Below are 44,440 nucleotides of genomic sequence, written 5' to 3'. Positions count from 1 at the left end.
ATCCGTGAATTTAGTTTTCACCACGCCCTTTAGACGTGGATTTAACCTCGTCTTTTTTTGGCATAGTGGTTAATCCTTTTTTAAAATACTTGACTTGTGTGTATATGTGTGTATAATACTTGATTAAGGCAAAGGGGGGTATCACGTGAACTCTTTTAATTCTGTGCATTTTCTGTTTGCCACTCTCTTATCTTATCTACACGATTAAGACATACGTCACGCTCACGCTTTAAAATAACTGCATATCTCGACACATCGCCGTAAGTGCTACCTGTGAATCCTGTTTTATCTAAGTGTGCGAGAAGTGCGGCTGGAATACTTGGGCACACTTGCGCTACGGGTTTACTGGCGCAAGAAGTCAACAATAGAACGAGGAGCGCGAGCATTAAAAGCGTCAGTGCTCTTTTCATCATGTGAAATAGAATTGATTGCATCATCTGATTTACTCCTAGACTCACTCTCAAGTCTGCTTATTTCGAGTGTGAGTTGTCTGTTTATTTCTTCTTGCTGTTTGAGCTTTTTGATACTTTCGCCCTGTAGTGAAATGGTTTGGGCTTGAATGGTGTTTTTGGCTTTTAAGTTAGAAATAGATTGGAACTGGAACCACAACGCGACACACAAGCCCAAAATTACGATGATCAAGATTTGTGTAAGTCGGCTAAACATAGCTCACGTTCCTTTTGTCTGCGAATTTCAAGTCCATGTAATACTTTACCGTTGGCGTATTTCCAGCGTGGAAATTGATCGCACATTGCTTGAATATCGCCATTTTTTGCGTGTTTAAATAACGTAGAATATTTCAGCTTAGAACATCCAACATTAAATGTGATTGATACCGCTGCCTCAAATGTACTTTGCGGTAAGTTCTTTCCACTTGCCCAGTTATTAACGCATTTTTCAGCCACTTTGATGTCATTTACCCAGCGTTTCGCTATCTCTTCGTCTGAATATCTTTTACGCTCGATCGGTAGTCCGCTTAATTCCGTGGAGCCAACACCAACGGTTAGAACATCAGCAGGACATTTATATGGTTCACGTGCGCAACCTTCAGCATTACCAATAATTTCTAGTCCACGCTCACCGGTGCGAATCTCAGTTGAGTGATTGGACATGACAACAGTGATAATCATTGCTACAGAACAAGCCGTTATCTTCTTAGCGTGTTTCATTCTATATCAAGCCCTTTTCTCAATCGTTGCACATGTAGCCGGTGAAGTTCTTCTTTTCGCTCTTCGTCACGAATTCTAATTTTTCTTTCTTCTTCTCTCGTTTTGAGTTTTCTTGCTTCTTCTCTAATTCGCACTCTTCGCTCATGAAATTTTGAGGATAAGTTAACGAGAGCGGTAACAATACCGATCGCAAGACTAACCATCATCAAGTTTTGTTGATCGCCTAGCCAAGCAAGTAAGCCACTAAATCCCGACCAGATATATGATTGCGTCCCAGCATCTTTCATTTTCATAATCTCCACCCCCTTGCCTTTGGGGTAATAAAAAAGCCCAGTCCGTTAAGACTAGGCTTGGTTAGAATTTCTGCTAGAATACTGTTCCCCAACAAATAAACTAGCAGAGGTTTAACATGGAATTATCAGTTAAAAGTAGTTATTACAATTATCCATTTCGTAGCGATAAAGGTGATAATAACGCCATAAATTACACGCCGAACGCAGGAGGTATGGATTTAGTGAACAATCCTGAGTTAATAGAAAATATTCTCGAAACAGAAAATCTCCCAGAATTAAAGCAAATCATTATAGATATGAACGGCAAGGATAGCCCATATATGACCCTCGGATGCGCAAATTGGCAAGCTAATGATAATTCTGGCATATTTACATATCTGGAATTTTCATTTAGAGATGTTATAACCGCAAACAATATTGAATTTATATCACAGATAGATAAACTCTTTCTTGATTGGTTATATAAACAGTCAGACAAACTAAATGTTAATCCAGATATTCTTGTGCGGGAAACGTCACGGAGAATTCACTGGGAATATCGCCCATTCTCTTATTACGACGATAAAGAACGCAATTTGATATACATGGAGATTGCATCTCGGGAGTTTCATGAGTGCGACCTGCTTTACAACTATGTTCGTATTTTTCTAATGAAGCATCTTGTAATTCCATAATCATCACCAATAAAAAACCCCGTCCATTTCTGAACAGGGCTATTAAAATTCATTTGGTGAATCATACTTACACTACGACCACCTTACAATAAAATAATAGGACAAGGTGACAAGCTTGTCAATACTTAATTTTTACATTATCGACACATTCGCTACAATTTCGCAGAATTAGAAAGCCTTTTACAAGAAGTTCGTGAATTATGGCTTTTGCTAGTTTTAGCTCCTTCTCTACGTTTCGTTTAAATGTTTTTAGACTTGGTACTCTAATTTTAGACTTGCCAGCACAAGGTTGCATCGGCACTTCATCGCTGTTATTTCTCAAAGTTACCGCGATTTTATTTATAGTGCATTTGTTTACATAATACGAGAACACAATAAAGCGAAGTGCCTTATCGTTTTTCGTGAAGAACTGATCTACTACTTCACTTATCATCATACCTGTTTCATCATCACATATGGCCTCGCTTGGTTCTGCTGGCGTTACACTCTGCATTAATCTACCAATGATATTAAATTGTGTTTTATCAAACCGTTCAGTTCTAATCCAGTTGCCCCACATATCCATCCACTTGTCAACAAAATATTCTTGTTCTTGTGTTAATTTTAATTCACTAAATTTCATTCCCCGCCCTCTAATTCTTTAATTTTGTTTTTGTACAGCGCAATCTTTGCTTTGATTTCGTCGTTTGTGAGTTTTAGTGGTGGATGGTCTTTTCTCTCTAACCTTTCTACTTCTTCAACACCAATCTTTCTAATGAGGTTGATTCTGTATTCTGTAACATTTCCACTTTTATGGTTATTACAGGCAGAGCATTGTTTATGGACGTTTTTTTCATCAAATCTTAGCTCTGGTGATGAACCGACTGTTTTATAATGCCCAGCATGCCATTGCCCTTGATGATAACGACAGCAACTAATACAAGGCTCATCTCTATCTCGTAATCTAATGAATTTATTAAAAATCTTTTGTAAATCGTTTAACCAATCCCTTCTTGTTTTTAACGCTTCTTTTCTTGCTCTCATTCGCTTTGCTGTTTCTACACGTTCAGCTTTCTGGATTTTTTCACGTTTCTTTCTTGCCTCTTCTTTACTTAGTTTGATAGCACAATCAACTGAACAGACTTTCTGTGTTGACTTGCTTTTCACAAAGTAGTTATCACAGACCTTGCATCTGTGTTCTTTGGGCTTATTTAAATTAACCATTGACAAATATTTCCTGCTTAATTAATATTCCTAACAGGTCTGAAAACCTAAATCCAGAGCGGTAATCCGCAACCGAAATCCTATGCGGTTTTTTTGTATCTAAATTTCGTGCTTCTTTTTCTCTATCAACAAATTTAGGCAAAAACGGTATATAAGAATCAATGTCGAGAGGGCGAGGAATACAATACCTTCGGGAAATAACTCCAGCCGAACTTTGGACGGTTTTTCAGCCTCTCGACACCACTCTGAAAAGTGGAAAATTTGAAAAATATCCAAAGGAAAAATTATGTCTAACTTAACCATTCTTAATAATTCAATCCGTACTTTAAATGACCTTTATTCATTAACTGATTTACACCGTCTTAGTGGTGGTGAAGAAAAACATCGCCCTTCTCATTTCTTACGCTTAGATCAGACTAAAGAACTAATCACAGTTATTAATAACGAAAATTCAAATGTACAGATCTGTACATTTAAAATAATTCGCGGCTCTCAAGGCGGAACATACGCTTGCGAAGAATTAGTTTTATCTTATGCAATGTGGATTAGTCCTAAATTCCACTTAATTGTCTTAAGAGCCTTTTTAGCAATGCACAGAGGTGAAGTAAAACCCCAACAGCTCGCTTTGCCTGAACCTGAAAAGAAATATACATTCTCATTTACTGAATACGAACTACAACAACTTGCTTGGGCTTGGTTTGCATTTAGTCGTTGTACTGAAACACTACGCAAACTTTATTCTCCATTGCAAAAATTAGGCTCGCATTTCGCAGTAGAAGCATATGGTTGCGGTGTGGATTACTATCACTTAGTACAAAATTCAAATGACACTATTAATCGCATAACAAAAGAATTTAAATGCGTAAGTCATAACAATTGGCGAGTGCTAGAACACGTTCGTAATTTCGATAAGAACGCAGTAATCTACAACCAAATTCACGATTAAAACTCCTCAAAAACCAACCGCACTTTGAGAAATCAAGTGCGGTTACTACCCCAAAATCCGTGTCTATCGTTAAATCTAACACCATGACTTACACCGTAAGCCGTCACATACTCAATTAAGCTTGCCATGCGCTTAACACTCATTCTTGCTGAGCTTTCGCGGATATTGACAAACTCACCCTCTAGACCTGGTACAACGTCTGCTTTTTCATTGGTAGCCATCGCATGACCTGAAATAAACAGCACTTTCCATTGTTCCATCGTTAGCTTACGTCCCATAAACTCAAGCTGGCTTGCAACGTCTTGACACATCGCATGGAATTTGGCGTTTTGCTCGAGGTTGCGTGTTCTTGGCTTAATATCAATCACTAATGGATTTGTTTCTATCTCATTACCTTTCTCGTCTTTTACGATTTTTGGTAAAGGTAACGTTTTAATGAATTCAATCGCATTTAACCGTACTTGTTCTGAACGTAAGAAGAATTGGTTTTTAATTTCCATGACTAGACCTCATTTCCCCAGACATCCCAACCATCAGTAGTATTGCGCGCGAACAATTCAATGCGTGGCAAGTCGCCCATCAATTCCACAATCTTTTCACGCACAACGTCAGGCTTTTTGCTATGATGTTGAACTGGTTCAACAACAACTTGTGAAACGCTCGCATTTACTCGTTTTGGCTTTCCTCTCGTTGCAATCAAGCACACTTCACTATTCGCGCGAGTCCAGTTACCACAGCCAAAGAAGTAGGTATTAGTCTGTTTCTTGTTAGTCTTAACCCAGTTAAACCCTATCGTTTTATACTCAAACCCCCACGCCTTGATTGCTTCTAACGCTTTGTCGAGAAGTGGAAACGTAGCCCACAGAAATAAAATGCAATCTTTATCTGCTATCTCGCTCACTGGTATTGACTTAATCTCACTAAACGTCATCGTGCTGTAATGATTTGTTGCCGCACCATTGCTAGCTTTATTTGAATAATTCCACGGCGGGTCGGCGTAGATGATTTGATATTTTTTGTCTGTGTTAAATTGAATACTCATGCAGCACCTCTACGAGCATAATTCTTGAATTCCATCTGCTGCACTGGCTTTTCATTAGTAAATTGATATGCCAACGCTTGATCGCAATCTACAAAATGCCCTTTATCAAACTTCATATAAGCCGTTCCAAGTTCACCAAAACGATTTTTAGTGATAATTGCCTCTGAATAATCGTTATCACTGTCTTTTTTGTATGCCTTTTCTCTGTAAAGCATAATGATTTGGCTGGCATCCTGTTCGATTGAACCGCTATCTCTTAAATCAGAGTTCTGAGGACGTCTATCACCACGAGAATCAACCTCACGGTTTAGTTGACTTAGTAAAATGATTGGTACATTAAAGTTTTTAGCGAACGTTTTAAGCGTACTTAATGAATCCTCAATTAATTGGCTCTTATTCGCACTTTTAAGCGAGCCGTGATTCATTAATCCAAGATAGTCAATACAGATTGCGGAAAGTGGTCCTGTATTGCTTAAATGACTTTCTGTGATAGATACAATCTCATTTGCTGATAAACCACCACGATCGACAAAGTAAATGTGATGATCTTTAATTTTCCCTAGCCCATCACCGACTCGACCAAATTCAGTTTGATCCATGCAATTTGGATTGCGGAGTTTTCTAACTGGAACATTTGCATTGGCACTTAAAATGCGGTCCATCAATTGTTGATTAGCCATTTCTAAGCTAAAAAATAAGACTGCGCCTTTTTGCTCTGCAATATTGCGAGTGAGTGTTAAAGCAAACTCTGTTTTACCCATGCCAGGGCGACCAGCGATAATAACGATATCAGTCGGATTAATACCGCCTAAAATGTTATCTACAGCCTCAATACCTGTATGAAGAAGTCTTGAATTGAAATCTTGTTTACTGCGTTTTTCTAAGACGTCAATATATTCATCAACCAATTCCCCCATGACGACAGGCTTAACTTCAACTTTACTGCTTAAAAGCTTTTGCATTTCAGAAAGTGCTTTTTCTGTGATTTTTTCTGCCTGTTCGTCTCTTGCTTGAGATAGTTTTGCAGCCATTTCAAGCATGGTTTTTTGTGCAGTGCGATTAACCCAAAATGACCGCACTTTATGCGCATAACCAGTAAGATTCGCGGGTGTAATTGTGTTTTTCACAATTTCTGCCAAGTTGGCGAAGTCTTCGCCAAAATCTTGGTGTAGTAAAATAATATCGATCACGTTATCTTTGCGTGCTTGTTTACGAATGTTGTTATACATTGAACCAAGTTGATAAGTAGCGAACATTTCAGGCTCCAACCATGTCATCACTTCACGAGCTTGAGCAGTTAATCCACCAGCAAGAAACGAACCAATTAAACTGTATTCAAGGTCATACGTTGTGTTTTTCATAGCGCACCCTCGATTGTTTTATCCATAACTTTTTCCCTCACGATATATTCAAAATCAGCACGCCAGCCACGATCATTCTCGCCAAAGTAAAACGGTCTTGCTGAGTACATAAAATCCAAGAAATAATTTTTAAATGTTTCTGCATCACAAGAACCAAAGCGTTTTTTCATGACGCTAGCAAGTCTTCTAATCTTTCGTTTTCTTGAGTCGCTAAGATTTTTTGGATCTGCAATCATTGGTAGATTTCTGTCAGTATCACGAACACAGTCGTTGTATGCTTGTGCTATTCCTGAGTAATCAATATTTGGTGATTTTTTATTTTCAAGAACTTTCCCACCGTCACCATCAGCGTTAGCTGATTCACCCGTAGGGGTAAGGGGTATATCTTGTGTATAGATCTCTTTATTCTTATGGTTATTGGTATGGTCATTTTGACCACATGACATCTGGTCATTTTGACTATATCGATCATCCCATTTTGACCTCATGGATGAACCGTTTTGGTCACATCGCATCTGGTCATTTTGACTAGTCAATTCTTCAATTTTTTCATAAGCAATTGAGTACCATTTTGTTTTATCCATTTTCATTTTATTCAATTTGTTTGTAGATAAAATCAAACCCATTTCTTCAAGTCTTTTAATCGTTCTTTGTATTGTTTTTTTCGACCAAAAAGGAAATACTTCGCACCATTCATCAATAGTGTTATATATCCAAGTACGGTCTTCGTATTTGTGATTGCTGATATTGAGAAAATAATGCAATTGCTGAACAAAGATCGCCTCATTCAAGCCAATAGCAACGGCAAGACTAGGGATAACTTGTAATGGTTGTTCATTAATTAATAGCTTGCTCATCCTCTACCTCTCCACTCTGTTTATCTTCTGCCTGATAGTCCCAACGCTCTAATAATCCATCTACACAATATTCTAGTAATTCATCCACCCGAACAGGTCTGTTGAATCTCTCCATATCACACCACCATCGAATACTGGGCTACTCGTTTACCGCTTGGAACTGTAATCATTTGAGATTTGATTTCATAACCACGCTTTTTAAGCTCATGAATACGTGCGCCAAGACGTAGGCAGTTGAAACGTCTCTCTGCATCTAAGTGCGTTAATTTCTCGCCATTTTTTAACGCTTTTAAAATTTGCGCACTTTGTGCTTTACTTTCGTTTTCGTTTAAATTAATATTTTCCATAGTATTTTTTTCCATAATTAGCCACTGTTGCCGCAGTGGTTTTTTATTTGCCTTTCTTCTTTTTTCTCGCCAATCTCTTAGCCTTATCCAGCAAGTACGTCATTACATCTGGTTTAAATGAGCTGCGCTGACGGTACTCTTGAATGCAGGTAGAAATAATTTCATTAGCTGTTATCACATCTACCCCCCCCCTGCGATAGGAAGAGACGCAATTGTTTGGTGATAAATTCTTCTGAGTTCATTGCGCTAACTCCATTTTTAAGCAAATAGCTTGCTCAATTAATTGTTCCACTTCTGCTAAGATTCTTTGTTTTTCACGTTGAGATAAATCACGCCCAAGTTCCGAATCAGTCTTGACAGAATTTTTAATCTCTTTTCCGACTTTTCCGCTTGATTCCGCGATGTCTAGAAATCGAGAAAGCACATCTTGACCACACTCACTACATCTAGGCATCGGCACAACAATGTGATCGATTTGTGCCGCTATTGCTGAGATCGTTTTCTTGCTTTGAACGGTGGCGATTAATTCAATCGCTTCGATAAAGCTCAATTGATTCTGTTCGCAATCCACGTTGAGTTTGTTGCCAAGAAGGTTTGGCGACTTCTCTAACGTATAAGCAAGAGAAGTAATACCGCCTGAACTATTCTTACAATCTCGGTGTAACAATCTCTGTATCTCTTTGCTATTCATGAAAATTTTTCCTTTTTTCTTGAAGATTGTTTTTTAGTTAGTTGGTAAGTTAGTTTTGAACAGAAGGGAAAATGTCATCTAATGAGCAATTAACGCCTAGCTCGTTTAGTTTTCTAACAATCGCTTTCGCATTAAAAAGTGTTGGCGTTCTTACCCGAGCTTCATAATTGCCAATTCTTGACTGTTTCCAGCCCATCTCTTTTGCGAATTTAGCTTGAGATAAGCCTGTCTCCTTTCTGTATTTTTGTAAGTTATTCATACAATATCCTTAACACATTAAACACAAATTTCGTGTTTATTATAAACACGACCAAACACAAATAGCAACTTGTTTTAACACTTATATAAACACGCTATGTGTTATATAATTCAAAAGAGGTGTTTTTATGAGCAAAATTATCGACAGAATTAAGTCAAAGAGACTCGAATTAAGACTTAGCCAAGCAAAACTAGGTGAGCGTATAGGGTGGAACCAATCCAGAATTGGTAATTACGAGGCAGGCACTCGTGAGATGGATGATTACATTCTAGGAAAAATAGCTGAGGGACTTGGCGTGACTCTTGATTGGCTGAAATATGGCGATCAAGGAAAAGTAGAATCCAATGTGAAAGATATTGGCTCATTTGATTTATGGGATCGCAATACCCCACTGCATGACGAAGATATCGAAGTACCATTTTTACAAGATATTAGGCTTGCTGCTGGTAATGGATTTGCAGATGACATCATGGACTACAACAATTTTAAATTGCGCTTTTCTAAAGCAACATTACGTAGACAAGGTGTGCAATATGAAAATGCAGTCTGTGTTGTGGCAGAAGGTGACTCAATGGAACCTGCAATCCCAGATGGAGCAACTGTTGGTGTAGATATGGGGAATAAAGTTATTCGTGATAACAATATCTATGCAATCAATCACGGCGGATTATTACGCATTAAAATTTTAAACAAAATGCCAAATGAGCAAGTATTGATCAGAAGTTTTAACTCAACATCATACCCAGATGAAATAGTAAACCTAGATGAAATTGTAGTGATTGGGAAAGTATTTTGGTATTCGGTTTTGTTGTAGGTCTTCTGGTGGTCTGTGCTTTGTGATTAGGGATTTTAATTTAAGGAAAAATATGACATTAAAAAGACATAACTTCAATGTTAGATTCTATTCTGTTTGTTCAAATAATAGTTTTAAATTTAGAGATTTAGTGAGCCATTTTAAAGATGATTCAATGCCAGTAGTAACAATAGGAAATTATGTGCGAAGAATACATATTTTTTCTGATAATTCAGATTTTGATAATTCAATATCTGGTTATTTTTCAACATTTAGAGAAGATCTCTTCCATAAAGGAAATAAAAAGACAGGCAAAGAAGAACTTATAAATCTTGAAGATGATGAATCTATTATAGAAAGAAATTACTTCAAACTATTTTATGGGAGAGAAAAAGAAGTATTAATATACCATAACTCTTCTCTATATGGGAATATAAGAAATTTTGAAAGTTACATTACAAACTTGACCCAGCAAATATCAAGTGATAAAAAAGTCCATCAAATAACAATAACTGAAATTGGAGCAGAAGATTTTTATCCAAATAACAGAAATACACCACTAACTCAAATAGAATATAAAATTTCCAGACCTAGAAGCAAAAAACCAAGAGATGGTGAAGATCCTTGGGTTCAAGAGCAATTTGATGAAATGAAAGAGCTTGGCGTAGTAACTCAAAGGGTTATTCTTTATTCAAGAAACGGTTTGTTACCAGATGCCTGGAATCATGTAAAGACACTTCTTAATCTCGACAGAACGAGCATGTTGAAAGTAAAACTCAAAGATATGGAGCAACCTATAGACTTAATTCATAATGTATTAAAAGATAGATTTTCAATTCAAGCATTATCAAGAGAAGAAGTTGAACCCCAAAAAATTTTTTCAGAAATTCATAACATGAAAGAAAAACACAATGATATACTAAAAGAGTACCTTGATGATGAGGAGTAGCTAAGGAGATAAAAATGCACATTAAACATTGGAAGAAAATAGCGTTTGTTGTTAGTTTTGGTGTGCATTTTTATTTATGGCAAAGTGGCTCCTTTGCTGGTTTTACTCTTGATGAAACTCATGAGTTAAGCAATAACCTGTTCTCTATATCAGCAACGCTAATAGGATTCATTTTTGCAATAGTCGCTATTTTAGTTACAATCACGGAAAATCCACTTATAAAAAAAATGAGAAAAAATGGCATGTACTCTGAAATAATAGATCATCTTGGCTATCTAATAGCAGGATTCAGCATAACAATGCTACTTAGTTATACCTGTTTGTTATTTTCTGGTGAATTATTAAATTATTTATTAATTTGCACTTCTTTTATCTTTATGTATAGCATGCTTATGCTGATTACTGATATGTTCAAGAGATTAAAATTAACATTTAGAAATTTAGACTAATTCTATAAACCGCCTTATCTAAGGCGGTTTTTCTTTACCTGAAATTCCCCCCCTCATCTCTTTTCTGTGACATAGCTCACAAATTCAGCAATTAATCAAAAAATCTCAAAAATATTTTTCTTTTATAATCACACAATTAACACAAGAAAACACAATTTATTTAAAATAAATGTGTTTAACATGTTTACAAATAAACACAAATAGTGTTTAATAAACACATTAAAACGAGATACACATCTCACGCTCTTTAAAAATCTACATATCACAAGTTAATCAAATATAGTCTTATTGATTAAGTAGTCTGTGATTGCGACACAATTTGGTTAAGTGGATTAAGGTTACTTGATTAAGACCTCCACGTGCTAGCGACATAAATCAAGATTCACTTAAAAGCGCATTTAAATAATAAGAATACGCTTTCAAATGAGAGAGAAAGGAGCAAGATATGAAAGTATCGAAAATGCTAAAACAGGCTAAACGCATTGCTGAAAAACAATCGAAATTAACTGCTAAAAAAATGCCTAATAGAGTTAATAAGGCGTTGATTGATGTTCCAGTTAAGGCTAAGAAATTAAGCAATATTGCGAATTATAACTGCAATAAAGGGAAACTTGGCGTTAATACAGTAAGAGCTGTACAGAAACGTAGATTGGGTTGTAGAGAATTAATCAGATAAAAGGATATAAATATGAAAGTAGTAATTATTGTTATTGAAGCTGAAGAAAACAAAAACAAACTGCCTGAAGAAGTTAAAGAGCAAATTTTCCAAACGGTTTTAGAGAGTGCAAGCCGAAGCACAAGCTTCTTGCCAGAAGAACTTGCTGCTTCGCTCATTGAAGCATATAAGAAAATCAATCTGTCTTAAGTCCACGTTTTTTTGCTTCCTCATAAATCTCTTCTGCAATATCAAATAACTCTTTGAGGCGTTTTTTTCTAAGGGTTCTATTTTGTATTGTTAAATAATGATCGGAGGAGGCTGACTGAAAAGCTAAAGATAATGCATCTTTAAAAGAAAAATGTTCCATAATTTAATCCTTATTTTGTGTTGTGGTATTAAAAATATACAGTTAGCACAAAATAAAATCAATTCCTTATGTGTTGTGGTGACAAGTAAGGGCGAGTTTTGTGGTTCTCGTTAAAAAAACCGCATTGACACCCACCGCTCTTTCGGATTAAGATAACCGCACTACAAGCCGTTTAAAACGGCTTTTTTTGTATCAATTTTAGGAGAAATAACTAAATGGCTAATGATGTAATTTTTGTACAAGACACAGAAATTAGAGTGATTCAGCAAAATGATGAAGATTACATTAATATCACGGATATGCTCAAGGCAAAAGATGGTGAGTTTTTTATTAGCGATTGGTTAAGAAACCGAAATACGCTTGAATATATTGGCATTTGGGAAGAATTAAACAATCCAAATTTTAATTATGGCGAATTCGCCATAATTAGAAACCAATCTGGCCTAAACCGATTCAAAATTAGCGTAAAAGAATTTGTGGCGAAAACAAATGCGATTGGGTTACAAGCAAAAGCTGGACGTTATGGTGGAACTTATGCTCATAAAGATCTCGCCCTTGAATTTGCAATGTGGATTAGCCCTGAATTCAAGCTCTACCTAATCAAAGAATTCCAACGCCTCAAACAAAAGGAAACTGAAGAAAGCAAATTAGAGTGGAGTGTTAAACGGATTCTTAGCAAAGCAAATTATCGCATTCATACCGATGCAATTAAAGAACACCTAATTCCTAGCTTACTTAACACTAAACAACATCAATTTGTTTATTCAAGTGAAGCTGATATACTAAATCAAGCTTTATTTGGGCAAACAGCTAAACAATGGCGAGATAACAATCCTGATTTAAAAGGTAATATGCGAGATTATGCTACTATTGAGCAATTAACAGTACTTGCAGGATTAGAAAGCCAAAATGCCTTATTAATTCAACAATGTATACCACAAGAAGAACGCTTGGCTATTCTAAATCGCCTTGCAATTCAACAAATGAATTCATTGTTACAAACAAAAGCAATTGAGCAACTCAAAGAAAAACCATTGCTATTAGAAGAATAGCTTTAAAGCCCATTGACATAATACACCCTTTTATTTTACTATCTGCCTCAAGGTGTCGAAACCTTTAATGTACAAGGCGGATAGTGTAACTGGTCGCCAAGAGCGACTTTTTTTATATCCGTAATCCTGACTATGTCGGGAGGGCGACTAATACAATACCTTCGGGGAATAAGTCCAGCCCTTACCTTGTACGGGGTTTTCGAACCTCCCGACGCCATTGTCGAAAATGGCTTGTTCTAAACAAATAGTACGAGGATTATATTATGTCAACTCAACTCTCAACATTCCTTTTTGAAACACACATCATCCGCACTTTATCTATTAACAATGAACCTTGGTTTATTGCCAAAGATATTTGTAAATCACTTAATATCGCCAATGTCAGCGATGCACTTTTAAAGCTAGATGGCGATGAAAAAATGATTTTAGATAATACCCTCGGTTTAACCGAGAGTATCGCAAGACAGGTTCAAGAAGTAAATTTAGTTTCAGAAAGTGGAATGTACACCCTAATTTTACGTTGTCGTAACGCAGTGAAAAAAGGATCTGTTCCACACCGCTTTAGAAAATGGGTGACTGCAGAAGTCCTCCCCCAAATCAGAAAAACAGGGAAATATGAAGTCCAGTCACAACAGCTCGCTTTGCCTGAACCTGAAAAGAAATATACATTCTCATTTACTGAATACGAACTACAACAACTTGCTTGGGCTTGGTTTGCATTTAGTCGTTGTACTGAAACACTACGCAAACTTTATTCTCCATTGCAAAAATTAGGCTCGCATTTCGCAGTAGAAGCATATGGTTGCGGTGTGGATTACTATCACTTAGTACAAAATTCAAATGACACTATTAATCGCATAACAAAAGAATTTAAATGCGTAAGTCATAACAATTGGCGAGTGCTAGAACACGTTCGTAATTTCGATAAGAACGCAATAGTCTACAACCAAATTCACGATTAAAACTCCCCAGAAACCGACCGCACTTTTTATCGTGTGGCGGTTTTCTGCACCCAAAATTCAGCAAATTGAACAAAAAGGAAACGATTATGAAACACACCAATCTATGGAACCTGCTCGCAGCAATTATTATCGCATTTGTTCTTGGCATTAGCTGTCATCCAGTCTATTCAGCAGAAATCGACTGGGAAGCGCAAGCAAAAGCAGAATGGATTATCCAACACGGCGACAATCAAGTCACACTAACAGAAGAAGCCGAGCGTTATTTAATGAAACAAACACTAATCATTCAGGAGTTCTATGAAAGTTCAAAAAGAAATAGCTTACACAGCTCGGATAAATAGAAATCCAAGCGGATCGTTTTATGGTGCAATTTATTGTAACGGGGTCTTATCCGAGAAAACATGCAACATGATGAACGAACATGTTGCTGCAATAGCACTAAATAGAAGAATTGATTTTTTAAATCTTGATTTAAAAGAAAAGATTCCAAAAATTAAGGTGTGAATATGAATATGACAGATTCGCAATTAGCAAGAGCTGTTGATATGCGAGATATCGCAATGCTTGATGAAATATGCGATCACGAAATATCAGAAGAGCAGCAAATAGCGCACTTTGAAGAACAAGTGAAACTTGGCAACACTTGTGAGTTTTATTATTTAACCGAGCAGTTATCTAGTGATGACAACTTCTGGTTAGCAATTGGTAGTGGTGCTGATTATCTCAAGATTAGAGATGAGCACATTTTTAACATTGTAGTGAACAAGAAATACTACGAAAAAGAGGATTTTTTAAGATGAAACAAGTCGCAACGCAACAAAATAAACTTCCAAGTGTTAAAGAGTTTTTTGAAAAACCAGTGGTTAAACAAAAAATTCAGGAATTAGTTAATAAAAACGCAGCAACATTTTCTACTAGCGTTCTTCAAATTGTGAACAGTGATTCACGTCTTAAAGGTGCAGAACCAATGACGATCTTTAACGCTGCATGTATGGCTGCAACGCTTAACTTACCACTCCAAAATGGTTTGGGATTTGCGTATATCGTCCCATATAAAAACAATAAAACGAAGAAATACGAAGCACAATTTCAGATTGGCTATAAAGGTTTGATTCAACTTGCACAGCGTTCAGGACAATTTAAACGACTTGTTGCTGTTCCAGTTTATAAAGAACAGCTCATTGAGGAAGATCCAATTAATGGCTATGAATTTGACTGGGGAAAAAAGCCAGCAAATGGTGAGGTTCCCATTGGTTATTACGCTTATTTCAAACTGTTGAATGAGTTCACGGCAGAACTCTATATGACAACCAGCGAGATCAACGAGCACGCAAAACGATATAGCCAGACTTATCGCTCTTACTTGCAGAAAAAAGAGCAAGGGCAATGGGCGACAAGTGTTTGGGCTGATAACTTCGATGCAATGGCACTTAAAACTGTTATGAAGTTATTACTATCAAAACAAGCACCTCTATCTGTTGAAATGCAGAAAGCTGTACTTGCAGATCAGGCTGTTGTTCAAGATGTAGAAAAAGGCGAATTTAATTACACCGACAACAATAACATTCAAGATGCCGAGTTTACGGATTTACAAGTAAGCAGTGAGCAATTTGAACAATGTAAACAAAACATTATCAATGGTGAAACAACATTGCAAGAGCTTTGCGATGGTGGTTTTGACTTTTCAGCCGCACAGTATGACGAATTGGAGCAAATAGAAAATGAACGAAACGGAAATGTACAATCTTAAAGTTAGATGTTCAATGCTCCACCGCTTGATTGGCGAGCCTAAAACAAAGGCTGATAAAGAAGCTGGTAAAATCACAGAAACAGCAAAAAGTGCGGTGCGTGAGATTGTAAAGTTCGATCTGTTTGGTTATGAATCCTTTGAGGGTAATAAATACACTCAAAAAGGCAACGATCTTGAAGAGCAGGCAATTAAATTAAGTGGCTTAAAACGAGGTTTACCACTCAAAAAGAACACCGAACGCAGAGAAAATGACTTAATTACGGGGGAATGTGATATTTACATTCCCTCACGTCGTTTAATCGTTGATACAAAATGTTCTTGGGATATTGGTACACACCCTTTTTTCATTGATGAAGCCGAAGACAAGGCAAAGAAAGCTGGCTATGACATTCAAATGCAAGGTTATATGTGGCTTTGGGATTGTAAAGAGGCACAAATCGACTTCATTCTACTCCCTACTCCACTAGATTTAATCAAAAGCTATGAGAATGCAGAAAAGTTTGTTGATTTGGTTGAACAAATACCGCAGCAGAAACGCATTACAACAGTTGTAGTAAAGCGTGATGAAAAGGTTATTGAAAAGATAAAAGAGCGAATTCCCAAAGCACAGGGTTATTACCAACAGTTAATTAAGGAAATGAGTTAATTATGAGAAAAGGCAGTAGGAAAATATATCAACTTGATGAAGTTAAGCAGCGATTTATGGATAAAGTTGTTAAAAATCCAGATAGTAATTGTTGGGAATGGGTCGGGTCAATCCATAATAATGGGTATGGTCGTTTTAACCCTTTTAGAAGAACAATGTACGCACACAGATTTTCTGCGCTTTTAAAATACGGTTTCATTAGAAATGACCTTGATGTTTGTCATCGGTGTGACAACAGAAGATGTGTTAATCCTGATCACCTTTTTATTGGAACAAGAAAAGAAAATATGATTGATGCTTCAAAAAAAGGTAGAACAACAAAAGGAAGGAGATTTAGAGCAAAATTGACTATTGATGAAGTAATAGAAATAAAGAAAAGAGTTTTGAAAGGCGATAAATCAATAGATATTGCAAATGATTTTAGTGTTTCGCCAAAAGCTATAAATCAAATAATAAACCGAAAAACCTGGAGAGATGTATATGTCAGTTAATAAATGTATTTTTATCGGAAGACTAACTCAAAATCCTGAAATTAGATCTATGCCTAATGGAGATACTGTTGCAAATATATCCCTAGCTTTAAATGAAAGATATAAAACAAAAGATGGCGAAATAAAAGAAACTGTAGAATACATTCGCATTGTGTTCTATCGTCGTCAAGCTGAAATTTGTGAGCAGTATCTTAAAAAAGGCTCTAAAGTTTATGTGGAAGGTAAAATTCAGACACGTAAATGGCAAGATCAGAACGGACAAGAGCGTTATTTAACAGAAATCATTGGTAATAGTCTACAAATGCTAGACAGTCGCCAAGATTCACAAGCTCAAGCTAATGCACAAGCACCACAAAATAATGCTTATGCGAATGCGAAAGCTGGAAAGCCTGTACCGCAACAAGTAGATAACTTTGAAGAAGACAGCATACCATTTTAGAGGTGGGAAATAAGAAAGACACAGAACAACAGCCACTTTAACGAGTGGCTTTTTATTCACTCAACAAACAGTGAGAAAAAATGAAAGAATTTAACTCATCTCTTTTAACAGAAAGAGAAAATAAAATTTTCTCTTTATATTCCGAACAACAAGAAACATATAAATCCATTGCCGGGAAAATGAATATTTCCTCCAATAGAGTTAGACAAATTCTCGTTAGAACCTCTAGACGTATTTGGTCTTTCGTGCGTGATATAAAAGAAGTAGATGAAAGTGAGTTTCCATTTCTTTTTGAGTTGACATTTCATTCCTTGCGAACAATTAAGACAAGCCCAAAAGAGGTTATATTTGAGCTAGATAATCTAGATATTATTGTAAGTGCAATAGGAAAAATAAAAAATATGAAAAATAGAAAACCAGTACAAATTATCAGGGAAAAGGACTTTATCACTGCATTATGTAACGATGGAACAATTTTTAATTATGATTTTTCACTCAATGAATGGATAGAGTTAAAAGAAATTCCACAACCATTACATGATTTAACGCAAGAAATATTACCCAAGAATGCAAAAGCCGAAGAGCTAAAAGCTATTCTAATTCATGATCTTGAATTTACAGTTCGAACAGAAAACTGCTTAAAAGCAGAAGGGATTGTAACAGTTTATGACCTTGTTCAATATGATGAGATTTTTTTGCTTAAAACGCCAAACTTAGGACGAAAATCTCTCAATGAGATTAAAGATGTCTTATCTAATAGAGGATTATCACTAGGAATGCAATTTTAACAATCAGGCCACCACTGCGGTGGCTTTTTTATTGCACAAAGGAAATTAGTATGTTTAAAAAATTACTCAAGCATCTAAAGTCTAAAAGCGATTTAATCGACGAAATTAACGAATTAAAAGGTGTCTTAGATGAAAAATGCAGAGCTTTATTAAAATTACGTGCAGATTCGCAGCATAGAGAAAGCGAACTACTAAAGATGATTGAATTTAAAGATTCTCAAATTGCTGACTTTGAACGCGTTCGTCAGGAAAAAGACGAATACATCAAGCGTTTAAAGATAAAGTGCGGTCAAATGGCACATGAAAATAGAATGAGAAACAAGAAGAAGTCTAAATTTAACAAGAAAGGAATTTAACTATGACAGAAACAGTAACAATCACAAAAGCAGAATATGAAATGTTATTAGCTAATACAAAGAGAATGAATTTTCTTGAGCGTTATCGACCGTCGATGACAAAAGACAGAGAAGAAGAAGGAGTTGAATTTTCAGTTGATACACACGGAATAATTGATACTTTGCGCTACGGTAGCGTAACAGAATGCATTGATGGTGCAATCAATGATATGCGAGAGCTTCAAACAGTATTTTGGGTCGGCAAAGAAACAGAAATATATGCTGCACGTTCACTTGAAGAGTTAGTTTTAGAAAAATGGTTCACTGAAGTAGAAATGGATGAGTACAAACGTGAGGGTACTTGGGGTGTGGTTACTGATTTAGATGAAGAGCTTAATGTCTTCAATGAAGAAACTGGGCTTAAAGAGAAAACAACAATTAAAAAGTTATTGGAAGATTGTGTAAATTTTCCAGACCAATTGCTTGCTAGCTACAATTGAGGTGGGTTATGACAGAAACAGAAAATAAATATTTTTCAATAGACATCTGCAACAATAATAGTATTTCTTTTCACAGCAGCAAAGAAGAAGCTAGAAAAGAGTGCTTGAACTGTGCAGAAGAGCTGCATCAACAATGTGTTGATGATCAAGATATGCAATTTTATGAAAATTGTGTAGATAGTGCGGTTTATGGTCTAGTTCTCGGAAAAGTTGAATCTAAAACAAGAGAACTAAACGAAGAAGAAAAACAGTCTGGTTTGTATGGTGGGATTGATTACATCGTTGAGAAACCAGAAATTGTTGAATATCAGAAAGATGATGGCTGGATTAGTGTAAAAGATAGATTGCCTCAACCAATCGATACATCCACAGAATACAGAAATCAAGAAAACAAAAGTGTAATTTATTACACAGAAGACGATGAGTATTGGTTCATAGGATTTGGTTGGTATGTTTACGGAGATAAAGAAGATTGTGACGGATATCTAATTCCTTACTGGGAATTAGAAGACACTGGACTTACTGAGGTTGACGTAACCCATTGGCAACCACTTCCACCACCACCGACAGAGTGAGAATATTTATGGAAAAAGATTGGATTAAAAATCTTAAAGTTGGCGACACCGTGTATTTTGTAGAAACAGGAGGACGATCAACATTTGATTGTGAAACCGAAGTTCTAAAAATCGGAAGAAAATATGTAACAATTAGAGTGTTTAATCAAGATAGAAAGATCAATTTATCTGATGGGTGTGAAGAAAGTAAATATGGAGCGTTATACGGTAGGATTTATAGAGATAAAAAAGACTACTTGCATGAACTAAAGTTAATAGAATTAAGGTTCGCAGTTAAAAAGAAAATAACATCAAACTACTTTAAATTAACATTAGAAGATGCTGAGGCTATAGATAATATTTTAGATAAATACACAGAATAACCGCAGCAATGTTTATTTGACAACCGCCGCTCTTTGATTTAGGATATAACCACTTTCAACAGAAAGTCGGCAAGCCACAATTAAGTGGCTTTTTTTGTATCTGAAATTCAAGAGTAAACTAAAATGAAATCAGTCAAATCCGAATTAACTAAATTAAAAAATACGATTAATCAGAAAATCAACAAAGAATATGATTGGTTAGATAGCGGAATAACATCTGTTGAAATAATGCAGGAAATAGAGAAAACCTATGCCCTGCTTGATAAATTTGACAATGTTAATAACTCGCTTGAAATAGCCTATGCTAAATATCATTGTCTTAAATTGATTAAACATATTAATTACATTCTTAATAAAAGAAGAGAAACAAAAAAATGGGATAAACGAGATGTGCTATCTTTTATAGCTCATTTAGTAAAACTTCGATTAACAATTCGAGAACTCTATTTCATCGAAATAAAAGGTGAATTAAGAACCGAAGAAGAACGCCAAGCTATTGCAGCAGATATTGCAAAAGTAAAAGCTAATTTAGAAGAGCATATTGCGCTAGAAGAACAATTAGTAGAAGACAAAGAGGAGTTTGAGAATCTAAAAAGTTCATTGGTAATACTCAAAAAATCCTACGATGAAGCACAAGAACAAGCAACTGAAATTGCCGAATGGCACGACCAATCAGATACATTGAGCAGCGATATTTCTAGTTATGCAACAACCGCACAAAATAACCTGACAAAAATCACCACATTGGCTACAACAGCTGAGACCAACAAACCCAAAATAGAAAAATACCACACGGAGATTGAAGAAATGATTAAATTATTCAATAAACAGAAAGAAGAAATTCAAGAAATCATTGAAGATGCCAACCGAGCAAGTATGGCTGGTTCATTTAAAGCGCAGGCTGAAAATATCAACGAAAAAATGAAAAATATTGATAAAATTTTACTTGGTTCACTTATTGCCACTTCTATCATCTCATTTATTAACTATTCAACAAGTCTAAGTACACAAGATAACCTTAATATTTTGCAATTTCTCTCTAAATCTATTGTAACAATTCCATTACTCGTGATTGCGTGGCTAAAGGCTAAAGAACGAGCTTATCTCTTCAGATTAAGAGAGGATTATAACTACAAGTATTCCTCAGCAATGGCATTTGAAGGCTATAAAAAACAAGTGCAAGAACAAGACCCAGCATTACACCAACAACTTTTACAAATTGCGGTAGATAATTTAGGGGTAAATCCAACCAAAGTATTTGAACGCGACCTAAAATCAACCCCACTCGAAACCATTATTGATGGTGTTGGCAAGCGGTTGGATAAAGCCGTGGAAGGTATTAAAGGGCAAGTAAAAGATATCCCACAAAAAACGAAAGAATTGATTGACGAAGAATAAAACCTAATTGACAAACCGCTCTCTTTCGGATTAAGATAACCGCACTATCAAAACACAAGCGGTTATCCGCCCCGACAGAATGCGGTTTTTTTTGTACCCAAAATTTAGGAAATGCCCTAAAACTATGGCGGGTCGAGAGAGCCTAATACAATACCCGAAAGGGAAATAAGCTCCGCCGATCTTGTGTTTGGTAGTTGAAGCCCGCCACCTACTAAGTGGCATTTACTAAAAAACACAAGGTACAAAAATATGTCAAATATCAATTCCTTTAGAAGTCTATCCATCGACACGATAGACGAAATCAACAAACTTACCGAACAAGCCAAATCACTTATCCAAATTGTTTTGAATGATGGAAACGACCTCTCGTGTGGATTTGCATCATCTCAACAAGTTATTACTGGTACGCTCTGGGCAGCTTTAGATCTCGTCTCTCAAATTGACCACCACATTTCTAATGCAAAATAATAGGAATTTTTATATGAACAAACTAATCGTATTAAATAATGAAACTTTAACAATAAGTAGTCGTGAGATTGCTGAATTGCTAGATTTTAAACTTGAAAAAATTTTATTAAAAACTGAACTATTTGAACACCTTCAAACAGGGAAATTATCTTTAAGCAGTGCTTCTCATTTGGCGTTTTGTTTGAATAAAGAGATACAAAACAACATAACTCATATTTATGACACAGCTCTCACATTATGTGCAAATGGGTACCTCTCAAAAAGTAGAGAGATGTCTACCTCAATCTGTTTATTAAAACAAATTACATCCTCTGCTGAAATATGGTTTTCTCATTACCCCACATTATCTCGAGCATTTAATGTTTTAGGAAAGATATTGTTTGAGGTTGATTGTGGATTAATAATGATGACCTCTCCCATACCAAGAAGAAAACAAAACAATATTAGCTATCAGCATAGTGTAGTTTTAAATTAAGGGAGAAGAAAAATGAAAATTCAAAAATTCTTTTATAACAATATTAGTGTCTCATTCAATGAACAACATTATTTGAATGCAACTGAAATAGCCAAACACTTTAACAAACAAGTTAGGGATTATCTAAAAACAACACAAACACAGGATTATCTAAGAGCACTTGCTCAAAATTTAAGCGTTAAGAATATTCTCTTAACGGAAAATGATCTTGTAATCGTCAAACAAGGCGGTATTGAACAAGGTACTTGGTTACATCCAAAATTAGCTGTCAATTTTGCCCGTTGGTTAAGTGCGGATTTTGCTGTTTGGTGTGATTTAAAAATAGATGCCTTAATGAAAGGAGAGGATACTCCTCAATCAGTAGATCCAATGCAAATGCTCAATGACCCACGAACCTTACGTGGATTACTAGACAATTATACTGAAAAAGTTCTGGTATTAGAGCATAAAGTCGAAGAAATGAAACCGACTGTGGCAGCTTTCGATCGCATAGCTACTAAAGCAGAAGGATCAATGTGTATTACTGATTCTGCTAAACACTTAGGTGTAAAACCAAAATTTCTGTTTGATTTCCTATCATCACAAAAGTGGATCTATAAACGACCAGGTAACTCTAATTGGATTGCTTATCAAGATAAACTACAACAACTATTACTTGAACATAAAATCCATGTAGCAATGCGTGATGACGGCACAGAAAAAGTTTGTGAGCGTGTATTAATAACAGCAAAAGGGCTGACAAAACTCGCAAAAATATTTGAATTACAGCAAGCAGCATAAGAAAACCAACCGCACTTTTGTGCGGTTTTTTATTATCTAAAAGAAAGGATTAAAAATGAAAGAATTTAACTTAGAAAAAGCGTTGGCTGGAGAGCCATTTCAATGCAAACGGACAAAGCATAAATTCTATTACTTGGGTGACGCTTCAAAGCTTGGTAGTGAGTTAATCTTTCCAATAGTGCTATATAACGCAACAACTGACGAAACCATAAATATAGCAATAGAACATTTTATTAATGAGAATTATGGAATGTACGAAGAACCACGACCGACAGTAACGCTTACTTTGCCTTGTCCGCTTAAAGAGTTAGAAGAAGGTCAGAAGTTTTGGCGTATCACAATGAATTCAGATCCATTAGGTATAGCTTGGGCGAAGGTAGATGTTGGTATGAGTGTTTTTGATAAGGAAAATGTTTATCATTTAGCACTATTAGATGCTGGTCTAGCATTTAAAAGCGAAGAAGACGCTCAAGCTTGGTTTGATGCTATGAAAAATGCACGGAGATAAGTCAAGAAGTATGATTTTAACAAATCGTTGTATTAAGCCGTCTAGTACGGCTTTTTTATTTTAGAGATCTTAATAATGGAAAAAGCACTGACTATAAAAGAGGTTGTAGAAAAATTAAATATAAGCGAGCCAACAGTTAGAGCGCATTTAAAAGAGTGGGGATTCTTCAAAATGAAAGGCTCGCGAATTTGGCGAGTTTATAAATCTGATCTTGATCGTAATAGGGAAAAAGAAAATAATATCAGCCGACTAGAAGTTAGGATCGGCGATAAGGAGAATAAATGTCGATCTATAAAAAACAAAATGGTATCTGGTGGGTTGATTTCAGAACGCCAAGCGGTCAAAGAGTTAGACACTCTACTCGAACGACTGATAAAAAATCAGCGCAAGAGTACCACGACAAACTTAAGCACGAATCATGGAAGGTCGAAAAGCTAGGTAAAAATCCCGAGAGGACAATAGAGGAAGCTTTTGTTAGGTATCTTGAAGTTTCTCAAGGACAAAAGGATCTCGATACAAAAATACGTCATGTTCAGTATTGGCGTACTGTTTTTGCTGGAAGAAAAATTAGCTCTTTAACAACTGACGATATCCTTAACAATTTACCTACGCATGTTACGCGATCAGGTAAAAAGTTAACACCTGCAACGCAGAATAGGTATCGAACATCAATCATGCGCGTCCTGTCTTTGGCAAGAGAAGCTGGCTGGATTGATTCACTACCCTTTGTCCCTAAAAACAAAGAGCCTAAGGTGAGGGTTCGTTGGATAACAAAAGAAGAAGCTGCACGATTAATTGAAAATTTAAGTGTTGAATGGATGAAGGAAGTCTGCCTGTTTGCGCTTGCAACGGGCGCAAGAATGACGGAAATTCTTTCTTTAACATGGGACAAGATTGATTTTAATCAAAGTATCGCAGTTATTACAAGCGACATAGCTAAATCTGGTAGAGCAAGATCATTACCGTTAAGCACCGAAGCTCTTCATTTATTAAGAAAAAAACGAATCAATAAAACATCTAATATTGTTTTCCATCGCGGAAATGGGAAAAGAATTAGTGAAATTGATCGTGATATTTTTAAACGTGCATTAGAGCGTGCTGAGATAAAAGATTTTCGCTTTCACGATCTAAGGCACACGTGGGCTAGCTGGCATGTTCAGAACGGCACGCCGCTGATGGTTCTTAAAGAACTTGGTGGATGGGAGTCTATCGAGATGGTAAAACGCTATGCTCATTTGAATGCAACCCATCTTTTACAGTACGCTAACGTGGGAACGTTTTGGGAACACTCACAAATCAACATCTCTGGCTTAGTTGCCGAGAATGAGATTCTGGATAATAACCCAGAAAAGAAAAAAGCCGTAAGTTACTGATTTGAAAGGCATAACTTACGACTAATACAACATTCTAGTGGCGGAGGAAGTGAGATTCGAACTCACGGAGGGCGTAAACCCTCGCCGGTTTTCAAGACCGGTGCCTTCAACCACTCGACCATTCCTCCGTAATTAATTTGTAGCAATATAATACAGTTAGTTTATTGAGTAAATCGAAAAATACATGAACCTTGTTTAAAAGCTGATATTTTACTCACTTTGATTTTTATTCAAACAAGACTTTACAAAATTGTTAATTTTTAACATTGACTTTTCATAGACTAACCAGTACTTTATCGCCATCCTGTTATTTTTTATTCCATTTGCAAAGGAGCTTTTACTATGGAATCTCGTATTGTACTTGATAGCAAAGAAACATCCTTACTTAATACACATAAAGTCCTGCGTAATACCTATTTTTTATTAGGTTTAACGCTCACTTTCTCTGCTATTGTTGCTTATATTTCAATGAGCTTAAATTTACCTCGTCCAGGTATTATTTTAATGCTTGCTGGTTTTTACGGTTTACTATTTTTAACCTACAAACTATCCAATAGTGGTTTAGGTATTCTTGCCACTTTTGCCTTTACTGGTTTTTTAGGCTATACACTGGGTCCAATTTTAAATGCCTATGTCAGCCATGGCGCCAGTGATATCGTTGTATTTGCTCTAGCAGGTACTGCAGCAGTATTCTTTGTTTGTTCAGCTTACGTGTTAACCACTAAAAAAGATATGTCATTCCTTTCTGGCACTATCTTTGCACTATTTATCGTGTTAATCTTGGGCATGATCGCGAGTTTCTTCTTCCAATCACCAATGCTCTATATTGCGATCAGTGGTTTGTTTGTTGTTTTCTCCACAATGGGGATTTTGTATGAAACGAGCAATATTATTCATGGTGGAGAGACAAACTATATTCGTGCAACCGTAAGTATCTTTGTTTCACTTTACAACTTATTTGTGAGCTTATTAAATATTTTCTCGATTTTATCGAACGATGATTAACGATTAATTTAATAGGTAAATTTAGCGCCCCATTCTTGGGGCGTTTTGCTATAATAAGCTCAATTAAAGTGCGGTCAATTTTTTACAAGAAATGATAGAAGTTAATAATATACAAATTGAAACTGATCCATATGGTTATTTATTAGATCTGAATCAATGGACAGAAGATGTTGCAATTGCTATTGCAAAATTAGAAAACATTCAATTAACAGAAGCTCACTGGGAAGTCATCTACTTTGTACGCCATTTTTATCAAGAATATAAAACTTCACCAGCAATCCGTATGTTAGTAAAAGCAATGGCACAAAAGCTAGGGGAAGAAAAAGGAAACAGTCGTTATTTACAACGACTTTTTCCTGAAGGACCTGCGAAGCAAGCTACTAAGCTTGCAGGATTACCTAAACCAGCAAAATGTTTATAAATCAAAATGTTAAAAATAAACAATTGATAATCATTTTTATTTACACTTATTTTATTTAAGCATACAATAGCTAGGCGACTTTATTAACCAACAATATAAGGAGAAAATATGCGTAAATTAGTCGTTATCCTCAGTGCTATTATGTGTGGAATATTCACATCACCAGCCTATGCAAAATTCAAAGTCATCACGACTTTTACAGTTATTCAAGATATTGCTCAGAATGTTGCTGGTGACGCTGCGATTGTCGAATCTATCACAAAACCTGGCGCGGAAATTCATGATTATGAACCCACACCAAAAGATATTGTAAAAGCACAATCCGCAGATTTAATTTTATGGAATGGATTAAATTTAGAGCGTTGGTTTGAACGTTTTTTCCAAAACATTGAACAAAAACCTGCTGTTATCGTCACTGAAGGCATTACCCCAATTTCAATCTATGAAGGTCCATACAAAGATGCGCCAAATCCACATGCTTGGATGTCGACTTCAAATGCACTGATTTATATCGAAAATATCAAAAATGCATTAGTAAAATATGATCCACAACATGCGGAAGTATATATAAAAAATGCAGAAAATTATGCGAATAAAATCAAGTTGTTAGATCAACCGTTACGCGAAAAACTAGCACAAATTCCTCAGCAGCAACGTTGGTTAGTCACCAGTGAAGGCGCTTTCAGTTACTTAGCACAAGATTATGGTTTCCGCGAAGCATACTTATGGCCAATCAATGCTGAAGAGCAAGGCACACCACAGCAAGTCCGCCATGTTATTGAAACTGTAAGAAAAAATAATATTCCTGTTGTATTTAGTGAAAGTACAATTTCTGATAAGCCCGCGAAACAAGTAGCAAAAGAAACTGGCGCAAAATATGGCGGCGTATTATATGTCGACTCACTATCTACAGCCAAAGGGCCTGTGCCAACTTATATTGATTTATTAAATACTACAGTTTCAACTATTGTTAAAGGATTTGAAAAATAATGCCCTCTCCTACCCTTGCATCAATTTCAGTAAATGATGTCACTGTTCGCTATAATAACGGACATACTGCAATTTACGACATGACATTTCATTTAGTCGGCGGAACAACTTGCGCTTTGGTAGGAGTTAATGGTAGTGGCAAATCCACACTGTTCAAAAGCTTGATGGGATTGGTAAAGCCACAACAAGGCGAAATTAAGCTATGTGGTTTACCAATTTCATCTGCTCTCAAACAAAATCTAGTTTCTTATGTACCACAATCAGAAGATGTTGATTGGCAATTTCCTGTTTCTGTTTACGACGTGATCATGATGGGACGCTATGGCTATATGAACTTTCTACGAATTCCAACAGAAATAGATAAACAAAAAGTCAAACAAGCCATGCAAAGAGTCAATATTGAACATCTTGCACATCGCCAAATTGGTGAACTGTCTGGTGGGCAAAAAAAACGTGTTTTTTTAGCACGAGCACTCGCACAACAAAGTAAAATTATTCTATTAGATGAACCATTTACTGGTGTTGATGTTAAAACTGAAAATGCCATTATGGATCTATTGGATCAATTACGCAATGAAGGACATCTTATCCTGATTTCAACGCATAACTTAGGAACAATTCCTGATTTTTGCGACCAAGTTGTCATGATCAACCGTACCGTACTAGCAACAGGAAAAACAGAAACTACTTTTACACAGAAAAACCTTGAACTGGTTTTTGGTGGTGTATTAAGACATATTAAATTGCTCGGCAAAGATATTCATGATGATGAAGATAGCCGCTCTGTTACTGTATTGAGTGATGATGAGTTGCCAGCAGTATTCTATGGTGAGACTAAAAACGACCCACCAGCGCCTATTACTAAAAATCCAGAACAAAAAGGCGATAAATAATGTGGGACTTGTTGCTCGAACCTTTTCAATATAACTACATGACGAAAGCCATTATCCTGTCTGCTGCTGTAGGTGGTGTTTGTGCATTTTTATCTTCTTACTTAATGTTAAAAGGTTGGTCTTTGATTGGCGATGCACTTTCTCATTCTGTTGTCCCTGGAGTGGCAATTGCTTATGCACTTTCTTTACCCTACGCGTTAGGGGCATTTTTTTCTGGAATACTGGCTGCCCTGTCCATTCTCTGGATCAAGTCTATTACTAAATTACGTGAAGATGCTGTTATTGGTTTTATTTTTACAACATTCTTTGCATTAGGGCTATTGATTATCTCTTTGAATCCAACTTCGATTAATGTGCAAGATATCATTTTAGGTAATATTCTAGGTATTGCAGACGAAGATGTCACTCAAGTCACTATTATTATTGGTATTACATTAAGTTTACTCCTCATTTTTTGGAAAGATCTTTTATTGGTTTTCTTTGATGAAACCCATGCGACTTCGGTTGGCTTATCACCACTACGCTACAAAGTGCTTTTCTTTACCTTGCTAAGTGCTTGTGTCGTTGCTGCGCTCCAAACTGTTGGCGCAGTTTTAGTCATTGCAATGGTCATTACACCAGGGGCAACAGCTTATTTATTAACAGATCGATTCCGTACACTTGCTATCACTGCAACAAGTTTAGGTGTTAGTACTAGTGCTTTAGGCGTTTACATTAGCTATTTCTTAGATGGCGCAACAGGCGGACTTATTGTTTGTTTACAAACAGTCATTTTTTTACTCGCTTTCTTCTTTTCTCCTAAATATGGCGTGTTTCGACGTAAAAGTACGGTCAAAAATATTGTAGAAATGGAGACGAAAAATGGCTGATCTGATTCAATGGTTCATAGAACCATTCACTTACCCCTTTATGCAAAATGCATTGCTAACTGCACTCATTGTCGCCATTATTTGTGCAGCGCTTTCTTGTTATCTCGTTCTAAAAGGTTGGTCTTTGATGGGCGATGCCATTTCACATGCTGTATTACCCGGTATTGTTATTGCTTTTATGCTAGGACTACCACTTTCTATTGGTGCATTTGGAGCAGGTATTTTTTGTGCACTCAGTGTAGGATATTTAAAAGAAAATAGCCGAATCAAAGAAGATACTGTAATGGGTATTGTGTTCTCAGGCATGTTTGCTTTTGGTATTGTATTATTTACTAAAGTGGAAACAGAACAGCATTTATCCCATATTCTATTTGGCAATTTACTCGGTGTAAGTAATACAGAATTGCTACATACATTTCTCATCTCTGTCATCATTTTCATGACATTAATGTTAAAACGTCGTGATTTCTTACTTTATTGCTTTGATCCAAGCCACACTCGCGTGGCTGGATTATCGCCCAAACTTTTACATTATAGTTTGCTCATTTTATTAGCGCTTACTATCATTACTGCAATGCAAGTCGTGGGGGTTATTCTTGTTGTTGCGATGTTAATTTCGCCCGGTATCACTGCTTTTATTTTGAGTAAGCGTTTTGATTACATGCTAGCTATTGCAATTTGCATGTCAGTAGTAACAAGTATATTAGGTACAATCATGAGTTATCATATTGATGCAGCAACTGGACCTTGTATTATTTTATTACAGGCAGTTTGCTTTATGCTTGCCTTGATTTATCAAAAATTTAAACTACATCCCCTGACCTAAATTAATATCGTAATGAAAAATCTTGAAACTCATCGTCTGCCATATAATCTTGCTCAGACACATATTCTACTCGTGCAGTTCGAGGACCTTGCTTTAGCCAATGATATAGCTGTTGAAGTTGTGGTTGTGACCCGAATGCTACGACCTCAACACTTCCATCTTTACGATTGCGAACATAGCCTTTAATACCAATTTTAGTTGCTTCCTGCCAAGTAAAATAACGAAAACCAACGCCTTGTACGACGCCATGCACAAAAAATTGCTTTTTCAACATTTTTACCTCCTGATAGGACCTGTTGTTAAAAGTTTTAACAACATCACATTTTTTTCAACAAAAATAGACTTTGCTATTTTAATTTGTGCAAATATCGAATAGCATACACTCTAACACTTTAGTTAATAAAGTGTTTCAATTTTAAAAATTCTTTTCCTTACCAAGATAGGAGCAAATATGAAATTTCGTTTCGCTGCATTAGCAACCGCAGCTCTATTAACTAGCACAGCGAGCTTTGCAGGTGTCGTGACAAGTTCATCAAATATTGATTTCCTTGCTGTTGATGGACAAAAACCAGGTAAATCACTGCTAAAAGAAACACGCTCTTTTAATATCAGTGATACGCAGACTCACCAAGTCGTTGTTCGTGTTTCTGAAATTATTCGTTCTGGTTCTGACCGCACATTATTTGAATCTGATCCTATCGTTGTTACGTTCCAAGGTACAGCTGATGATATCATTATTTCAGCCCCTCGTTTAGAAACAGAAAGAGAGGCGAATACTTTTAAAAAATCGCCTAAAATTACTGTAAAAACAGTTTCTGGTTTAGAAGTTGCCACTAAACAAGAATATCTCAAGCAAGAAGGTTTCTTGCCAGGTGTTAACTTAGTTGAAAACTTATCTGAATATAACTCATCAGGTGCTCCAGCAGCAGTTGCTTCTTTAGCTAGTACAACTATGCCTGCAGCAATTCCTGGATTTGGAAAAGCACAAAAAGGTAAGATAACAGTACAAGGTGAAAATGTTGCAGAACAAATGTTGCAATATTGGTATCAACAAGCTGATAAAGAAACACAAAAACGTTTCTTAAATTGGGCAAAAAACCAAAAATAATCAATAACTGTTTTAAAAAGTGAGCTTGTCAGCTCACTTTTTCTTTATTTAATCTAGGAGGCGTCATGCAAAGCACTTATCGTACCCTATCCGCGCATAAACACATCGCCCTTGTCGCACATGATCACTGCAAACAGGATCTGATAAATTGGTGTAAAACTCACCGCACTTTACTATCGCAACACACCTTATATGCTACGGGTACCACTGGAAATTTGATCCATAATGAAACAAACTTACAGATTGAAAGCTTACTCAGTGGCCCTATGGGAGGAGACCAACAATTAGGTGGGTTAATTGCAGAAAAGAAAATTGATTTACTGATTTTCTTTTGGGATCCAATGAATGCGGTACCCCATGATCCTGATGTTAAAGCACTGATGCGCATTGCAACTGTTTGGAATATTCCTGTTGCAATGAATATGGCGACTGCCGATTTCCTAGTCACCTCACCATGTTTTAATCAAGTTACTGAAGTGCGAATTCCAGACTACGATGGCTATTTAAAAGCACGCTTAAAATAAACGCCCCTCTACTCACCACAAGAGGGTAGAAAATTAGTTTAACTTAACTTGTAGAAAAGTAGCTGTAGTCAACTTCTACAATTGCTATCTTTACTGCCCTCAAAAATACAATCATTCCAACAAATACATGCTTTTGGACCTATGTCTTTTCGACTAAATATCCTCAAATAACTCAAAAAACCGTTGCTTATACACGATAGGAGTTTATTATTACATCGATTGAGCCTCGCCAGTTCTATTTCTTAGGCTTGTGTTATCTTGTATTGCATCAAGTTAATACTTCAGTTTTATCTATAATATGCTTTACTCTTAACCATCCAATAATTACAATGTGAAACGAGTAGGATTACCTGCTACATCATTATTGTTATTATCTTTTTACATGGAACATTATTATGAAATCTAAGCTATTCATTTTGAAAACCTTATCACTTGTCTCTGTTTTAGCCACCGCCCAAACTGGTGAGTTTAATTTTTATGGCAAAGCAGGAATTGATTTAACTTCTCGTTTTGAAACAATGAGAGTGCGGCTAGAAAATATAGACTTTCCGACTTCTGCAAGTACTAAGAAAAATACATTTTCGCCAAGTATTTTTTTAGAAACAACTTATAATGTTTTGCCACAACTTGAAGTTGGTTTGGGTACAGGTTATATAAAACGTAAAGGTTTTGACCATTCTGCTTCTATTAATGAGCCTGGTGGCATAATTGAGAGAGAAACATATAAAATAAATCGTTACTCTTCTATTCCGCTGTATTTGACCCTTAAGCACAGCTTTGCTATTAATGATAATGCAAAAATTTACTATAAAAGCGATTTTGGGTATTCATTTAACAAAATACGTAATACGTCATATGCTATCCGTTCTTATAAAGGAAAAGATATAGTACAACCAGAATTTAAAGCACCTATTCATATGAAGGCTAAAAATGGTCTTTATTTAGGCTTAGCTATTGGAATTGAATATCAATCTTTCTTAGCTGAACTCGGATATTACCATACAAACTCAGCAATTACTTACCAATCTGATTATCGTCCACAGCATACTAAACATGTCCATAATTCATACAAAAATGACGCATTACGTCTATCTTTTGGTATTAAATTTTAAACGACATTTATATAAGCCAAAGCCGTCTATAGACGGCTTTTTTATGTTTTAAACTGAATAACAGAAAATCATTAATGACATTATCAGAGCAAATAACAAAACAAACAGAGCAAATTTTATTCCTCTGATAAGCATAATCATGCTGCTCACTATCCACTTTTTTAAACGCCGTTTCCCTCTCAATTTAGAGTAACATAGAGATGTCACTCTCAAAGTGCGGTCTGTTTTTGTAAAATTTAACTAAATCATTATAATGTAGCTTGATAGTAGCCTATCCGTATAATGCTATCTTTTAGTGTTTATTTCAATTTACGTTTGGAGGGTAAATCACAATGGCATTAATTTTAAATATTCTTAACTTTGTACTCGGTGGCTTTGTCACAACATTAGGTTGGTTACTCGCTACCGCGGTCAGCGCAATTCTTATTATTACATTGCCTTATACAAGAAGCTGTTGGGAAATCAGTAAAATGTCATTAATGCCTTTTGGCAATGATATTATTCATGTGAAATATCTTGAGCCAACCAGCGCAATTGGTAACTCTTTAGGCACTGTGCTAAACATCTTCTGGTTTATCTTTTTTGGTTGGTGGCTTTGTTTGTGTCATATTTTTTCTGGCATTGCACAATGCTTAACTATTATCGGTATCCCTGTCGGACTTGCTAACTTTAAATTAGCCAGTATTGCTTTGTTGCCTGTTGGACAACGCGTGGTCTCCAAAGAAGTTGCTGAAATTGCAAGACAACAAGCAGCACAGCAACATTACAATAACCATTACAAATAAGCGAAAGGACTTGAATGAACAACTGGCTGAATGCAAAAGTAATTGCCACAATCCCTATTTTTATTGCGGTTAATATCGCAGCCTTTGCTATTTGGTTATTTAATATTTCACAACAAAGCATGCCATTGATCTTAGGGATTATCGCAGGTGGTTTAGTTGATCTTGATAACCGCTTAACTGGTCGGCTTAAAAATGTATTTTATACACTTATTGCTTTCTCTATTTCTTCACTCGTTGTTCAAATCAGTATTGGTAATGGCTTTCAATTTACGTTGCTAATGACAGCCATTACTTTTCTTTTCACTATGGTTGGAGCAATTGGTCAACGCTATAGTACAATTGCATTTGGCACACTTGTTATCGCCTTGTACACCACCTTATCTTACACGCCTGATACGATTTGGTTCATCAATCCAATCATGATTTTATGTGGTACTCTGCTCTATAGCATAACCACATTAATTGTTCATCTGTTTTTTCCTAATCGTCCAGTACAAGAAAGTATGGCAAAATCCTTTCTTGCTTTAGGCGAATATTTAGATGCCAAAGCGCTATTTTTCGATCCTGATGATATAGAGCAATTAGGTAATAAAGAAGTCAACTTAGCCATGAAGGATAGTACATTAGTTGAAGCATTTAATTCAGCACGTACCGCTCTGTTTTATCGTATCCGTGGTCAACACCGCCATAGTCGAACCACAAAAATGATTCGCTATTATTTTGCTGCACAAGATATTCATGAACGCGCTAATTCCAGTTTGTTCAATTATCAAGCTATTGCAGAACAACTGAAAAATACCGATCTTATCTTTCGTATCCAACGCTTGTTTGAATTGCAAGCGCAAGCTTGCCGTGAAATTGGTTTAAGTTTGCAACAAAACAAAGAATATAACTATAACAATAAAGTTGAGAAAGCGATTTTAGGACTCAATCAATCTTTCGAATTTTATGCACAAACCCATCTTGAAAATGAACAAATTTTACTCAACCTTAAAACATTGATCGAAAGTTTACAAGCCGTAGAATGGCAATTAAGTCATTTAGATCAAGAATCTAACCAAAATGAACGTTCTGCGACAGCACAAATTCATACAGAACAGATACGTGGACTCAGTAATATTCTCTATACAATTAAAAGTCACTGCCACTTTAATTCACAATTATTCCGTCACGCTGTACGATTATCTATCGTCGTATTCACCTCTTGCGCTATAGTAGAATTCTTCCAACTCGATCGAGGTTACTGGATCTTATTAACTTCAGTTTTTGTTTGCCAACCAAATTACTCTGCGACGAAAATGCGTTTAAGACAACGTATCATTGGTACAATTTTAGGTGTCATCATTGGCTCATTATTACCTTATATTAATCCGACTCTGGAATTACAGTTGGGATTAATCGTCACAACCAGTACTTTATTTTTCTTCTTTAGAAGTAATAATTACAGTTTTTCAACATTCTTTATCACGTTACAAGTCTTAATCAGTTTTGATGTCATGGGGTTTGATATTCATGAAGCAATGTATTCTCGTGTCCTAGACACTTTCATTGGTGCGGCGATTGCTTGGTTTGCTGTGTCTTACTTATGGCCTGATTGGAAATATCTTCAACTGGACAAAGTCAGCCGCCAAGCGATTAAAAGTGATGCCAAATATCTACTTTATATCATTAGCCAGTTACAATTTGGTAAAGGGGATAATTTGAAATATCGCATTGTGCGCCGTCACGCCCATGAGAATGCAACAGCGTTAAGTACAACAATATCAAATATGAATAATGAGCCGAAAAAATATCAAGCACATTTACGAAAAGGATTTGAGCTACTCAAAATAAATTATTCACTGTTAAGTTATATTTCTGCATTAGGTGCATACCGTAGTAATATGAAACAATTACAACAAAATACAGCATTTCTCTCCGGTTTTTATCCGATCGCAAAAAAAATTATCTATGTATTAGAACATATTGAAAAGCTCAGACCTGAGGTGTTCACTAAGCTACAAGAAAGAATTAAACAGGATTTAAAACAAGCTAACGCGCAACAATGTGAACATTTATTACAACCGCAATTTAGTGTGCCAATTCAACAACTTAATATGATTAGTCAAATATTGCCGTCACTTTATAGCACTTTCCAGCAAATGAAATTAGACATCAAGCAAGATTAAAATTGCTGCATCGCCACCCCATTCTTTCGGTGCCTGATGTAAAGCTCGAATTTTAGGATGTTGCACTAACCAACGTGGAATTTGACGCTTCAGCACATAAGAACCATAACCTGTCATGACACTTGCACAATAAATATGTTCGTTTTCACAAGCTTGAATCAAACTAGCCAATTCCAATTTAGCTTGTTCGCGAGTTAACCCGTGTAAATCGAGAAATAATTCAGGCGAGAAATCACCTCGCCGCAATTGTTTTAACAAATGGGAATCTTCCCCTTCTCGCAAATATTTCACCGCACATTCTTCATTCAACAGAGGTTCATATTCATCAGAAAAATAAAATAACGTATCTTCTTGTTCACGAATTTGTTTTAACGGTGATTTCTTTATTTTTTTATTCTGACGAGGTGCAACAAAAGTATCTTGTTTTAAGGCTTTCACACCTTGAGTTACTGTACGAAATAACTCAATATCTTCTGGTTCTAGCATACTCACTTTAGCCTAATTGTTAACATTTTATTATGATAACACATTATTATTTGCGTCGATTTCCAAAATTTAATTGAATATGGTATAACTACGCCACTTTTCTCTTTTAGTAACAGGCATACTATGGCATATAACCAAGATCTTATTGAAACCATTATCTCTGATCAGGTACATCATGAATTACATTCTATCCAAGATTTCTTACGCTGGACTTACAGCACATTTAATCGCGCAGATATTTATTATGGTCATGGTTATGACAATGCTTGGGATGAAGCATTACAGCTTGTTTTAACTACACTTGACTTACCTATTGATTTTCCTGCTGAGCTATATGGAGCTAATTTAACTCGTACGGAGAAAGAAGTCCTCTTGCGCCTCGTCATTCAACGCATTGAAAAGCGCATTCCTGTTGCTTATCTTACTAAGCAAGCATGGTTTTGCGGTTTAAACTTCTATATTGATGAACGTGTTATCATACCGCGTTCGCCAATTAGTGCACTCATCCAAACTGGCTTCGCCAATTTATTAACAACAGAGCCAAAACGTATTCTAGACATGTGTACTGGTAGTGGCTGCATAGCCATAGCTTGTGCAGAACAATTTCCACAAGCGGAAGTGGACGCGGTTGATCTTTCTGCTGATGCATTAAGTGTTGCTGAAATCAATATTGAGCGTCATAACATGCTACATCGTGTATATCCAATACAATCAGACTTATTTAATGATTTACCCAAAGATCAATATGATCTGATTGTGACGAACCCACCTTATGTTGACATGGAAGACTTGGCTGATATGCCAAAAGAATTTCAGCATGAACCAGAAATGGCATTAGGCTCGGGTATTGATGGACTAGATATCACTAAACGTATTCTCGCCGCAGCACTAGATTATTTAGCAGATAATGGTGTATTAGTTTGCGAAGTGGGTAACAGTATGGTGCATCTTATGGAGCAATATCCACAAATTGCATTTAACTGGGTTGAACTAAAAAACGGTGGAGTAGGTATTTTTGCTATAACTAAAGCCGAGCTTATTAAGCATCATACTTTATTTCAATAAGCATTAACAAAAGTGCGGTCTGTTTTTACAAAATTTTAAGAACAAATATTTAGGCAAAAAGACCGATTATTAAATCGGTCTTTTCGTTTTACTGTAAAAAGATTAGAAGAATACGCGTAAACCAACGCCGTATTTATTATCTCTCTCTTTAGTGACTGGGTACATATTATCACGTGAACGCACATTGGCATATTCAACGTAAGTCACCACATTTTTGTGGAATTGGTAATCAACACCAGCTAAATAAACCTGTTCTGTGATTTTATTATTACTAGCATCAATATCTTGATTACGTTGCCATTGCAAATACACTTTTGATGGCTCCATTACTTGATATTTTGCACCGACTAAAATATGCTTCGATTTAGAATTAAAAGTATCTAGAAACTCTAAGCGTGTCTGACCATATTCCGCTGCAAGCGCTGCTGGTCCGTAGGATACTTCAGTCGCAACACGCCACATGCTGCGTTTATTTGAAGTTGCAGTTGGGCGATATGCGTAGCCATTATCCTGAGTATCTACTGAATAACCAGCATTTAAATTAAATACTAAATCTTGCATTAACTCACGATTATAAAATACCGCAACACCATAGCCATATTTATAATCACTTCGTGGTTCTAATTGTGTTTTCTTCCTCGCATTACCAAATAAGTAATCTGCACCAAAGCTAAAACCATGCCATTCTGCGGAACGGAATTTTACTGATTTACCCGCATCTTCAGGTAAGTTATTATTACCACCAAAAGTGTAAGCATAATCACCTAATTGAACATCATCACCATTTGTTGTCTGTTTACCAAAAGTTAATGTACCAATTGGTTCATAAGTAAATCCTGCATAGAGTTTATCAACAGTAGGATTACCAATTGAATCACTAGTACTCTCTACACCTTGACCAAAACGAATTTCTAATCCACCTAACGCAGATAAACCATTTCCTAAATTATGACTCGCTTTAACTTCTAAACGTGAATCATCATTACGTAGATCACCACGCTGATTATCACCAAATTTACCTAAAACAAGACGTACTGAGCCACCAACTTCCACTTTAGTACCATCTTGTTCGTAAACAGTCGCTGCACTAACTGAAGTCGCTGTCACAGCTGTGATTGCTAGTGTAATTAATGTTTTTTTCATACAGCCTATTCCTTTTCAGAATCTTTATTAACTAAGTTAACTCTTAATTAATAATTAAAGAGTTGTCCAAATCAGCTTCATATGAAGTCGATTTTAATTATACTGGCAAAGAAATAAGCAGATGTCAAATAAAAAAGCTGATGAAAACTCATCAGCTTTATCTCTATATGAAGCTAAATATTAGAAAAACACACGTAAACCAACACCAATTTTCTTATCTTTTACTGTTGGATCTAGATGATCTTGCGGCTTAAATTTAAATGTACCTCCTTCTAAATAAGTCAATACATTTTTGTTTAACTGGTAATCAATACCAGCAATATAACCACGTAATCTCACTGTTCTGTCATAGGTTGTAACCGCTTTACCCCAAATAAAATCAGTATAAATCTTTGATTGTGGGATAAATTGGTACTTTAATCCTAACTCAATTTCACTAATTCGTTTGAACACATCATCCATCTGATTATTAGCTGGGTGCTTTTGATCACGCCAAGTCATTGTTGCAACATCACCGCTTTTTGCTCTTGAATAATCTAACGCAATAGCAAACTCTTTGTAAGATAATTCACCACCAACAGTCCATACTTTTTCATTAACGTCAAGCATTGCATCGCCAACTTTTTTACTACTATATCCAACAGCAAATCCCAATCCAAATTCACCTATGGTTCTATTGTAAAGTGCTCCTAATACATAACCGTAGTTATTAATATTTTTCTCACCATTTGCTTCTTGTTTAGCTGGAGATTCATCAAATACATAGTCTGCGCCAAAACTAAAACCATTAAAATCAGCTGATTTGAAATGAATAACTTTATCACCTTCTGTAATCAATTGATTCACACTACCTAAATTATAAGTATAATCAGACAATTCAATTTCATCACCAATAGTTAACTGTTTACCAAAAGTTAATGTACCCACTTTTTCATAGTTAAACCCTGCAAATAAGCGCGCCACTTTCATTTTATCGCCAATACCTACATCACTAAAACGAAGTTGAGCTTGAGCTAATGCAGTTAAACCATGCTCTAAGTTATGAGTGACATCAAAAGTAACACGTGAACCACTATCTTTTAAATCTGTACGCTTATTTGTTTCTTTTTGTAAAAGTAAACGAACAGATCCACTTAAATCAACTTTTGTGCCATCTTGATTAAATATAGTTGCTGCATTTGCTGAAGCAGTAGCTAATGCTGACACGACTAATGCAATAATTGTTTTTTTCATATAAAACTCCCTTTTAGAATTATCAGTTATTCAAATATCAGAGCAAAGAATCACGGCAAATAGTTACAACCTTAAAATATTGTAACAGTTATCTTTACATATCATTACAAAACAAAATTCATTGAATAAAAAGCCAGTGAATGTCACTGGCTTTTATGATATAACTTCAAATAATTAGAAGAATACGCGTAAACCTACACCAACTTTATTATCTTTTTCTGTCACACCATCTTCTTTATATCTGAATGTACCAGCTTCTAAATATGTGACAACTTGTTTGTGTAATTTATAATCTACACCAGCAATATAACCACGTAATTTAACATTGCTAGTTTCATCTTTTGCTTTACCCCAAATAACATCAGCGTAAACTTTAGATGCTTCAACGATTTGATATTTTAAACCTAATTCAAATTCACGTACTTTATTGTACATTACGCCATCACGCCATTTCACTTGTTCTGCTTTATTAGAGCTTTTCACTTGTGAATAATCTAAAGCTACAGCAAAAGGTCCATAAGAGAATTCAGTACCTGCAGTCACTGCTTTATTACTTACATTTTCTGCTACTTTTTGTTGGCTATAACCAGCTTCAACGGCAAAGCCAAATTCACCCATTTTTCTGTTATATAATGCACCTAATACATACGCATTTTTATTAACATTTTTCTTATTATTAGCTGTATCATATTTAGCTGGATCTTGTGCAAATACATAGTCTGCACCGAAGCTAAAGCCATTGAAATCTGCAGATTTAAAGTGAATTACTTTATCACCAGCACTAACTAACTTATTCACACCACCTAAGTTATAAGTGTAGTCTGATAAACCGATGTCATCACCGATGGTTAATTGTTTACCAAATGTTAATGTACCAACACCTTCATAGCCAAAACCTGCATAAAGACGTTTAACATGGATGCTATCACCAAAGTTTTTATCGCTGAAACGTAATTCAGTATAAGCTAATGCACTTAAACCTGAACCTAAGTCGTGGCTTGCTTTGAAAGAAACACGTGAACCTTTATCTTTTAAATCGGTACGATTATCAGTTTCTTTTTGTAAAAGTAAACGAACAGAACCACCTACTTCTACTTTGGTTCCATCTTGGTTATAAACTACTGCTGCGTTTGCTGAAGTTGCAGCTAAAGCCGCTACTGCTAATGCTACGATTGTCTTTTTCATAAAATCACTACCTTGTTGTTGGAGTTTTATAACTTAATTAAGTAACGAGTCACTTAATCAACCTAAAATCGACGTTGAAACTATTGCTAGTTTCGTAATTTTTGCAAATGCAAGATAACAAAGCTCCTATATATTGTCAAAATAATGTTCAATTCTGATATTTTTATTTTTTCATTACAAAACAACAAGTTAATTAAAATCTAAATAAATAAATTCAAATTAAAAATGTTAGGAAGATCACAAATATAAAGATTTCTTAATAAAAATGAACTTTCTTCAAACAAGTTAACACATTGATTTTAAATAAAAATAAAGCAATAACACGGTAAATCAATGGATGTTCAATAGAAAAAATAGTCAATTTTCAAAAGTTCATTTCAATTTTGTGATCCATGTCACAATTTTACTAATTGATGTCTAAAGAATCACCTAATTTTTAGCTCTTTTAATTAATAAATAAAATAAATCTTCTCTTTAAAAAACAAGGAGAAACAAACAAAATATTATAATAATCACGCTAAAAATAACTTCTTATTATAAAAGAAATATCACACTATCCATCAGTTTTTCTAAAGTTCGATTCTTATGCGTCTATTATTTCGACTAACCCAAATTTTTTATTGTTCTCAAAACAATAAATAGCGATAATATGCCTCTTAAATTCAGGGCGCTTATCATTTTACCAGCCCAATAAAATAGAATTATGACTGAATATATCCTACTCATTATTAGTACAGCATTAATTAACAACTTCGTCCTCGTTAAGTTTCTAGGGCTCTGTCCTTTTATGGGCGTTTCAAAAAAAATTGAAACTGCTATTGGTATGAGTTTGGCAACTATGTTTGTGCTAACTGTTGCTTCTATTTCAGCCTATTTAATCGATACCTATATCCTTTACCCATTAAGTGCGACTTTTCTACGCACTCTTGTTTTTATCTTAGTTATTGCAGTTGTGGTACAATTTACTGAAATGGTCATCAACAAAACCAGCCCAACTCTTTATCGTTTATTAGGTATCTTTCTTCCTTTAATTACCACTAATTGCGCTGTACTTGGTGTCGCACTATTAAATATTAACTTAGCACATAACTTAACGCAGTCAGTAATTTATGGGTTTGGTGCCTCACTTGGCTTTGGTCTAGTCTTAATTTTATTTGCTGCATTGCGTGAGCGGCTAGCTGCTGCAGATGTTCCATCAATATTTAAAGGTGCTTCAATTGCATTAATTACCGCAGGTTTAATGTCGTTAGCTTTTATGGGCTTTACTGGATTAGTGAGACTATAATGACTTCAACAGTATATTTAATCCTGATTACTATTGCTGTGCTTGCACTTATTTTCGGTGCAATCTTAGGTTTTGCTTCAGTAAAGCTTAAAGTCGAAGCTGATCCCATTGTAGAAAAAATCGATGCCTTATTACCTCAAAGTCAATGTGGGCAATGCGGTTATCCTGGTTGTAAGCCCTATGCTGAAGCCATTGCAAATGGTGATGATATCACTAAATGTATTCCTGGTGGTCAAACTGTGATTATTAACATTGCGGAATTAATGGGTGTTGACCCACCATCAATAGATATTGATGGAGATCCCGTACCGATGGTTGCCTTTATTGATGAAGAAATGTGCATAGGTTGTACTAAATGCATACAAGCCTGCCCCGTTGATGCGATTATTGGCACCAATAAAGCCATGCATACTATTATTCCTGATCTCTGCACCGGTTGTGAGCTTTGTGTACCACCTTGCCCAACAGATTGTATTTCAATGATCAAAGTTGAAAAAAATATTGATAATTGGAATTGGAAATTCGATCCCAAACTCGTTATTCCTATCGTTGATACCACAACAACACAAAAGAAAATGATCAAAGGGGAATAATATGGATATTTTAGCACGTTTTAATTCTGGTAAGTTGTGGGATTTCAAAGGTGGTATTCACCCACCGGAGCGTAAATCACAATCAAACCATAAACCTATTCGCTCTGCAAAACTCGTCGACAAACTGTATATTCCCATTAAACAACATGCAGGTTTTGAAGGGAACTTACTAGTAAATGTGGGAGATTATGTTTTTAAAGGGCAACCTCTCACTCAAGGTGATGGTTTACGAACACTCCCTGTTCATGCTTCAACCTCTGGTTTTATCACAGCCATTGCACCCCATGTTGCGCCACATCCTTCTGGTTTAACAGAACTTTGTGTACATCTTGAAGCCGATGGTCAAGATCAATGGCGCCAACGACAACCTATTGACGATTTCTTGGCTCAAACCCCAGAGCAACTGATTGAAAAAATTTACCAAGCAGGTATAGCTGGGTTAGGCGGTGCAGTATTTCCTACTGCAGCCAAAATTCATTCTGCTGAAAAACAAATCAAACTATTAATTATTAATGGTGCAGAATGTGAGCCTTATATCACTTGTGATGATAGGCTGATGCGTGATTACCCAGAGGAAATCATCGAAGGCACTCGTATTCTACGTTACATTTTACGTCCTGAGAAAGTAGTTATTGCTATTGAAGATAACAAGCCAGAGGCAGCTAAAGCATTACGCCAAGCATTACAGGGCGCTAATGATATTGAAATCCGTGTGATCCCAACTAAATACCCTTCTGGTGCAGCAAAACAACTTATTCAAGTCTTGACGGGGATGGAAGTACCTAGTGGTCAACGTTCTTCAAGTATTGGTGTACTTATGCAAAATGTCGGGACTGCTTTTGCAATCAAACGTGCAGTAATGGATGATGAACCCTTAATTGAACGTGTTGTCACTTTAACAGGTGATAAAGTACGCAAGAAAGGGAACTATTGGGTGCGTTTAGGCACACCTATTTACCAATTATTACAACAAGTCGATTATCAATATGATGCCCGTTTTCCTGTTTTTATGGGAGGACCGATGATGGGCTTTATTCTACCCGATTTAAATGCGCCAGTGACTAAAATGACTAACTGTTTGTTAGCTCCAGATCACTTTGAATATGCTCCACCAGCACCAGAACAATCCTGTATCCGTTGTTCAGCTTGTTCAGACGCTTGCCCAGTTAACTTAATGCCACAGCAACTTTATTGGTTTGCGCGCAGTGAAGATCACGAAAAATCAGAACAATATGCTTTAAAAGATTGTATAGAATGTGGATTATGTGCTTATGTTTGCCCAAGTCATATCCCACTTATTCAATACTTCCGTCAAGAAAAAGCTAAAATTTGGGAAATTAAACAAAAAGCTAAACAGGCGGAAGACGCTAAAATTCGTTTTGAAGCACGACAAGCTCGTTTAGAACGTGAAGAGCAAGAACGTAAAGCTCGTTCACAAAAAGCGATGGAAGCACGTCGTCAAGAAATGAAATCAGAAAACGGAGTTGATCCTGTACTGGCAGCACTTGAGCGTTTGAAAGCGAAAAAGACAGAAAGTAGTGATACAACAAAAGCCGAAGTAAAAACAATTATTAGTGAAAAAGGTGAATTATTACCAGACAATAGCGATATTATGGCACAACGCAAAGCGCGTCGTTTGGCTCGTCAACAAGACATGAAATCACAAGATAATAATAGTGCACAAGAAAACCAAACTTCTGAAAATTCAACCGCACTTGAATTAACGATTGATCCCCAAAAAGCTGCTGTGGCTGCCGCTGTTGCCAGAGCAAAAGCGAAAAAAGCCGCA

At 35.9% G+C, this 44,440-nt stretch carries 61 protein-coding genes, 1 tRNA gene and 2 pseudogenes; 43 read left to right on the top strand and 21 right to left on the bottom strand.

Translation table 11 applies throughout. The features are described from left to right. Nucleotides 1–155: 155 nt before the first annotated feature. The 4 genes from lysC to ACFSAV_RS07425 are packed head-to-tail and all read right to left on the bottom strand — an operon-like array spanning nucleotide 156 to nucleotide 1,462. Nucleotides 156–437: an Rz1-like lysis system protein LysC gene (gene lysC, locus ACFSAV_RS07440; RefSeq protein ID WP_379097987.1), complete on the bottom strand. Its 282-nt coding sequence runs from the start codon at nucleotides 435–437 to the stop codon at nucleotides 156–158. Further along, nucleotides 343–666, bottom strand: coding sequence for a DUF2570 family protein (locus ACFSAV_RS07435; RefSeq protein WP_379097984.1), 324 nt, complete (start codon nucleotides 664–666; stop codon nucleotides 343–345). The genes lysC and ACFSAV_RS07435 overlap by 95 nt, the downstream gene beginning before the upstream one ends. Further along, on the bottom strand, nucleotides 639–1,169 hold the full coding sequence (locus ACFSAV_RS07430; protein ID WP_379097981.1) for a lysozyme: 531 nt from the start codon (nucleotides 1,167–1,169) through the stop codon (nucleotides 639–641). The genes ACFSAV_RS07435 and ACFSAV_RS07430 overlap by 28 nt, the downstream gene beginning before the upstream one ends. Next, complete coding sequence (locus ACFSAV_RS07425; RefSeq protein ID WP_081273045.1) at nucleotides 1,166–1,462, bottom strand: hypothetical protein; 297 nt, start codon at nucleotides 1,460–1,462, stop codon at nucleotides 1,166–1,168. Before ACFSAV_RS07425 ends, ACFSAV_RS07430 begins: the two co-directional genes overlap by 4 nt. A gap of 116 nt (nucleotides 1,463–1,578) precedes the next feature. Between ACFSAV_RS07425 and ACFSAV_RS07420 the strand changes: the two genes are divergently transcribed. Further along, entirely contained in the window at nucleotides 1,579–2,136 is a 558-nt protein-coding gene (locus ACFSAV_RS07420) for a hypothetical protein (protein WP_379097978.1), read from the top strand. A gap of 118 nt (nucleotides 2,137–2,254) precedes the next feature. Here ACFSAV_RS07420 and ACFSAV_RS07415 read toward each other — a convergent pair whose 3' ends face one another. Together ACFSAV_RS07415 and ACFSAV_RS07410 are read right to left on the bottom strand one after the other, a co-directional pair. Further along, the gene (locus tag ACFSAV_RS07415) at nucleotides 2,255–2,758 is read right to left on the bottom strand and encodes an antiterminator Q family protein (protein ID WP_379097975.1); all 504 of its coding nucleotides are present in this window, start codon (nucleotides 2,756–2,758) and stop codon (nucleotides 2,255–2,257) included. Then, nucleotides 2,755–3,339, bottom strand: a complete 585-nt coding sequence (locus tag ACFSAV_RS07410) for a recombination protein NinG (RefSeq protein WP_379097972.1) — start codon at nucleotides 3,337–3,339, stop codon at nucleotides 2,755–2,757. The genes ACFSAV_RS07415 and ACFSAV_RS07410 overlap by 4 nt, the downstream gene beginning before the upstream one ends. A 286-nt stretch (nucleotides 3,340–3,625) precedes the next feature. Between ACFSAV_RS07410 and ACFSAV_RS07405 the strand changes: the two genes are divergently transcribed. Next, complete coding sequence (locus ACFSAV_RS07405; RefSeq protein WP_379097970.1) at nucleotides 3,626–4,285, top strand: KilA-N domain-containing protein; 660 nt, start codon at nucleotides 3,626–3,628, stop codon at nucleotides 4,283–4,285. Between the two features lie 32 nt (nucleotides 4,286–4,317). Here ACFSAV_RS07405 and ACFSAV_RS07400 read toward each other — a convergent pair whose 3' ends face one another. From ACFSAV_RS07400 to ACFSAV_RS07365, 8 genes are all read right to left on the bottom strand, one after another. Beyond that, nucleotides 4,318–4,785: a recombination protein NinB gene (locus ACFSAV_RS07400; protein WP_379097967.1), complete on the bottom strand. Its 468-nt coding sequence runs from the start codon at nucleotides 4,783–4,785 to the stop codon at nucleotides 4,318–4,320. Nucleotides 4,786–4,787: 2 nt separating this feature from the next. Next, nucleotides 4,788–5,327 carry an MT-A70 family methyltransferase gene (locus ACFSAV_RS07395; RefSeq protein WP_379097964.1) on the bottom strand — a complete coding sequence of 180 codons (540 nt, stop codon included), beginning with the start codon at nucleotides 5,325–5,327 and terminating at the stop codon, nucleotides 4,788–4,790. Further along, nucleotides 5,324–6,688, bottom strand: a complete 1,365-nt coding sequence (locus ACFSAV_RS07390) for a replicative DNA helicase (RefSeq protein ID WP_379097961.1) — start codon at nucleotides 6,686–6,688, stop codon at nucleotides 5,324–5,326. The genes ACFSAV_RS07395 and ACFSAV_RS07390 overlap by 4 nt, the downstream gene beginning before the upstream one ends. Next, on the bottom strand, nucleotides 6,685–7,545 hold the full coding sequence (locus ACFSAV_RS07385) for a hypothetical protein (RefSeq protein ID WP_379097958.1): 861 nt from the start codon (nucleotides 7,543–7,545) through the stop codon (nucleotides 6,685–6,687). The genes ACFSAV_RS07390 and ACFSAV_RS07385 overlap by 4 nt, the downstream gene beginning before the upstream one ends. Next, nucleotides 7,526–7,660 carry a hypothetical protein gene (locus tag ACFSAV_RS07380; RefSeq protein WP_255313092.1) on the bottom strand — a complete coding sequence of 45 codons (135 nt, stop codon included), beginning with the start codon at nucleotides 7,658–7,660 and terminating at the stop codon, nucleotides 7,526–7,528. Before ACFSAV_RS07380 ends, ACFSAV_RS07385 begins: the two co-directional genes overlap by 20 nt. Before the next feature lies 1 nt (nucleotide 7,661). Next, the gene (locus ACFSAV_RS07375; protein WP_250190664.1) at nucleotides 7,662–7,892 is read right to left on the bottom strand and encodes a helix-turn-helix domain-containing protein; all 231 of its coding nucleotides are present in this window, start codon (nucleotides 7,890–7,892) and stop codon (nucleotides 7,662–7,664) included. 238 nt (nucleotides 7,893–8,130) lie between these two features. Beyond that, nucleotides 8,131–8,559, bottom strand: a complete 429-nt coding sequence (locus ACFSAV_RS07370; protein ID WP_379097954.1) for a phage regulatory CII family protein — start codon at nucleotides 8,557–8,559, stop codon at nucleotides 8,131–8,133. A gap of 73 nt (nucleotides 8,560–8,632) precedes the next feature. Continuing rightward, on the bottom strand, nucleotides 8,633–8,842 hold the full coding sequence (locus tag ACFSAV_RS07365) for a helix-turn-helix transcriptional regulator (protein WP_005720263.1): 210 nt from the start codon (nucleotides 8,840–8,842) through the stop codon (nucleotides 8,633–8,635). Nucleotides 8,843–8,969: 127 nt separating this feature from the next. Here ACFSAV_RS07365 and ACFSAV_RS07360 point away from each other — a divergent pair, with 127 nt between their 5' ends. The 5 genes from ACFSAV_RS07360 (at nucleotide 8,970) to ACFSAV_RS07340 (ending at nucleotide 11,898) form a co-directional block, all read left to right on the top strand. Beyond that, nucleotides 8,970–9,656, top strand: coding sequence for an XRE family transcriptional regulator (locus ACFSAV_RS07360; RefSeq protein ID WP_014391464.1), 687 nt, complete (start codon nucleotides 8,970–8,972; stop codon nucleotides 9,654–9,656). Nucleotides 9,657–9,708: 52 nt separating this feature from the next. Next, entirely contained in the window at nucleotides 9,709–10,584 is an 876-nt protein-coding gene (locus tag ACFSAV_RS07355) for a hypothetical protein (protein WP_379097950.1), read from the top strand. 14 nt (nucleotides 10,585–10,598) lie between these two features. Continuing rightward, nucleotides 10,599–11,033 carry a hypothetical protein gene (locus ACFSAV_RS07350; protein ID WP_379097947.1) on the top strand — a complete coding sequence of 145 codons (435 nt, stop codon included), beginning with the start codon at nucleotides 10,599–10,601 and terminating at the stop codon, nucleotides 11,031–11,033. 445 nt (nucleotides 11,034–11,478) lie between these two features. Further along, nucleotides 11,479–11,709 (top strand): hypothetical protein, encoded by a 231-nt coding sequence (locus ACFSAV_RS07345; protein ID WP_379097945.1) that lies wholly within the window; start codon nucleotides 11,479–11,481, stop codon nucleotides 11,707–11,709. A 12-nt stretch (nucleotides 11,710–11,721) separates the two neighbouring features. Continuing rightward, nucleotides 11,722–11,898, top strand: a complete 177-nt coding sequence (locus ACFSAV_RS07340; protein ID WP_379097942.1) for a hypothetical protein — start codon at nucleotides 11,722–11,724, stop codon at nucleotides 11,896–11,898. On the opposite strand, the gene ACFSAV_RS07335 is transcribed toward ACFSAV_RS07340, so the two are convergent. Next, a complete protein-coding gene (locus ACFSAV_RS07335) occupies nucleotides 11,885–12,058 on the bottom strand; it encodes a hypothetical protein (protein ID WP_379097940.1) in 174 nt (57 codons plus the stop codon). The two genes, ACFSAV_RS07340 and ACFSAV_RS07335, sit on opposite strands and share 14 nt — an antisense overlap. 215 nt (nucleotides 12,059–12,273) lie before the next feature. Here ACFSAV_RS07335 and ACFSAV_RS07330 point away from each other — a divergent pair, with 215 nt between their 5' ends. From ACFSAV_RS07330 to ACFSAV_RS07230, 21 genes and pseudogenes are all read left to right on the top strand, one after another. Next, the gene (locus ACFSAV_RS07330; RefSeq protein WP_265162141.1) at nucleotides 12,274–13,110 is read left to right on the top strand and encodes a KilA-N domain-containing protein; all 837 of its coding nucleotides are present in this window, start codon (nucleotides 12,274–12,276) and stop codon (nucleotides 13,108–13,110) included. A 263-nt stretch (nucleotides 13,111–13,373) separates the two neighbouring features. Beyond that, nucleotides 13,374–14,072: a P22AR C-terminal domain-containing protein gene (locus tag ACFSAV_RS07325; RefSeq protein WP_379097936.1), complete on the top strand. Its 699-nt coding sequence runs from the start codon at nucleotides 13,374–13,376 to the stop codon at nucleotides 14,070–14,072. A gap of 86 nt (nucleotides 14,073–14,158) precedes the next feature. After that, nucleotides 14,159–14,413, top strand: a complete 255-nt coding sequence (locus ACFSAV_RS07320) for a hypothetical protein (protein WP_379097933.1) — start codon at nucleotides 14,159–14,161, stop codon at nucleotides 14,411–14,413. A 165-nt stretch (nucleotides 14,414–14,578) separates the two neighbouring features. Further along, entirely contained in the window at nucleotides 14,579–14,872 is a 294-nt protein-coding gene (locus ACFSAV_RS07315; protein WP_379097930.1) for a hypothetical protein, read from the top strand. Next, entirely contained in the window at nucleotides 14,869–15,822 is a 954-nt protein-coding gene (locus tag ACFSAV_RS07310; RefSeq protein WP_379097927.1) for a recombinase RecT, read from the top strand. Before ACFSAV_RS07315 ends, ACFSAV_RS07310 begins: the two co-directional genes overlap by 4 nt. After that, on the top strand, nucleotides 15,794–16,468 hold the full coding sequence (locus ACFSAV_RS07305; RefSeq protein WP_379097924.1) for a translocation protein TolB precursor: 675 nt from the start codon (nucleotides 15,794–15,796) through the stop codon (nucleotides 16,466–16,468). The genes ACFSAV_RS07310 and ACFSAV_RS07305 overlap by 29 nt, the downstream gene beginning before the upstream one ends. Before the next feature lie 2 nt (nucleotides 16,469–16,470). After that, nucleotides 16,471–16,959 carry an HNH endonuclease signature motif containing protein gene (locus ACFSAV_RS07300; protein ID WP_379097921.1) on the top strand — a complete coding sequence of 163 codons (489 nt, stop codon included), beginning with the start codon at nucleotides 16,471–16,473 and terminating at the stop codon, nucleotides 16,957–16,959. A 49-nt stretch (nucleotides 16,960–17,008) separates the two neighbouring features. After that, nucleotides 17,009–17,398, top strand: coding sequence for a single-stranded DNA-binding protein (ssb, locus tag ACFSAV_RS07295; RefSeq protein WP_379097918.1), 390 nt, complete (start codon nucleotides 17,009–17,011; stop codon nucleotides 17,396–17,398). A gap of 80 nt (nucleotides 17,399–17,478) precedes the next feature. Next, a pseudogene (locus tag ACFSAV_RS07290) lies at nucleotides 17,479–17,619 on the top strand (sigma factor-like helix-turn-helix DNA-binding protein); the annotation flags it as partial. Nucleotides 17,620–17,799: 180 nt separating this feature from the next. Then, nucleotides 17,800–18,186: a DNA-directed RNA polymerase subunit alpha C-terminal domain-containing protein gene (locus ACFSAV_RS11770; RefSeq protein ID WP_126417794.1), complete on the top strand. Its 387-nt coding sequence runs from the start codon at nucleotides 17,800–17,802 to the stop codon at nucleotides 18,184–18,186. 50 nt (nucleotides 18,187–18,236) lie between these two features. After that, a complete protein-coding gene (locus tag ACFSAV_RS07280; RefSeq protein ID WP_316727350.1) occupies nucleotides 18,237–18,542 on the top strand; it encodes a hypothetical protein in 306 nt (101 codons plus the stop codon). A 2-nt stretch (nucleotides 18,543–18,544) separates the two neighbouring features. Continuing rightward, nucleotides 18,545–19,021 carry a hypothetical protein gene (locus tag ACFSAV_RS07275; RefSeq protein WP_379097915.1) on the top strand — a complete coding sequence of 159 codons (477 nt, stop codon included), beginning with the start codon at nucleotides 18,545–18,547 and terminating at the stop codon, nucleotides 19,019–19,021. An 8-nt stretch (nucleotides 19,022–19,029) separates the two neighbouring features. Next, entirely contained in the window at nucleotides 19,030–19,596 is a 567-nt protein-coding gene (locus tag ACFSAV_RS07270; protein ID WP_379097912.1) for a DUF551 domain-containing protein, read from the top strand. Between the two features lie 8 nt (nucleotides 19,597–19,604). Then, a complete protein-coding gene (locus ACFSAV_RS07265) occupies nucleotides 19,605–19,958 on the top strand; it encodes a beta barrel domain-containing protein (RefSeq protein ID WP_379097908.1) in 354 nt (117 codons plus the stop codon). A gap of 123 nt (nucleotides 19,959–20,081) precedes the next feature. Continuing rightward, nucleotides 20,082–21,356, top strand: coding sequence for a hypothetical protein (locus ACFSAV_RS07260; RefSeq protein WP_379097905.1), 1,275 nt, complete (start codon nucleotides 20,082–20,084; stop codon nucleotides 21,354–21,356). A gap of 249 nt (nucleotides 21,357–21,605) precedes the next feature. Continuing rightward, nucleotides 21,606–21,824 carry a hypothetical protein gene (locus ACFSAV_RS07255; protein WP_046338488.1) on the top strand — a complete coding sequence of 73 codons (219 nt, stop codon included), beginning with the start codon at nucleotides 21,606–21,608 and terminating at the stop codon, nucleotides 21,822–21,824. Nucleotides 21,825–21,837: 13 nt separating this feature from the next. Next, nucleotides 21,838–22,299 carry a hypothetical protein gene (locus ACFSAV_RS07250; protein ID WP_379097902.1) on the top strand — a complete coding sequence of 154 codons (462 nt, stop codon included), beginning with the start codon at nucleotides 21,838–21,840 and terminating at the stop codon, nucleotides 22,297–22,299. Between the two features lie 12 nt (nucleotides 22,300–22,311). Beyond that, nucleotides 22,312–23,079, top strand: a complete 768-nt coding sequence (locus ACFSAV_RS07245; protein ID WP_379097900.1) for a phage antirepressor KilAC domain-containing protein — start codon at nucleotides 22,312–22,314, stop codon at nucleotides 23,077–23,079. Nucleotides 23,080–23,134: 55 nt separating this feature from the next. Further along, on the top strand, nucleotides 23,135–23,587 hold the full coding sequence (locus ACFSAV_RS07240; protein ID WP_379097897.1) for a hypothetical protein: 453 nt from the start codon (nucleotides 23,135–23,137) through the stop codon (nucleotides 23,585–23,587). A gap of 75 nt (nucleotides 23,588–23,662) precedes the next feature. Next, nucleotides 23,663–23,806: pseudogene (locus tag ACFSAV_RS07235) on the top strand (helix-turn-helix domain-containing protein); the annotation flags it as partial. Nucleotides 23,807–23,868: 62 nt separating this feature from the next. Then, the gene (locus ACFSAV_RS07230) at nucleotides 23,869–24,960 is read left to right on the top strand and encodes a tyrosine-type recombinase/integrase (RefSeq protein ID WP_379097894.1); all 1,092 of its coding nucleotides are present in this window, start codon (nucleotides 23,869–23,871) and stop codon (nucleotides 24,958–24,960) included. Nucleotides 24,961–24,998: 38 nt separating this feature from the next. Here the strand turns inward: ACFSAV_RS07230 and ACFSAV_RS07225 are convergent. After that, a tRNA-Ser gene (locus ACFSAV_RS07225) sits at nucleotides 24,999–25,088 on the bottom strand. 214 nt (nucleotides 25,089–25,302) lie between these two features. Between ACFSAV_RS07225 and ACFSAV_RS07220 the strand changes: the two genes are divergently transcribed. The 6 genes from ACFSAV_RS07220 (at nucleotide 25,303) to ACFSAV_RS07195 (ending at nucleotide 29,964) form a co-directional block, all read left to right on the top strand. Beyond that, on the top strand, nucleotides 25,303–25,965 hold the full coding sequence (locus ACFSAV_RS07220; RefSeq protein WP_101775818.1) for a Bax inhibitor-1 family protein: 663 nt from the start codon (nucleotides 25,303–25,305) through the stop codon (nucleotides 25,963–25,965). 91 nt (nucleotides 25,966–26,056) lie between these two features. After that, nucleotides 26,057–26,386, top strand: a complete 330-nt coding sequence (locus ACFSAV_RS07215; protein ID WP_101775817.1) for a TusE/DsrC/DsvC family sulfur relay protein — start codon at nucleotides 26,057–26,059, stop codon at nucleotides 26,384–26,386. A gap of 108 nt (nucleotides 26,387–26,494) precedes the next feature. Continuing rightward, the gene (locus tag ACFSAV_RS07210; RefSeq protein WP_379097890.1) at nucleotides 26,495–27,376 is read left to right on the top strand and encodes a metal ABC transporter substrate-binding protein; all 882 of its coding nucleotides are present in this window, start codon (nucleotides 26,495–26,497) and stop codon (nucleotides 27,374–27,376) included. Continuing rightward, nucleotides 27,376–28,269, top strand: a complete 894-nt coding sequence (locus tag ACFSAV_RS07205) for an ATP-binding cassette domain-containing protein (protein WP_379097887.1) — start codon at nucleotides 27,376–27,378, stop codon at nucleotides 28,267–28,269. Before ACFSAV_RS07210 ends, ACFSAV_RS07205 begins: the two co-directional genes overlap by 1 nt. Continuing rightward, nucleotides 28,269–29,138: a metal ABC transporter permease gene (locus ACFSAV_RS07200; protein ID WP_379097885.1), complete on the top strand. Its 870-nt coding sequence runs from the start codon at nucleotides 28,269–28,271 to the stop codon at nucleotides 29,136–29,138. The genes ACFSAV_RS07205 and ACFSAV_RS07200 overlap by 1 nt, the downstream gene beginning before the upstream one ends. Then, nucleotides 29,131–29,964, top strand: coding sequence for a metal ABC transporter permease (locus tag ACFSAV_RS07195; protein ID WP_379097882.1), 834 nt, complete (start codon nucleotides 29,131–29,133; stop codon nucleotides 29,962–29,964). The genes ACFSAV_RS07200 and ACFSAV_RS07195 overlap by 8 nt, the downstream gene beginning before the upstream one ends. A 1-nt stretch (nucleotide 29,965) precedes the next feature. On the opposite strand, the gene ACFSAV_RS07190 is transcribed toward ACFSAV_RS07195, so the two are convergent. Then, nucleotides 29,966–30,238 carry an acylphosphatase gene (locus tag ACFSAV_RS07190; protein WP_101775812.1) on the bottom strand — a complete coding sequence of 91 codons (273 nt, stop codon included), beginning with the start codon at nucleotides 30,236–30,238 and terminating at the stop codon, nucleotides 29,966–29,968. Between the two features lie 177 nt (nucleotides 30,239–30,415). Here ACFSAV_RS07190 and ACFSAV_RS07185 point away from each other — a divergent pair, with 177 nt between their 5' ends. The 5 genes from ACFSAV_RS07185 to yccS all read left to right on the top strand — a co-directional run bounded on the left by ACFSAV_RS07185 (nucleotide 30,416) and on the right by yccS (nucleotide 35,661). Next, complete coding sequence (locus ACFSAV_RS07185; protein WP_101775811.1) at nucleotides 30,416–31,072, top strand: curli polymerization inhibitor CsgI-related protein; 657 nt, start codon at nucleotides 30,416–30,418, stop codon at nucleotides 31,070–31,072. A gap of 65 nt (nucleotides 31,073–31,137) precedes the next feature. After that, a complete protein-coding gene (mgsA, locus tag ACFSAV_RS07180) occupies nucleotides 31,138–31,596 on the top strand; it encodes a methylglyoxal synthase (RefSeq protein ID WP_101775810.1) in 459 nt (152 codons plus the stop codon). Nucleotides 31,597–31,991: 395 nt separating this feature from the next. Then, nucleotides 31,992–32,708: a hypothetical protein gene (locus ACFSAV_RS07175; protein ID WP_379097878.1), complete on the top strand. Its 717-nt coding sequence runs from the start codon at nucleotides 31,992–31,994 to the stop codon at nucleotides 32,706–32,708. 332 nt (nucleotides 32,709–33,040) lie between these two features. Further along, nucleotides 33,041–33,493 (top strand): YccF domain-containing protein, encoded by a 453-nt coding sequence (locus ACFSAV_RS07170; protein WP_379097875.1) that lies wholly within the window; start codon nucleotides 33,041–33,043, stop codon nucleotides 33,491–33,493. A gap of 14 nt (nucleotides 33,494–33,507) precedes the next feature. Then, entirely contained in the window at nucleotides 33,508–35,661 is a 2,154-nt protein-coding gene (gene yccS / locus ACFSAV_RS07165; protein ID WP_101775807.1) for a YccS family putative transporter, read from the top strand. On the opposite strand, the gene smrB is transcribed toward yccS, so the two are convergent. Beyond that, on the bottom strand, nucleotides 35,641–36,147 hold the full coding sequence (smrB, locus tag ACFSAV_RS07160; RefSeq protein ID WP_379097872.1) for an endonuclease SmrB: 507 nt from the start codon (nucleotides 36,145–36,147) through the stop codon (nucleotides 35,641–35,643). The genes yccS and smrB overlap by 21 nt on opposite strands. Nucleotides 36,148–36,270: 123 nt before the next feature. Here smrB and prmB point away from each other — a divergent pair, with 123 nt between their 5' ends. Continuing rightward, nucleotides 36,271–37,212 (top strand): 50S ribosomal protein L3 N(5)-glutamine methyltransferase, encoded by a 942-nt coding sequence (gene prmB / locus ACFSAV_RS07155; protein ID WP_379097870.1) that lies wholly within the window; start codon nucleotides 36,271–36,273, stop codon nucleotides 37,210–37,212. 102 nt (nucleotides 37,213–37,314) lie between these two features. Here the strand turns inward: prmB and ACFSAV_RS07150 are convergent, their stop codons facing one another. The 3 genes from ACFSAV_RS07150 to ACFSAV_RS07140 form a co-directional block, all read right to left on the bottom strand. After that, nucleotides 37,315–38,355: a porin gene (locus ACFSAV_RS07150; protein WP_379097867.1), complete on the bottom strand. Its 1,041-nt coding sequence runs from the start codon at nucleotides 38,353–38,355 to the stop codon at nucleotides 37,315–37,317. A gap of 180 nt (nucleotides 38,356–38,535) precedes the next feature. Next, nucleotides 38,536–39,588, bottom strand: a complete 1,053-nt coding sequence (locus tag ACFSAV_RS07145; protein ID WP_101775803.1) for a porin — start codon at nucleotides 39,586–39,588, stop codon at nucleotides 38,536–38,538. Between the two features lie 174 nt (nucleotides 39,589–39,762). Continuing rightward, a complete protein-coding gene (locus tag ACFSAV_RS07140; RefSeq protein WP_101775802.1) occupies nucleotides 39,763–40,773 on the bottom strand; it encodes a porin in 1,011 nt (336 codons plus the stop codon). 703 nt (nucleotides 40,774–41,476) lie between these two features. Between ACFSAV_RS07140 and rsxA the strand changes: the two genes are divergently transcribed. The 3 genes from rsxA to rsxC form a co-directional block, all read left to right on the top strand. Then, entirely contained in the window at nucleotides 41,477–42,058 is a 582-nt protein-coding gene (rsxA, locus tag ACFSAV_RS07135; RefSeq protein ID WP_379097863.1) for an electron transport complex subunit RsxA, read from the top strand. Continuing rightward, nucleotides 42,055–42,651, top strand: coding sequence for an electron transport complex subunit RsxB (gene rsxB / locus ACFSAV_RS07130; protein ID WP_379098054.1), 597 nt, complete (start codon nucleotides 42,055–42,057; stop codon nucleotides 42,649–42,651). The genes rsxA and rsxB overlap by 4 nt, the downstream gene beginning before the upstream one ends. Before the next feature lies 1 nt (nucleotide 42,652). Next, nucleotides 42,653–44,440 (top strand): electron transport complex subunit RsxC (rsxC, locus tag ACFSAV_RS07125; protein WP_379097860.1); only part of this gene is annotated, 1,788 nt, incomplete at its 3' end.

The organism is Pasteurella oralis, assembly GCF_042681465.1.
Classification (GTDB): Bacteria; Pseudomonadota; Gammaproteobacteria; order Enterobacterales; family Pasteurellaceae; genus Pasteurella; species Pasteurella oralis.
Note: the sequence above shows the minus strand (reverse complement) of the source record. Positions and strands in the feature narration are given on the sequence as shown.

Coding starts and splice junctions, on each gene's coding strand:
- lysC (WP_379097987.1), bottom strand. CDS start 437: ATGATGCAATCAATTCTATTTCACATGATGAAAAGAGCACTGACGCTT.
- ACFSAV_RS07435 (WP_379097984.1), bottom strand. CDS start 666: ATGTTTAGCCGACTTACACAAATCTTGATCATCGTAATTTTGGGCTTG.
- ACFSAV_RS07430 (WP_379097981.1), bottom strand. CDS start 1,169: ATGAAACACGCTAAGAAGATAACGGCTTGTTCTGTAGCAATGATTATC.
- ACFSAV_RS07425 (WP_081273045.1), bottom strand. CDS start 1,462: ATGAAAATGAAAGATGCTGGGACGCAATCATATATCTGGTCGGGATTT.
- ACFSAV_RS07420 (WP_379097978.1), top strand. CDS start 1,579: ATGGAATTATCAGTTAAAAGTAGTTATTACAATTATCCATTTCGTAGC.
- ACFSAV_RS07415 (WP_379097975.1), bottom strand. CDS start 2,758: ATGAAATTTAGTGAATTAAAATTAACACAAGAACAAGAATATTTTGTT.
- ACFSAV_RS07410 (WP_379097972.1), bottom strand. CDS start 3,339: ATGGTTAATTTAAATAAGCCCAAAGAACACAGATGCAAGGTCTGTGAT.
- ACFSAV_RS07405 (WP_379097970.1), top strand. CDS start 3,626: ATGTCTAACTTAACCATTCTTAATAATTCAATCCGTACTTTAAATGAC.
- ACFSAV_RS07400 (WP_379097967.1), bottom strand. CDS start 4,785: ATGGAAATTAAAAACCAATTCTTCTTACGTTCAGAACAAGTACGGTTA.
- ACFSAV_RS07395 (WP_379097964.1), bottom strand. CDS start 5,327: ATGAGTATTCAATTTAACACAGACAAAAAATATCAAATCATCTACGCC.
- ACFSAV_RS07390 (WP_379097961.1), bottom strand. CDS start 6,688: ATGAAAAACACAACGTATGACCTTGAATACAGTTTAATTGGTTCGTTT.
- ACFSAV_RS07385 (WP_379097958.1), bottom strand. CDS start 7,545: ATGAGCAAGCTATTAATTAATGAACAACCATTACAAGTTATCCCTAGT.
- ACFSAV_RS07380 (WP_255313092.1), bottom strand. CDS start 7,660: ATGGAGAGATTCAACAGACCTGTTCGGGTGGATGAATTACTAGAATAT.
- ACFSAV_RS07375 (WP_250190664.1), bottom strand. CDS start 7,892: ATGGAAAATATTAATTTAAACGAAAACGAAAGTAAAGCACAAAGTGCG.
- ACFSAV_RS07365 (WP_005720263.1), bottom strand. CDS start 8,842: ATGAATAACTTACAAAAATACAGAAAGGAGACAGGCTTATCTCAAGCT.
- ACFSAV_RS07360 (WP_014391464.1), top strand. CDS start 8,970: ATGAGCAAAATTATCGACAGAATTAAGTCAAAGAGACTCGAATTAAGA.
- ACFSAV_RS07355 (WP_379097950.1), top strand. CDS start 9,709: ATGACATTAAAAAGACATAACTTCAATGTTAGATTCTATTCTGTTTGT.
- ACFSAV_RS07350 (WP_379097947.1), top strand. CDS start 10,599: ATGCACATTAAACATTGGAAGAAAATAGCGTTTGTTGTTAGTTTTGGT.
- ACFSAV_RS07345 (WP_379097945.1), top strand. CDS start 11,479: ATGAAAGTATCGAAAATGCTAAAACAGGCTAAACGCATTGCTGAAAAA.
- ACFSAV_RS07340 (WP_379097942.1), top strand. CDS start 11,722: ATGAAAGTAGTAATTATTGTTATTGAAGCTGAAGAAAACAAAAACAAA.
- ACFSAV_RS07335 (WP_379097940.1), bottom strand. CDS start 12,058: ATGGAACATTTTTCTTTTAAAGATGCATTATCTTTAGCTTTTCAGTCA.
- ACFSAV_RS07330 (WP_265162141.1), top strand. CDS start 12,274: ATGGCTAATGATGTAATTTTTGTACAAGACACAGAAATTAGAGTGATT.
- ACFSAV_RS07325 (WP_379097936.1), top strand. CDS start 13,374: ATGTCAACTCAACTCTCAACATTCCTTTTTGAAACACACATCATCCGC.
- ACFSAV_RS07320 (WP_379097933.1), top strand. CDS start 14,159: ATGAAACACACCAATCTATGGAACCTGCTCGCAGCAATTATTATCGCA.
- ACFSAV_RS07315 (WP_379097930.1), top strand. CDS start 14,579: ATGAATATGACAGATTCGCAATTAGCAAGAGCTGTTGATATGCGAGAT.
- ACFSAV_RS07310 (WP_379097927.1), top strand. CDS start 14,869: ATGAAACAAGTCGCAACGCAACAAAATAAACTTCCAAGTGTTAAAGAG.
- ACFSAV_RS07305 (WP_379097924.1), top strand. CDS start 15,794: ATGAACGAAACGGAAATGTACAATCTTAAAGTTAGATGTTCAATGCTC.
- ACFSAV_RS07300 (WP_379097921.1), top strand. CDS start 16,471: ATGAGAAAAGGCAGTAGGAAAATATATCAACTTGATGAAGTTAAGCAG.
- ssb (WP_379097918.1), top strand. CDS start 17,009: ATGCCTAATGGAGATACTGTTGCAAATATATCCCTAGCTTTAAATGAA.
- ACFSAV_RS11770 (WP_126417794.1), top strand. CDS start 17,800: ATGAAAAATAGAAAACCAGTACAAATTATCAGGGAAAAGGACTTTATC.
- ACFSAV_RS07280 (WP_316727350.1), top strand. CDS start 18,237: ATGTTTAAAAAATTACTCAAGCATCTAAAGTCTAAAAGCGATTTAATC.
- ACFSAV_RS07275 (WP_379097915.1), top strand. CDS start 18,545: ATGACAGAAACAGTAACAATCACAAAAGCAGAATATGAAATGTTATTA.
- ACFSAV_RS07270 (WP_379097912.1), top strand. CDS start 19,030: ATGACAGAAACAGAAAATAAATATTTTTCAATAGACATCTGCAACAAT.
- ACFSAV_RS07265 (WP_379097908.1), top strand. CDS start 19,605: ATGGAAAAAGATTGGATTAAAAATCTTAAAGTTGGCGACACCGTGTAT.
- ACFSAV_RS07260 (WP_379097905.1), top strand. CDS start 20,082: ATGAAATCAGTCAAATCCGAATTAACTAAATTAAAAAATACGATTAAT.
- ACFSAV_RS07255 (WP_046338488.1), top strand. CDS start 21,606: ATGTCAAATATCAATTCCTTTAGAAGTCTATCCATCGACACGATAGAC.
- ACFSAV_RS07250 (WP_379097902.1), top strand. CDS start 21,838: ATGAACAAACTAATCGTATTAAATAATGAAACTTTAACAATAAGTAGT.
- ACFSAV_RS07245 (WP_379097900.1), top strand. CDS start 22,312: ATGAAAATTCAAAAATTCTTTTATAACAATATTAGTGTCTCATTCAAT.
- ACFSAV_RS07240 (WP_379097897.1), top strand. CDS start 23,135: ATGAAAGAATTTAACTTAGAAAAAGCGTTGGCTGGAGAGCCATTTCAA.
- ACFSAV_RS07230 (WP_379097894.1), top strand. CDS start 23,869: ATGTCGATCTATAAAAAACAAAATGGTATCTGGTGGGTTGATTTCAGA.
- ACFSAV_RS07220 (WP_101775818.1), top strand. CDS start 25,303: ATGGAATCTCGTATTGTACTTGATAGCAAAGAAACATCCTTACTTAAT.
- ACFSAV_RS07215 (WP_101775817.1), top strand. CDS start 26,057: ATGATAGAAGTTAATAATATACAAATTGAAACTGATCCATATGGTTAT.
- ACFSAV_RS07210 (WP_379097890.1), top strand. CDS start 26,495: ATGCGTAAATTAGTCGTTATCCTCAGTGCTATTATGTGTGGAATATTC.
- ACFSAV_RS07205 (WP_379097887.1), top strand. CDS start 27,376: ATGCCCTCTCCTACCCTTGCATCAATTTCAGTAAATGATGTCACTGTT.
- ACFSAV_RS07200 (WP_379097885.1), top strand. CDS start 28,269: ATGTGGGACTTGTTGCTCGAACCTTTTCAATATAACTACATGACGAAA.
- ACFSAV_RS07195 (WP_379097882.1), top strand. CDS start 29,131: ATGGCTGATCTGATTCAATGGTTCATAGAACCATTCACTTACCCCTTT.
- ACFSAV_RS07190 (WP_101775812.1), bottom strand. CDS start 30,238: ATGTTGAAAAAGCAATTTTTTGTGCATGGCGTCGTACAAGGCGTTGGT.
- ACFSAV_RS07185 (WP_101775811.1), top strand. CDS start 30,416: ATGAAATTTCGTTTCGCTGCATTAGCAACCGCAGCTCTATTAACTAGC.
- mgsA (WP_101775810.1), top strand. CDS start 31,138: ATGCAAAGCACTTATCGTACCCTATCCGCGCATAAACACATCGCCCTT.
- ACFSAV_RS07175 (WP_379097878.1), top strand. CDS start 31,992: ATGAAATCTAAGCTATTCATTTTGAAAACCTTATCACTTGTCTCTGTT.
- ACFSAV_RS07170 (WP_379097875.1), top strand. CDS start 33,041: ATGGCATTAATTTTAAATATTCTTAACTTTGTACTCGGTGGCTTTGTC.
- yccS (WP_101775807.1), top strand. CDS start 33,508: ATGAACAACTGGCTGAATGCAAAAGTAATTGCCACAATCCCTATTTTT.
- smrB (WP_379097872.1), bottom strand. CDS start 36,147: ATGCTAGAACCAGAAGATATTGAGTTATTTCGTACAGTAACTCAAGGT.
- prmB (WP_379097870.1), top strand. CDS start 36,271: ATGGCATATAACCAAGATCTTATTGAAACCATTATCTCTGATCAGGTA.
- ACFSAV_RS07150 (WP_379097867.1), bottom strand. CDS start 38,355: ATGAAAAAAACATTAATTACACTAGCAATCACAGCTGTGACAGCGACT.
- ACFSAV_RS07145 (WP_101775803.1), bottom strand. CDS start 39,588: ATGAAAAAAACAATTATTGCATTAGTCGTGTCAGCATTAGCTACTGCT.
- ACFSAV_RS07140 (WP_101775802.1), bottom strand. CDS start 40,773: ATGAAAAAGACAATCGTAGCATTAGCAGTAGCGGCTTTAGCTGCAACT.
- rsxA (WP_379097863.1), top strand. CDS start 41,477: ATGACTGAATATATCCTACTCATTATTAGTACAGCATTAATTAACAAC.